Source organism: Enterobacter sp. ECC-249 (assembly GCF_043965265.1).
In the GTDB taxonomy this organism is placed as follows: domain Bacteria; phylum Pseudomonadota; class Gammaproteobacteria; order Enterobacterales; family Enterobacteriaceae; genus Enterobacter; species Enterobacter quasiroggenkampii.
In genome coordinates this window covers 1-55004 of sequence record NZ_CP143660.1, presented here as the reverse complement: position 1 = coordinate 55004, position 55004 = coordinate 1, and the positions used below count along the sequence as shown (strand labels likewise).

General features: G+C 54.7%; 61 protein-coding genes and 2 tRNA genes (1 of these 63 running past the window's edge). 38 read left to right on the top strand and 25 right to left on the bottom strand.

Annotation, left to right across the window (positions count from 1 at the left end; all coding sequences use genetic code 11):
• The 3 genes from arcB to mtgA form a co-directional block, all read left to right on the top strand.
• On the top strand, positions 1–1596 hold the 3' portion of the coding sequence (gene arcB / locus V1587_RS00315; protein WP_371899190.1) for an aerobic respiration two-component sensor histidine kinase ArcB. Its footprint begins 738 nt before the window's first position; the window shows 1596 of its 2334 coding nt (coding positions 739–2334); the start codon falls outside the window, past its left edge; it ends in the stop codon at positions 1594–1596.
• A 232-nt stretch (positions 1597–1828) separates the two neighbouring features.
• The gene (gene elbB / locus V1587_RS00310) at positions 1829–2482 is read left to right on the top strand and encodes an isoprenoid biosynthesis glyoxalase ElbB (protein WP_371899220.1); all 654 of its coding nucleotides are present in this window, start codon (positions 1829–1831) and stop codon (positions 2480–2482) included.
• Positions 2479–3204 (top strand): monofunctional biosynthetic peptidoglycan transglycosylase, encoded by a 726-nt coding sequence (gene mtgA / locus V1587_RS00305; protein ID WP_371899189.1) that lies wholly within the window; start codon positions 2479–2481, stop codon positions 3202–3204. The genes elbB and mtgA overlap by 4 nt, the downstream gene beginning before the upstream one ends.
• 39 nt (positions 3205–3243) lie before the next feature.
• Here mtgA and npr read toward each other — a convergent pair whose 3' ends face one another.
• The 11 genes from npr to V1587_RS00250 form a co-directional block, all read right to left on the bottom strand.
• Entirely contained in the window at positions 3244–3516 is a 273-nt protein-coding gene (gene npr, locus V1587_RS00300) for a PTS phosphocarrier protein NPr (protein WP_003861872.1), read from the bottom strand.
• Positions 3513–4367, bottom strand: a complete 855-nt coding sequence (gene rapZ / locus V1587_RS00295) for an RNase adapter RapZ (RefSeq protein ID WP_014885397.1) — start codon at positions 4365–4367, stop codon at positions 3513–3515. The genes npr and rapZ overlap by 4 nt, the downstream gene beginning before the upstream one ends.
• A gap of 45 nt (positions 4368–4412) precedes the next feature.
• On the bottom strand, positions 4413–4904 hold the full coding sequence (gene ptsN / locus V1587_RS00290) for a PTS IIA-like nitrogen regulatory protein PtsN (protein ID WP_008501443.1): 492 nt from the start codon (positions 4902–4904) through the stop codon (positions 4413–4415).
• Positions 4905–4986: 82 nt separating this feature from the next.
• Positions 4987–5274, bottom strand: a complete 288-nt coding sequence (hpf, locus tag V1587_RS00285; protein WP_008501444.1) for a ribosome hibernation promoting factor — start codon at positions 5272–5274, stop codon at positions 4987–4989.
• Between the two features lie 22 nt (positions 5275–5296).
• The gene (gene rpoN, locus V1587_RS00280; protein ID WP_371899188.1) at positions 5297–6730 is read right to left on the bottom strand and encodes an RNA polymerase factor sigma-54; all 1434 of its coding nucleotides are present in this window, start codon (positions 6728–6730) and stop codon (positions 5297–5299) included.
• Positions 6731–6777: 47 nt separating this feature from the next.
• Complete coding sequence (gene lptB / locus V1587_RS00275; RefSeq protein WP_023309359.1) at positions 6778–7503, bottom strand: LPS export ABC transporter ATP-binding protein; 726 nt, start codon at positions 7501–7503, stop codon at positions 6778–6780.
• Between the two features lie 6 nt (positions 7504–7509).
• Positions 7510–8064 carry a lipopolysaccharide ABC transporter substrate-binding protein LptA gene (lptA, locus tag V1587_RS00270; RefSeq protein ID WP_023309358.1) on the bottom strand — a complete coding sequence of 185 codons (555 nt, stop codon included), beginning with the start codon at positions 8062–8064 and terminating at the stop codon, positions 7510–7512.
• The gene (gene lptC, locus V1587_RS00265) at positions 8033–8608 is read right to left on the bottom strand and encodes an LPS export ABC transporter periplasmic protein LptC (RefSeq protein ID WP_023309357.1); all 576 of its coding nucleotides are present in this window, start codon (positions 8606–8608) and stop codon (positions 8033–8035) included. Before lptC ends, lptA begins: the two co-directional genes overlap by 32 nt.
• Positions 8605–9171 (bottom strand): 3-deoxy-manno-octulosonate-8-phosphatase KdsC, encoded by a 567-nt coding sequence (gene kdsC, locus V1587_RS00260; protein WP_023309356.1) that lies wholly within the window; start codon positions 9169–9171, stop codon positions 8605–8607. The genes lptC and kdsC overlap by 4 nt, the downstream gene beginning before the upstream one ends.
• 14 nt (positions 9172–9185) lie before the next feature.
• The gene (gene kdsD, locus V1587_RS00255; protein ID WP_371899187.1) at positions 9186–10172 is read right to left on the bottom strand and encodes an arabinose-5-phosphate isomerase KdsD; all 987 of its coding nucleotides are present in this window, start codon (positions 10170–10172) and stop codon (positions 9186–9188) included.
• A gap of 13 nt (positions 10173–10185) precedes the next feature.
• Positions 10186–11163 carry a calcium/sodium antiporter gene (locus V1587_RS00250; protein WP_023309354.1) on the bottom strand — a complete coding sequence of 326 codons (978 nt, stop codon included), beginning with the start codon at positions 11161–11163 and terminating at the stop codon, positions 10186–10188.
• Positions 11164–11390: 227 nt separating this feature from the next.
• Between V1587_RS00250 and mlaF the strand changes: the two genes are divergently transcribed.
• The 7 genes from mlaF to murA all read left to right on the top strand — a co-directional run bounded on the left by mlaF (position 11391) and on the right by murA (position 16184).
• Positions 11391–12203, top strand: a complete 813-nt coding sequence (gene mlaF / locus V1587_RS00245) for a phospholipid ABC transporter ATP-binding protein MlaF (RefSeq protein ID WP_023309353.1) — start codon at positions 11391–11393, stop codon at positions 12201–12203.
• A gap of 7 nt (positions 12204–12210) precedes the next feature.
• On the top strand, positions 12211–12993 hold the full coding sequence (mlaE, locus tag V1587_RS00240; protein ID WP_023333605.1) for a lipid asymmetry maintenance ABC transporter permease subunit MlaE: 783 nt from the start codon (positions 12211–12213) through the stop codon (positions 12991–12993).
• A 4-nt stretch (positions 12994–12997) separates the two neighbouring features.
• Positions 12998–13546, top strand: a complete 549-nt coding sequence (gene mlaD / locus V1587_RS00235; RefSeq protein WP_371899186.1) for an outer membrane lipid asymmetry maintenance protein MlaD — start codon at positions 12998–13000, stop codon at positions 13544–13546.
• 18 nt (positions 13547–13564) lie between these two features.
• Positions 13565–14200: a phospholipid-binding protein MlaC gene (gene mlaC, locus V1587_RS00230; RefSeq protein WP_371899185.1), complete on the top strand. Its 636-nt coding sequence runs from the start codon at positions 13565–13567 to the stop codon at positions 14198–14200.
• Positions 14200–14493, top strand: a complete 294-nt coding sequence (mlaB, locus tag V1587_RS00225) for a lipid asymmetry maintenance protein MlaB (RefSeq protein ID WP_371899184.1) — start codon at positions 14200–14202, stop codon at positions 14491–14493. The genes mlaC and mlaB overlap by 1 nt, the downstream gene beginning before the upstream one ends.
• Before the next feature lie 126 nt (positions 14494–14619).
• A complete protein-coding gene (gene ibaG, locus V1587_RS00220) occupies positions 14620–14874 on the top strand; it encodes a BolA family iron metabolism protein IbaG (protein WP_008501458.1) in 255 nt (84 codons plus the stop codon).
• Positions 14875–14924: 50 nt separating this feature from the next.
• Positions 14925–16184 (top strand): UDP-N-acetylglucosamine 1-carboxyvinyltransferase, encoded by a 1260-nt coding sequence (gene murA / locus V1587_RS00215; protein ID WP_023309349.1) that lies wholly within the window; start codon positions 14925–14927, stop codon positions 16182–16184.
• Positions 16185–16243: 59 nt separating this feature from the next.
• On the opposite strand, the gene sfsB is transcribed toward murA, so the two are convergent.
• Together sfsB and ispB are read right to left on the bottom strand one after the other, a co-directional pair.
• On the bottom strand, positions 16244–16531 hold the full coding sequence (sfsB, locus tag V1587_RS00210; RefSeq protein ID WP_371899183.1) for a DNA-binding transcriptional regulator SfsB: 288 nt from the start codon (positions 16529–16531) through the stop codon (positions 16244–16246).
• A gap of 230 nt (positions 16532–16761) precedes the next feature.
• Positions 16762–17733, bottom strand: a complete 972-nt coding sequence (gene ispB / locus V1587_RS00205) for an octaprenyl diphosphate synthase (RefSeq protein WP_024906360.1) — start codon at positions 17731–17733, stop codon at positions 16762–16764.
• A 257-nt stretch (positions 17734–17990) separates the two neighbouring features.
• Between ispB and rplU the strand changes: the two genes are divergently transcribed.
• The 4 genes from rplU to cgtA all read left to right on the top strand — a co-directional run bounded on the left by rplU (position 17991) and on the right by cgtA (position 20832).
• Positions 17991–18302, top strand: coding sequence for a 50S ribosomal protein L21 (gene rplU / locus V1587_RS00200; RefSeq protein ID WP_003025032.1), 312 nt, complete (start codon positions 17991–17993; stop codon positions 18300–18302).
• Between the two features lie 19 nt (positions 18303–18321).
• Positions 18322–18579 (top strand): 50S ribosomal protein L27, encoded by a 258-nt coding sequence (gene rpmA / locus V1587_RS00195; RefSeq protein ID WP_004385076.1) that lies wholly within the window; start codon positions 18322–18324, stop codon positions 18577–18579.
• Between the two features lie 96 nt (positions 18580–18675).
• Complete coding sequence (locus V1587_RS00190; protein WP_023309346.1) at positions 18676–19641, top strand: DMT family transporter; 966 nt, start codon at positions 18676–18678, stop codon at positions 19639–19641.
• 15 nt (positions 19642–19656) lie between these two features.
• Positions 19657–20832: an Obg family GTPase CgtA gene (gene cgtA / locus V1587_RS00185; protein WP_371899182.1), complete on the top strand. Its 1176-nt coding sequence runs from the start codon at positions 19657–19659 to the stop codon at positions 20830–20832.
• Between the two features lie 34 nt (positions 20833–20866).
• On the opposite strand, the gene pmrB is transcribed toward cgtA, so the two are convergent.
• The 3 genes from pmrB to dacB are packed head-to-tail and all read right to left on the bottom strand — an operon-like array spanning position 20867 to position 24005.
• The gene (gene pmrB / locus V1587_RS00180) at positions 20867–21910 is read right to left on the bottom strand and encodes a two-component system sensor histidine kinase PmrB (RefSeq protein WP_371899181.1); all 1044 of its coding nucleotides are present in this window, start codon (positions 21908–21910) and stop codon (positions 20867–20869) included.
• Positions 21907–22569 carry a two-component system response regulator PmrA gene (gene pmrA / locus V1587_RS00175; protein WP_371899180.1) on the bottom strand — a complete coding sequence of 221 codons (663 nt, stop codon included), beginning with the start codon at positions 22567–22569 and terminating at the stop codon, positions 21907–21909. The genes pmrB and pmrA overlap by 4 nt, the downstream gene beginning before the upstream one ends.
• Positions 22570–22571: 2 nt before the next feature.
• Positions 22572–24005: a serine-type D-Ala-D-Ala carboxypeptidase gene (gene dacB / locus V1587_RS00170; protein WP_371899179.1), complete on the bottom strand. Its 1434-nt coding sequence runs from the start codon at positions 24003–24005 to the stop codon at positions 22572–22574.
• A 228-nt stretch (positions 24006–24233) separates the two neighbouring features.
• Here dacB and greA point away from each other — a divergent pair, with 228 nt between their 5' ends.
• The gene (gene greA / locus V1587_RS00165; protein ID WP_014171793.1) at positions 24234–24710 is read left to right on the top strand and encodes a transcription elongation factor GreA; all 477 of its coding nucleotides are present in this window, start codon (positions 24234–24236) and stop codon (positions 24708–24710) included.
• 151 nt (positions 24711–24861) lie between these two features.
• Here greA and yhbY read toward each other — a convergent pair whose 3' ends face one another.
• Positions 24862–25155, bottom strand: a complete 294-nt coding sequence (gene yhbY / locus V1587_RS00160; protein WP_003861814.1) for a ribosome assembly RNA-binding protein YhbY — start codon at positions 25153–25155, stop codon at positions 24862–24864.
• 127 nt (positions 25156–25282) lie between these two features.
• Between yhbY and rlmE the strand changes: the two genes are divergently transcribed.
• The 6 genes from rlmE (at position 25283) to V1587_RS00130 (ending at position 30875) form a co-directional block, all read left to right on the top strand.
• Positions 25283–25909, top strand: a complete 627-nt coding sequence (gene rlmE, locus V1587_RS00155) for a 23S rRNA (uridine(2552)-2'-O)-methyltransferase RlmE (protein WP_003861812.1) — start codon at positions 25283–25285, stop codon at positions 25907–25909.
• Positions 25910–26011: 102 nt separating this feature from the next.
• Complete coding sequence (ftsH, locus tag V1587_RS00150; protein ID WP_010436002.1) at positions 26012–27946, top strand: ATP-dependent zinc metalloprotease FtsH; 1935 nt, start codon at positions 26012–26014, stop codon at positions 27944–27946.
• 98 nt (positions 27947–28044) lie between these two features.
• Positions 28045–28893, top strand: coding sequence for a dihydropteroate synthase (folP, locus tag V1587_RS00145; RefSeq protein WP_371899178.1), 849 nt, complete (start codon positions 28045–28047; stop codon positions 28891–28893).
• Positions 28886–30223, top strand: a complete 1338-nt coding sequence (glmM, locus tag V1587_RS00140; protein ID WP_023309339.1) for a phosphoglucosamine mutase — start codon at positions 28886–28888, stop codon at positions 30221–30223. Before folP ends, glmM begins: the two co-directional genes overlap by 8 nt.
• A gap of 223 nt (positions 30224–30446) precedes the next feature.
• Complete coding sequence (secG, locus tag V1587_RS00135; protein WP_371899177.1) at positions 30447–30779, top strand: preprotein translocase subunit SecG; 333 nt, start codon at positions 30447–30449, stop codon at positions 30777–30779.
• Positions 30780–30788: 9 nt separating this feature from the next.
• Positions 30789–30875: transfer RNA gene (locus V1587_RS00130), tRNA-Leu, on the top strand.
• A gap of 183 nt (positions 30876–31058) precedes the next feature.
• On the opposite strand, the gene argG is transcribed toward V1587_RS00130, so the two are convergent.
• Entirely contained in the window at positions 31059–32405 is a 1347-nt protein-coding gene (argG, locus tag V1587_RS00125; RefSeq protein WP_014833433.1) for an argininosuccinate synthase, read from the bottom strand.
• A gap of 287 nt (positions 32406–32692) precedes the next feature.
• On the opposite strand from argG, the gene V1587_RS00120 reads away from it, so the two are divergent.
• The 12 genes from V1587_RS00120 to mtr all read left to right on the top strand — a co-directional run bounded on the left by V1587_RS00120 (position 32693) and on the right by mtr (position 46378).
• A tRNA-Met gene (locus tag V1587_RS00120) sits at positions 32693–32769 on the top strand.
• Positions 32770–32976: 207 nt separating this feature from the next.
• Positions 32977–33429: a ribosome maturation factor RimP gene (gene rimP, locus V1587_RS00115; protein ID WP_014833432.1), complete on the top strand. Its 453-nt coding sequence runs from the start codon at positions 32977–32979 to the stop codon at positions 33427–33429.
• Between the two features lie 28 nt (positions 33430–33457).
• Complete coding sequence (gene nusA, locus V1587_RS00110; protein WP_003861798.1) at positions 33458–34960, top strand: transcription termination factor NusA; 1503 nt, start codon at positions 33458–33460, stop codon at positions 34958–34960.
• Between the two features lie 24 nt (positions 34961–34984).
• On the top strand, positions 34985–37672 hold the full coding sequence (gene infB / locus V1587_RS00105; protein ID WP_371899176.1) for a translation initiation factor IF-2: 2688 nt from the start codon (positions 34985–34987) through the stop codon (positions 37670–37672).
• Between the two features lie 89 nt (positions 37673–37761).
• Entirely contained in the window at positions 37762–38166 is a 405-nt protein-coding gene (gene rbfA, locus V1587_RS00100) for a 30S ribosome-binding factor RbfA (RefSeq protein ID WP_003024988.1), read from the top strand.
• The gene (gene truB / locus V1587_RS00095; RefSeq protein WP_371899175.1) at positions 38166–39116 is read left to right on the top strand and encodes a tRNA pseudouridine(55) synthase TruB; all 951 of its coding nucleotides are present in this window, start codon (positions 38166–38168) and stop codon (positions 39114–39116) included. The genes rbfA and truB overlap by 1 nt, the downstream gene beginning before the upstream one ends.
• Positions 39117–39270: 154 nt before the next feature.
• Positions 39271–39540, top strand: a complete 270-nt coding sequence (gene rpsO, locus V1587_RS00090; protein WP_003861789.1) for a 30S ribosomal protein S15 — start codon at positions 39271–39273, stop codon at positions 39538–39540.
• A 242-nt stretch (positions 39541–39782) separates the two neighbouring features.
• On the top strand, positions 39783–41921 hold the full coding sequence (gene pnp / locus V1587_RS00085; RefSeq protein ID WP_023309332.1) for a polyribonucleotide nucleotidyltransferase: 2139 nt from the start codon (positions 39783–39785) through the stop codon (positions 41919–41921).
• A 108-nt stretch (positions 41922–42029) separates the two neighbouring features.
• Positions 42030–42914: a lipoprotein NlpI gene (gene nlpI / locus V1587_RS00080; protein WP_371899174.1), complete on the top strand. Its 885-nt coding sequence runs from the start codon at positions 42030–42032 to the stop codon at positions 42912–42914.
• 107 nt (positions 42915–43021) lie between these two features.
• A complete protein-coding gene (gene yrbN / locus V1587_RS00075; protein WP_100122156.1) occupies positions 43022–43102 on the top strand; it encodes a protein YrbN in 81 nt (26 codons plus the stop codon).
• Positions 43095–44990 carry a DEAD/DEAH family ATP-dependent RNA helicase gene (locus V1587_RS00070; protein ID WP_371899173.1) on the top strand — a complete coding sequence of 632 codons (1896 nt, stop codon included), beginning with the start codon at positions 43095–43097 and terminating at the stop codon, positions 44988–44990. Before yrbN ends, V1587_RS00070 begins: the two co-directional genes overlap by 8 nt.
• A gap of 143 nt (positions 44991–45133) precedes the next feature.
• Positions 45134–46378 (top strand): tryptophan permease, encoded by a 1245-nt coding sequence (gene mtr / locus V1587_RS00065; protein WP_371899172.1) that lies wholly within the window; start codon positions 45134–45136, stop codon positions 46376–46378.
• 85 nt (positions 46379–46463) lie between these two features.
• Here the strand turns inward: mtr and V1587_RS00060 are convergent, their stop codons facing one another.
• From V1587_RS00060 to V1587_RS00050, 3 genes are all read right to left on the bottom strand, one after another.
• Positions 46464–47471: a luciferase-like monooxygenase gene (locus tag V1587_RS00060; RefSeq protein WP_371899171.1), complete on the bottom strand. Its 1008-nt coding sequence runs from the start codon at positions 47469–47471 to the stop codon at positions 46464–46466.
• Positions 47472–47549: 78 nt separating this feature from the next.
• On the bottom strand, positions 47550–48428 hold the full coding sequence (locus V1587_RS00055) for a U32 family peptidase (RefSeq protein WP_371899170.1): 879 nt from the start codon (positions 48426–48428) through the stop codon (positions 47550–47552).
• A 7-nt stretch (positions 48429–48435) separates the two neighbouring features.
• Positions 48436–49431: a peptidase U32 family protein gene (locus tag V1587_RS00050; protein WP_023309326.1), complete on the bottom strand. Its 996-nt coding sequence runs from the start codon at positions 49429–49431 to the stop codon at positions 48436–48438.
• A 211-nt stretch (positions 49432–49642) separates the two neighbouring features.
• On the opposite strand from V1587_RS00050, the gene V1587_RS00045 reads away from it, so the two are divergent.
• Both V1587_RS00045 and V1587_RS00040 read left to right on the top strand, forming a co-directional pair.
• Positions 49643–50167, top strand: a complete 525-nt coding sequence (locus V1587_RS00045; RefSeq protein WP_045910093.1) for an SCP2 domain-containing protein — start codon at positions 49643–49645, stop codon at positions 50165–50167.
• The gene (locus V1587_RS00040) at positions 50161–50664 is read left to right on the top strand and encodes a GNAT family N-acetyltransferase (protein ID WP_371899169.1); all 504 of its coding nucleotides are present in this window, start codon (positions 50161–50163) and stop codon (positions 50662–50664) included. The genes V1587_RS00045 and V1587_RS00040 overlap by 7 nt, the downstream gene beginning before the upstream one ends.
• Here V1587_RS00040 and V1587_RS00035 read toward each other — a convergent pair.
• Positions 50651–50980: a GIY-YIG nuclease family protein gene (locus V1587_RS00035; RefSeq protein WP_072163896.1), complete on the bottom strand. Its 330-nt coding sequence runs from the start codon at positions 50978–50980 to the stop codon at positions 50651–50653. The two genes, V1587_RS00040 and V1587_RS00035, sit on opposite strands and share 14 nt — an antisense overlap.
• A 14-nt stretch (positions 50981–50994) precedes the next feature.
• On the opposite strand from V1587_RS00035, the gene V1587_RS00030 reads away from it, so the two are divergent.
• A complete protein-coding gene (locus V1587_RS00030) occupies positions 50995–51429 on the top strand; it encodes a YhbP family protein (protein ID WP_371899168.1) in 435 nt (144 codons plus the stop codon).
• On the opposite strand, the gene V1587_RS00025 is transcribed toward V1587_RS00030, so the two are convergent.
• Complete coding sequence (locus V1587_RS00025) at positions 51409–51927, bottom strand: type 1 glutamine amidotransferase domain-containing protein (RefSeq protein ID WP_023333577.1); 519 nt, start codon at positions 51925–51927, stop codon at positions 51409–51411. The two genes, V1587_RS00030 and V1587_RS00025, sit on opposite strands and share 21 nt — an antisense overlap.
• 128 nt (positions 51928–52055) lie before the next feature.
• On the opposite strand from V1587_RS00025, the gene V1587_RS00020 reads away from it, so the two are divergent.
• Positions 52056–52700, top strand: a complete 645-nt coding sequence (locus V1587_RS00020; protein WP_045910091.1) for an NAD(P)H-binding protein — start codon at positions 52056–52058, stop codon at positions 52698–52700.
• A gap of 40 nt (positions 52701–52740) precedes the next feature.
• Positions 52741–53778 carry a permease gene (locus tag V1587_RS00015; RefSeq protein WP_371899167.1) on the top strand — a complete coding sequence of 346 codons (1038 nt, stop codon included), beginning with the start codon at positions 52741–52743 and terminating at the stop codon, positions 53776–53778.
• A 50-nt stretch (positions 53779–53828) separates the two neighbouring features.
• Here the strand turns inward: V1587_RS00015 and dolP are convergent, their stop codons facing one another.
• Positions 53829–54404 carry a division/outer membrane stress-associated lipid-binding lipoprotein gene (gene dolP, locus V1587_RS00010; RefSeq protein ID WP_024906379.1) on the bottom strand — a complete coding sequence of 192 codons (576 nt, stop codon included), beginning with the start codon at positions 54402–54404 and terminating at the stop codon, positions 53829–53831.
• A 9-nt stretch (positions 54405–54413) separates the two neighbouring features.
• Positions 54414–55004 carry a DnaA initiator-associating protein DiaA gene (diaA, locus tag V1587_RS00005; protein ID WP_003861754.1) on the bottom strand — a complete coding sequence of 197 codons (591 nt, stop codon included), beginning with the start codon at positions 55002–55004 and terminating at the stop codon, positions 54414–54416.

Here is a 55004-nt window from a genome sequence, read left to right as displayed (position 1 = left end):
GTGCCGTACTATGACCGCGTGGGGAAACGCCATGGCCTGATGGGCTTTGGCCGCGATATCACCGAGCGTAAGCGCTATCAGGATGCTCTGGAGCGCGCCAGCCGCGACAAGACCACCTTTATCTCCACCATCAGCCACGAGCTGCGTACGCCGCTAAACGGCATTGTCGGACTGAGCCGTATTCTGCTGGATACCGACCTGACCGCAGAGCAGGAAAAATACCTCAAGACTATTCATGTCTCAGCGGTCACGCTGGGTAATATCTTCAATGATATTATTGATATGGATAAGATGGAGCGCCGTAAAGTTCAGCTTGATAACCAGCCGGTTGATTTCACCAGCTTCCTTGCCGATCTCGAAAACCTGTCCGGCCTGCAGGCGCAGCAGAAGGGACTGAGTTTTGTCATGGAGCCCACCCTGCCGCTGCCGCATAAAGTGGTGACTGACGGCACGCGGCTGCGGCAGATCCTGTGGAACCTGATCAGCAACGCGGTGAAATTCACCCAGAAGGGGCAGGTGGCGGTGCGTATCCGCTATGACGAAAGCGACATGCTGCACTTCGAGGTGGAAGACTCCGGGATTGGTATTCCGCAGGAGGAGCAGGACAAAATTTTCGCGATGTATTACCAGGTGAAAGACAGCAACGGCGGGAAACCGGCGACCGGAACAGGCATTGGCCTGGCGGTCTCTAAACGTCTGGCGAAGAGCATGGGCGGTGATATCACCGTAGCCAGCCAGCCGGGCAAAGGATCAACCTTCACGCTGACGGTCCATGCGCCGGCGGTGGCGGAAGAGGTAGAAGATACCTTTGAAAATGACGATATGCCGCTGCCTGCTCTGCACGTCCTGCTGGTGGAAGACATTGAGCTGAACGTGATCGTGGCGCGCTCTGTACTGGAAAAGCTGGGCAACAGTGTGGATGTCGCGATGACCGGTAAAGCCGCGCTGGAGATGTTTAAACCCGGCGAATACGATCTCGTTCTGCTGGATATTCAATTACCGGATATGACCGGGCTGGATATCTCGCGCGAGCTGACGCGTCAGTACGCGGCCGACGAACTGCCGCCGCTGGTTGCCCTGACGGCGAACGTGCTGAAAGATAAAAAAGAGTATCTCGATGCCGGTATGGACGATGTACTCAGCAAGCCGCTGGCGGTGCCTGCTTTGACCGCTATGATCAAAAAGTTCTGGGATACCCACGATGAAGAGGAGAGCACCATGACGTCTGTTGATAGCGCAAAAGCCCAAACGATTCTCGATACCGCGATGCTGGAGCAGTACATCGATCTGGTCGGCCCGAAACTGATTACCGACGGTCTGGCAGTGTTCGAAAAAATGATGCCGGGCTATCTGAGCGTGCTGGAATCCAACCTGACGGCCCGCGACCAGAAGGGGATCGTTGAAGAAGGTCATAAAATTAAAGGTGCCGCTGGCTCGGTTGGCTTACGCCACCTGCAGCAGCTGGGACAACAGATTCAGTCGCCTGATTTACCTGCATGGGAAGATAACGTGGGTGATTGGGTTGAAGAGATGAAGCAAGAGTGGCAAAACGATGTTGCGGTGCTTAAAGCCTGGGTCGATGCCAGAAAAAAATGACCCCGGCTTAACCGGGGTGCGCGAATACTGCGCCAACACCAGGGAAATCGTGGCTGCGCCTGTTTTTTAAAGTTATTTTCGAAAGGGCGCTGCCTGAAAAATTTAGGCCGCACGCAGATAAGATAGCAAATCTTAAATGGTTTGTTACATGAATCAGTGAAATGTGTGAAGCATAGCGTTTTAATCAAAATTATTAATGTGCTTCAGCAAGTTGCAGAAAAGGATTGTCATGATGAAAAAGATTGGTGTCGTGCTGAGCGGATGCGGTGTATACGATGGTTCTGAGATACATGAAGCCGTAATCACGCTGCTGGCCCTGGCAAAGCACGGAGCAGAGGTTATTTGTTTTGCGCCAGACAAAAATCAGGCGGATGTGATTAACCATCTGACCGGTGAGCCGATGGCGGAAACCCGTAACGTACTGATTGAAGCCGCGCGTATTGCGCGAGGCGATATCCATCCTCTTATTCAGGCAGACCCTAAAGAGCTTGATGCGCTCATTGTGCCGGGTGGATTTGGCGCGGCCAAAAATCTCAGTACCTTTGCCGAGCAGGGCGCGGAGTGTCAGATCGATCCTCATCTCAAAGCGCTGTCGCAGGCCATGCATGCGGCAGGAAAACCGCTGGGCTTTATCTGTATCGCACCGGCGATGCTGCCTAAGATTTTTGATTTTCCGCTGCGCCTGACCATCGGGACGGATATTGATACTGCGGAAATCGTTGAGGAAATGGGGGGCGAACACGTTCCGTGCCCGGTGGATGACATTGTGGTTGATGAAGATAATAAAATTGTCACCACGCCTGCCTATATGCTGGCGCAGAATATTGCTGAAGCGGCCATGGGGATCGAAAAGCTGGTCGCCCGCGTGCTGGTGCTGGCTGAATGAGTCGTCAATCCGGGGCTGGCTCGTGGGTAAAACGTACCCTGTTACGCATCGTTCTGGTGCTGGCAGTGTTTTGGGGCGGTGGACTCGCCCTGTTCAGTATTATGCCGGTTCCGTTCTCCGCCGTGATGGTTGAGCGTCAGCTCGGCGCGTGGTTCAGCGGCGATTTCGGCTATGTTGCCCACTCTGACTGGGTGAGCATGGACGAGATCTCGCCGTTCATGGGGCTGGCGGTCATCGCGGCGGAGGACCAGAAATTCCCGGAGCACTGGGGGTTCGACGTGGCCGCGATTGAGAAGGCGCTGGCGCATAACGAACGTCATGAAAACCGCGTGCGCGGCGCGTCAACGCTGTCGCAGCAGACGGCCAAAAATCTATTTCTGTGGGATGGTCGAAGCTGGGTGCGAAAAGGGCTGGAGGCGGGGTTGACCCTGGGGATGGAGACGGTCTGGAGCAAAAAACGCATTCTGACCGTCTATCTCAACGTCGCAGAGTTTGGCGACGGCGTTTTTGGCGTGGAAGCTGCCGCCCAGCGTTATTTCAATAAGCCAGCCAGCCGTCTGAGCATGTCAGAAGCAGCGTTATTGGCCGCCGTTTTACCGAACCCTATCCGCTTTAAAGCCAGTGCCCCATCAGGTTACGTGCGAAGCCGCCAGGCGTGGATAATACGCCAGATGAATCAGCTGGGCGGAGAGGGTTTTATGCAGCGTAATAATCTAATGTAGGGCGGGTAAGCGCAGCGCCACCCGCCGAAGGGGCGAACGTTAGTCTTCGTCAAAGCCGGCGTTAAACAGGGCTATCACCGCCGCCAGCGCTTCCTCTTCCTGAGGGCCGGTGGCTTCGACCTCAATCTGGCGCCCTTTGGCGGAATCCAGCATCAGCAGGGCGATCACGCTGTTCGCTTCCGCTTCGGTACCTTCGTCATTCCGCAGCAAAACTTCTGCATCGAAACCCTGCATCAGCTCAAACAGCTTCATCGCCGGGCGGGCGTGCATACCCAGCTTGTTGGTGATCTCAACGGTCTGTTTTACGGTCATGTTTTACGTTTTTCCAGCGTGCGATGACGGGACTGAACGTTCTTCCCGCGCGAGCGGAAATAGTCGGCCAGCTGTTCGGCGATATAAACCGAACGATGTTTACCGCCGGTACAGCCAATCGCCACCGTCAGGTAGCTACGATTGTTTGTCTCCAGCATAGGTAACCATAGCTCAAGGTAGCTTCGCGTCTGGTAGATAAAATTGTGAACTTCTGTGTGCCGGTCGAGGAAGGCCGCGACGGGTTTATCCAGACCGGTCATTGGGCGCAGCTTCGGATCCCAGTGCGGGTTCGGCAGGAAGCGCACGTCGAAAACGTAATCCGCATCAATCGGAATACCGTGCTTAAAGCCGAAGGATTCGAACACCATCGTCAGTTCACGCTCGCGTTTACCCAACAGCCGGGTACGCAGCATTTCCGCCAGCTCGTGAACGGACATCTCAGAGGTGTCGACAATCAGGTCCGCACGAGAACGCAGCGGTTCCAGCAGATCGCTCTCTTCATCGATCGCGCTCTCCAGAGAGAGGTTCTTACTGGAAAGCGGGTGCAAGCGACGGGTATCGCTGTAGCGACGGATCAGCGTATTGCGGTCTGCATCAAGGAACAGCAGCTGAGGCGAGAACGCATCAGGCAGGTTGCTCATGGCCTGTTCGAAGATCTCTGGCGATTCCGGCATGTTACGAACGTCGATGCTGACGGCGGCAGAGGTTTGTCTCTCTGCAAGCGTGCGGGCCAGATCGGGCAACAACACGACCGGCAGGTTATCGACGCAGTAAAAACCCATGTCTTCCAGCGCGCGCAGAGCAACGGATTTCCCCGACCCTGAACGGCCACTGACAATCATCAGCACCATGTTCCGTTTCTCCTCAGGACAACAGATGTGAAGGCCATCTCCTGGTTATGCATCATCCTGATTGCCTTCTGCTTCAGTGATAATTTGATAGAGCTCTTCATCACTTTGAGCCGAGCGCAGTCGACGGCAAATGGTTTTATCAGCCAGACGCTTGGCGACCAGCGACAGCGTATGCAGATGGGTTTTCGTCTGGTCAGCAGGCACCAGCAGCGCGAAGAGGAGATCGACGGGCTGGTTATCAATGGCATCGAATGCGATCGGTGTTTCAAGCTGCACAAACACACCGACGGCACGCAGGGTATCCTCTTCCAGTTTGCCATGCGGGATCGCGATGCCGTTGCCGATACCGGTACTGCCCATCTTTTCACGGGTCAGAATCGCTTCGAACACCACCTGCGGCGGCAGGCCCAGCTGTTTTGCGGCCAGTTCACTGATGATCTCCAGCGCACGTTTTTTGCTCTGGCAGTGAACCGCACTGCGGGTACATTCCTGGTTAAGGACATTGCTCAGTTGAAGAGCGGAATCGTTGTTCATCATAATTTCACCTAAGCGCTAACTGTACAAATGGCCTGTTGTGTTTCACAACAGGCCGTCCTGCACCCGTTAACTGCCCGGACAATTAGTGTTGTTTCAGTTTATCTTTATGTTTATTGAGCTGTCGTGCAAGCTTATCAATCAAGCCGTCGATAGCAGCGTACATGTCTTGCCCTTCCGCACTGGCATGCAGTTCACCCCCGTTAACATGCAGGGTGGCATCCGAGATATGAGTCACTTTCTCCACTTTCAACACAATATAGACCTGATTGATCCTTTCGAAATACTGCTCGAGTTTTGCAAACTTCGCGTTCACAAAGTCGCGTAAAGCCTCAGTAATTTCGACGTTTTGTCCAGTGATGTTGAGCTGCATAGTGTCTTCCTTATCGGTTGTGTCAGACCAGCTGTTTACGCTGGTTGGACGGCGGAATGGATAAAGACTCTCGATACTTCGCAACAGTACGACGTGCCACCATAATACCCTGATCGGACAGCATGGTGGTTAACTTACTGTCGCTTAGTGGCTTCGCGGGGTTCTCCGCGGCGATCAACTTCTTCACCAGGGCACGAATGGCCGTTGACGACGCTTCGCCGCCGCCCTCGGTATTCACATGGCTGGAGAAGAAATACTTAAGCTCAAATATACCGCGTGGACTGTGCAGATACTTCTGCGTGGTGACACGGGAAATGGTTGATTCATGCATCTCGACGGCCTGGGCGATATCCGCCAGTACCATCGGTTTCATATACTCTTCGCCCTGCTCAAAGAACGCCTGCTGCTGTTCGACAATACAGCGGCTGACGCGTAGCAGCGTATCATTTCGGCTCTCCAGACTTTTGATCAGCCATCGCGCTTCCTGAAGATTGCTACGAATGTATTGATTGTCGGAGTCGTTACGCGCGCTGGTGCACATGGAGGCATACTGCTGGTTGATTTGCAGGCGAGGGATGCTGTCTGAATTCAGTTCAACTACCCAGCGGCCGTTGTGTTTTCTGACCAGCACATCCGGGATCACGTACTCGGGTTCGCTGGTCTGGATCGACTGACCGGGGCGCGGATCGAGCGACTGGATCAGATTCACCGCTTCTTTCAGCACCTCTTCCTTCAGGCGCGTGACGCGCATCAGGCTGCGGAAATCGTGGTTTGCCAGCAGATCCAGATGATCGCTGATGATTAAGCGCGCCTCGTCGAGCCATGGCGTCTCTTTGCTGAACTGAGAGAGCTGGATCAGCAGGCAGTCGCGCAGATCTTTTGCGGCTACGCCTACCGGATCGAAACGCTGAATGCGCTTCAGAACGGCTTCAACTTCCTCAAGCTCAATCTCATCGTCGCCCATGCTTTCCAGAATATCGTCCAGCGTAACGGTCAAATAGCCGGTGTCGTCAACGGCATCGACAATTGACGTGGCAATCGCGCGGTCGGTATCGGAGAAGGGGGTAAGTTCCACCTGCCACATAAGGTAATCCTGCAGCGACTGGGTGGTTTCGCCCTGATAGACCGGTAGCTCATCGTCCTGGTAGTCTGCACGCGTACCGGAAGGGGTTCCGGCCGTGTAGATTTCATCCCAGCTGGCATCAAGCGGAAGCTCGTCGGGCATCTCTTTTTGTTCGAGTGCATCCGCAGTGTCGAGCGCTTCTGTATCCTGTGACTGCTGAGTGTCTACCTCGTCATGAAGATCGGTTTGTTCCAGCAGGGGGTTGCTGTCCAGCGCCTGCTGGAGCTCCTGCTGAAGTTCTAACGTGGACAGTTGCAGCAGGCGAATTGCCTGCTGTAGCTGCGGCGTCATTGCCAGTTGTTGGCTGAGCCTTAATTGCAAACCTTGCTTCATGTTCAGAGCATTTTTCTCCGGTTCGGCGTTACGTTACCTCTACCCTATCAGAGTCTGAAGTCTTCCCCAAGATAGACGCGCTTAACATGATCGTCTTCAAGGATCTGCTGCGGCGTACCGTGGGCGATCAGATTGCCCTGGCTCACAATATACGCGCGTTCACAAACGGCCAGCGTTTCACGGACGTTATGGTCGGTGATCAGGACGCCAAGCCCGCTGTCGCGCAGGTGTTCAATGATTCGTTTAATGTCGATAACCGAGATCGGGTCAACGCCGGCAAACGGTTCATCCAGAAGGATAAATTTCGGATTTGCGGCCAGCGCACGCGCAATCTCAACGCGACGGCGTTCCCCGCCGGAGAGTGCCTGACCGAGGCTGTCGCGCAGATGCTCAATATGGAACTCTTCCATCAGCTCGTTGGCACGATCCTGACGCTGTTCGCTGGTCAGGTCGTTACGAATTTGCAGGACCGCCATCAGGTTATCGTAAACGCTGAGACGACGGAAAATGGAGGCTTCCTGCGGCAGGTAGCCGATCCCGCGACGCGCGCGCGCGTGCAGCGGCAGAAGGCTGATGTCTTCATCGTCAATGATAATGTTGCCGGCATCACGCGGCACAATGCCAACGACCATGTAGAAGGTGGTGGTTTTACCCGCACCATTAGGGCCAAGCAGCCCCACAATTTCGCCGGAGTTGACGGTCAGACTGACATCTTCTACGACACGGCGGCCCTTATAGGCCTTCGCGAGATTTTTTGCAGTTAATGTTGCCATAACGAATTAGTTACTCTTCTTCTGTGCCGGGGCCTGGCCTTTGCCTTTGTCCTGCAGCTGCGACGGAACCAGTACGGTCGTGACGCGTTTGCCTTTCTCGCTGGAGGCCTGCATTTTTTGCTCTTTCACCAGATAGGTGATCTGGTCGCCGGTAATGTTGCTGTCCAGCTGTTCCAGATACGCATTTCCGGTCAGGATGACCAGGTCCTTCGCCAGCTCGTAGTGCATATGCGAAGCGTGGCCTTTCACCGGCTTGCCGTTGTCCTGCATCTGGTAGAAGGTTGCCGGGTTGCCGTAACCATCAATGATCTCTTTGCCCTGCTCGCCACCCGGACGGGTCACGACCACTTTGTCGGCGTTAATTTTGATGGTGCCCTGAGTCATGACGACGTTACCCGTGAAGGTGACGACGTTGCCCTGCATATCGAGAGACTGGGTATCAGACTCGATATGGATCGGTTGGTCGGTATCGCCCGTTACAGCAAGCGCGGGGAGACTGGTCGCCAGCATCGCGCTGGCGATAATTACTTTAAGGCTGAGTTTGTTTGTTTTGAATTTCATAGGAGGTTCTAACCTTTTCAATCAGCTCGGCGTTCTTGCTGCGTAAGTTCCCGCGCATTCTCAAACCGCTGGAATTAAATGTTGTGCCATACAGTGTGACCAGATCCTGCGAGGTCACGTCCTGGGTTACCAGGTTAATCTGGGCATTATCCGTCGTAATTTTTCGCAGTTGCGAGTCAGCGGTCAGGGCGTTGACTTCAACGTGACCATACAGATAAAGCATACGGTCATTTGTCAGTTTTGCCCGATCTGACTTAATTGACCACGTCGGCACTTTGTCCTTATCAAATGTGGTCATGACAGGCTGGGTAAACCACGAAATACCGTCATCTGAAAAATATTCAACATGCTGGGCAATCAGGCGATAGTTCAGCGCGCCTTCCGGGCTGTAGACCACGGTGTCGCTGTGATCGCTTTTATAGGTTGGATCGTTATTGTTGACCACTTCCGTTTGCGTATCGTCGCGATCGGCAAGGTTCACGCCAATCAATACCAGTGCGACAAGCGAAAGCAAAATGATAATCCAGCGTCTGGTTTTACTCATATCGATTGCCCTTTGGCCTCATCAAGCTTGCCCTGCGCCAGCAAAAGCAGATCGCAGACTTCACGTACGGCACCACGGCCCCCGTTGATGTGGGTAACGTAGTCAGCGCGTGGGATCAGCAGCGGATGCGCATCGGCAACGGCGATGCTCAGCCCGACTTCAGCCATCACGGGCCAGTCAATCAGATCGTCCCCGACGTAGGCCACGTTTTCCGGTGCGATAGCCAGTTTACCCAGTAAATCCTTAAACGCCGCCATCTTATCGGACTGACCCTGATACAGATGGGTAATTCCTAAGGTTTCACAGCGGTCTTCTACCAGTTTAGCTTTTCGCCCGGTGATGATAGCCACCTCAATACCTGAGGTGAGCGCACAGCGGATACCGTAGCCGTCGCGAACGTTAAACGCTTTAAGCTCTTCACCATTATTGCCCATGTAAATCAGGCCATCGGAAAGTACGCCATCCACGTCCAGGATGAGCAGACGAATATTTTCCGCCTTTGCCATCATCTGGGTGCTGACCGGACCATAACAGGTTGCAAGGGATGCACCCGCATTACTCATTGTCTTATCCTTCATTACACTACGCCTGCGCGCAGCAGATCATGCATATGTACCACACCCAGCAACTGGTCGCCATCGGCAACCATCACTGAGGTAATGTGACGGGACTGCATCAGGTTCAGCACATCTACGGCCAGCGTACCCGGACGCACGCGGATACCGCCCGGCGTCATCACGTCGGCAATGCCGAGCGTGCGGACATCTACACCCATGTCGAACACGCGACGCAGGTCGCCATCGGTGAAGATCCCCTGAATTTTCATCAGATCGTCGCACACGACCGTCATACCCAGATTCTTACGGGTGATTTCCAGCAGCGCATCACGCAGGGAGGCTTCTTTACCGACGTGAGGGATCTCGTCCCCGGTGTGCATAATATCGTTTACCCGAAGCAGAAGTTTGCGCCCCAGCGCGCCGCCCGGGTGGGAAAGCGCGAAATCTTCCGGCGTAAAACCGCGGGCTTCGAGCAGCGCAACGGCAAGCGCATCACCCATGACCAGCGCGGCGGTGGTGCTGGACGTCGGCGCCAGGCCGAGCGGACAGGCCTCCTTGGGCACTTTCACGCAAAGATGAATATCGGCTGCCCGCGCCATGCTACTTTCCGGACGGCTGGTCATGCAAATAAGCGGCACCTGCAGTCGCTTCAGTACCGGGATCAGCGCCAGAATTTCATTGGACTCACCGGAGTTAGACAGCGCGATGACGATATCCTGCGGCGTAACCATACCCAGGTCGCCGTGCGCGGCCTCCCCCGGGTGTACAAAGAAGGAAGAGGTTCCGGTGCTGGCAAACGTTGCCGCCATTTTGCGTCCAATGTGGCCGGACTTGCCCATCCCCATCACCACGACTTTACCGGCACAGTAGAACATCTTCTCACATGCCAGACTAAAATCCTGATTAATGTACTGATCTAACTGCGCCAGACCTTCACGTTCAATCTCCAGAACCTCTTTGCCCGCTTTCTGAAAGTCAAAATCCGGCTGCAATTCTATTTGCGACATAATGCGTTTCCGTTTACCCAGAGAGAAGAGGCGAGAGCCAGTACAGCATCGCCATCCATACGATAAAACCACCCGTCAGCAGCGCGCCTGCGCCTTTGCCGATCTGTCGTTGCCGCCGCCAGCAGAGCAGGGCAAATATCACGCTGACCAATAACATCACGCCGTAGTCGCGTGAGAACGCCAGAGGATTAAAGGGCCCAGGCGTAATCAGGGCCGGGAGGCCCATCACAATGGCGATATTAAATATGTTGGAACCGATGATATTACCAATGGCAATGTCATCCTCACCTTTACGTGCCCCCGCAATGGCCGTGGCCAGCTCCGGCAGGCTGGTGCCGATGGCAATCACCGTCAGACCGATAGTCAGTTCACTGATGGCGAAATAGTTCGCCAGCACCGTCGCGTTATCCACGACCATGCGCGTTGCCATCGGCATGATGATCAGCGCAACGCCAAGCCAGAGCAGGGCAACAGGCAGCGTACCTTCTCGGGGAAGCTCGGCGACCTGCTCACGGGTGAGACTATCCTGACCCTGCTTCTCAGCCAGACGGGCGATTTTAACACTATACAGCAGCCAGATGACGGCCAGTGCCAGCAAGAAAATGCCGTCGCTGTAGCTCAGTACACCATCGTAAAATACGCAGCCTGCCAGCAGGCTTACGATTAACATTAGCGGCAATTCACGGCGCAGAACATCAGAATGCACGCGAAATGGATGGAGCAGGGCGGCCAGGCCTAAAATCAAGAGTATATTGACGATGTTCGAGCCAATCGCGGTACCGACTGCCAGGTCTAGCTGACCATGCAGCGATGCCGAGACAGAGACGATGATTTCAGGAAGTGACGTTCCAACGCTGACAACGGTCATCCCGATGACGACAGGCGGTACGCCCGTCAGGCGACACAGGATAGATGCAGCAAACACTAAACGGTCAGCACTGTAGACCACCAAAAGTAAACCAATTATTAACAGTGCTGTTGCTAAAAGCATCAAAAGTCCTTTCTTCAGGTATACTCGTCGGTCCATCGCGCGGAAATGGCTGGACTGCATACAGTCTGAGGCGTAACGAATTCCTAATTTTGACTTTATGCGCCGGAAAAGTAAAACAAATGCCAGCTTTCGCTAACCTCAACGGCTATTATTCTGTAAAAATGCGCAGTTGAGGGCTGATTCTGGCGGCATGCCTTAACGTGAGCAGGGTAATAAAGGAACCATAAATGAGCCAAACGATGGCGAATTTAGTCGATGTTCGCGGTGTGAGTTTTTCTCGCGCCAACAGATTGATATTTGATGATATTTCGTTGACCGTACCGCGTGGCAAGATCACTGCCATCATGGGCCCGTCCGGGATCGGTAAAACGACCTTACTGCGCCTTATTGGTGGGCAGATCCCACCGGATCGCGGTGAAATCCTCTTTGATGGCGAAAACATCCCGGAGATGTCACGCTCGCGCCTGTATACTGTCCGCAAACGCATGAGCATGCTCTTTCAGTCGGGAGCCTTGTTCACCGACATGAATGTCTTTGATAACGTGGCCTATCCGCTGCGTGAGCATACCAGCCTGCCGCCTGAACTGCTGAAAAGCACGGTGATGATGAAGCTTGAAGCCGTCGGTTTGCGAGGCGCCGCGAAGCTGATGCCTTCGGAGCTGTCCGGCGGGATGGCGCGCCGCGCCGCGCTGGCGCGAGCTATTGCATTAGAACCTGATTTAATCATGTTCGACGAACCTTTTGTTGGACAGGATCCCATCACGATGGGCGTGCTGGTGAAGCTCATCTCTGAACTGAACAGCGCGCTTGGCGTTACCTGCATTGTGGTATCGCACGATGTACCGGAAGTATTGAGCATTGCCGATTACGCCTATATCGTGGCGGACAAAAAGATCGTCGCACACGGTAGCGCCCAGGCGCTGCAGGAAAATTGCGATCCGCGCGTGCGGCAGTTCCTCGACGGTATTGCCGATGGCCCTGTGCCGTTCCGCTACCCGGCGGGCGACTATCGTGACGATTTACTGGGAATAGGGAGTTAAGCCACTCATGCTGTTAAATGCGTTGGCCGCTCTCGGACACCGTGGCATAAAAACCATCAGGACGTTCGGGCGTGCCGGATTGATGTTATTCAACGCGCTGGTCGGCAAGCCGGAATTCCGTAAGCACGCGCCGCTGCTGGTGCGGCAGCTTTATAATGTCGCCGTGCTGTCGATGCTCATCATCATTGTTTCCGGTCTGTTTATCGGTATGGTGCTTGGGCTACAGGGCTATCTTGTGCTGACAACCTACAGTGCGGAAACCAGCCTCGGGATGCTGGTGGCGCTCTCGCTGCTGCGCGAGCTGGGGCCGGTTGTGGCGGCGCTGCTGTTCGCCGGACGCGCGGGATCGGCATTAACGGCTGAGATTGGCCTGATGCGTGCTACCGAGCAGCTTTCCAGCATGGAGATGATGGCGGTCGACCCGCTGCGTCGCGTGATCTCACCGCGTTTCTGGGCTGGGGTAATCTCTTTACCGTTACTGACTATTCTGTTTGTCGCCGTGGGTATCTGGGGCGGTTCGCTGGTCGGCGTGCACTGGAAAGGCATTGATGCCGGTTTCTTCTGGTCCGCGATGCAGGACGCCATTGACCTGCGAATGGATCTGGTTAACTGCCTGATTAAAAGCGTGGTATTTGCCATTACGGTCACCTGGATTGCATTGTTCAATGGTTACGATGCCATCCCGACGTCGGCGGGTATTAGCCGCGCAACAACACGTACAGTCGTACATTCGTCGCTGGCCGTACTGGGTCTGGATTTTGTGCTCACCGCACTGATGTTTGGGAATTGAGTTCATGCAAACGAGAAAAAATGAAATTTGGGTCGGTGTATTCCTGCTGCTGGCGCTGCTGGCCGCGCTGTTTATCTGCCTCAGAGCGGCGGATATTACATCTGTGCGCACCGAGCCGACGTATCGCATTTATGCCACCTTCGATAACATCGGCGGGCTGAAAGCGCGTTCACCGGTCCGCATCGGCGGCGTGGTGATCGGGCGCGTATCTGACATTACGCTGGATGAGAAGACCTATCTGCCGCGCGTCGCGATGGATATCGAAGAGCGTTACAACCACATTCCGGACACCAGCTCCCTTTCTATCCGGACTTCCGGTCTGCTGGGCGAACAATATCTGGCGCTTAACGTCGGTTTTGAAGACCCCGAGCTGGGAACGTCTATCCTTAAGGACGGGAGCGTGATCCAGGACACCAAGTCCGCCATGGTGCTGGAAGATATGATTGGTCAGTTCCTTTACAACAGTAAAGGGGATGATAAAAAGTCTGACAATGCCCCTGCGCAGAGTGAAGACCATACCAATGCCGCGCCGACCCCAGGTGCTGCGAATTAATATCAGGAGAAGTCATTCATGTTTAAACGACTGTTAATGGTTGCCATGCTGGTCATTGCCCCTCTCACCGCGGCGCACGCGGCGGATCAGAGTAACCCGTACAAACTGATGGACGAGGCCGCGAAGAAAACCTTCGATCGTCTTAAAAACGAACAGCCTAAAATTCGTGCCAATCCTGATTATCTGCGTGACGTCGTTGACCAGGAGCTGCTGCCGTACGTGCAGATTAAATATGCGGGTGCGCTGGTGCTGGGACGTTATTACAAAGACGCGACTCCTGCGCAGCGCGATGCTTACTTTGCCGCGTTCCGTGAATACCTGAAACAGGCTTATGGCCAGGCGCTGGCGATGTACCACGGTCAGACCTATCAGATTGCGCCTGAGCAGCCGCTGGGCGATGCGACCATCGTCCCTATTCGCGTAACGATCAACGATCCTAACGGCCGTCCGCCGGTGCGTCTGGATTTCCAGTGGCGTAAAAACAGCCAGACCGGCCACTGGCAGGCGTATGACATGATCGCCGAAGGCGTAAGCATGATCACCACCAAACAGAACGAATGGAGCGATCTGCTGCGCACCAAAGGCATTGATGGCCTGACCGCTCAGCTGCAGTCCATTGCTCGTCAGAAAATCACGCTGGACGAGAAGAAGTAATGTCACAGCAACTCAGCTGGTCGCGTGAAGGCGAGACATTAAAGCTGTCCGGTGAACTGGATCAGGATCTGCTGAACCCACTCTGGGACAAACGTCATGAAGCGATGCAGGGCGTGACGCTTATCGACTTAACCGGCATCACGCGGGTGGATACGGCAGGCGTTGCGCTGCTTGCCCATCTGGTTGCAGTAGGGAAAAAGCAGGGGACAAGCGTCACGCTTCGCGGCGCGAGCGAGAATGTCGTGACCCTTGCGCAGCTCTACAATCTCCCTCAGGACGTATTGCCTCGTTAATATTTTCAGTGCGTTACTTCCGAAAGCCCTGACAGTTTCATCGTCGGGGCTTTTTGCTTGTTTAAGACGACGCCACTTTGCTCTAAGATGTTGGGCTTGTTTTCACTATCAGATGATTAAGAACCCATGGAAAATCATGAAATCCAGACAGTGCTGATGAATGCACTCTCCCTTCAGGAAGCCCACGTCACTGGCGATGGCAGTCACTTCCAGGTTATTGCTGTGGGTGAGATGTTCGACGGCATGAGCCGCGTGAAGAAACAGCAGGCTGTGTACGCGCCGCTGATGGAATATATTGCGGATAACCGCATCCACGCCCTGTCGATTAAAGCGTTCACCCCGCAAGAGTGGGCACGCGATCGCAAACTAAACGGTTTTTGAGCTGAGGGCGACAGGCCCGCAGCACGGTTGAATTTATAAGAGAGCACACAATGGATAAATTTCGTGTACAGGGGCCAACGCGTCTCCAGGGCGAAGTCACAATTTCTGGCGCAAAAAATGCCGCGCTGCCAATCCTCTTTGCTGCGCTGCTGGCTGAAGAGCCGGTAGAAATTCAGAACGTACCGAAGCTGAAAGATATCGACACCACCATGAAGCTGCTCACCCAGCTGGGGACGAAAGTTGAGCGTAACGGTTCCGTCTGGATCGACGCCAGCAAGGTGAACAACTTCTCAGCCCCTTACGATCTGGTGAAAACCATGCGTGCATCCATCTGGGCGCTTGGCCCGCTGGTGGCGCGTTTTGGCCAGGGGCAGGTCTCTCTGCCGGGCGGCTGCGCCATCGGTGCGCGTCCGGTTGACCTGCACATCTTTGGTCTGGAGAAGCTGGGCGCAGAGATCAAGCTGGAAGAAGGTTACGTTAAAGCGTCCGTCAATGGTCGTCTGAAAGGCGCGCACATTGTCATGGACAAAGTGAGCGTGGGCGCAACGGTCACCATTATGTCTGCGGCGACGCTGGCAGAAGGGACCACCATCATCGAAAACGCCGCGCGTGAACCGGAGATTGTGGATACCGCCAACTTCCTCGTGGCGCTGGGGGCGAAGATTTCCGGTCAGGGTACCGACCGTATCACCATCGAAGGCGTTGAGCGTCTGGGCGGTGGTGTCTACCGCGTACTGCCGGACCGTATCGAAACCGGTACCTTCCTGGTCGCTGCGGCGATTTCTGGCGGTAAGATTGTGTGCCGCAACGCGCAGCCAGATACCCTGGATGCGGTGCTGGCGAAACTGCGCGATGCGGGGGCGGATATCGAAATCGGTGAAGACTGGATCAGCCTCGATATGCACGGCCAGCGCCCAAAAGCGGTCAATGTACGTACGGCGCCGCATCCGGCGTTCCCTACTGACATGCAGGCGCAGTTCACCCTGTTGAACCTGGTTGCCGAAGGCACTGGCTTCATCACAGAAACCATTTTCGAGAACCGCTTTATGCACGTACCGGAGCTGATCCGTATGGGTGCGCATGCTGAGATCGAGAGTAATACCGTGATTTGCCACGGCGTTGAGAAACTGTCAGGTGCTCAGGTGATGGCAACCGATCTGCGTGCGTCTGCAAGCCTGGTTCTGGCGGGGTGTATTGCGGAAGGTACAACGATCGTGGATCGTATCTATCACATCGATCGTGGTTATGAGCGTATCGAAGATAAACTGCGCGCGCTGGGTGCCAACATCGAGCGTGTGAAGGGCGAGTAATCGTTCCGGCAGCCCCCTGCCAGCAATGACCGGGGGGTTGCTGTTCCTGTCAAAACACGTTATTCCTGCGGTTCTCTTTTTACCTTTCTCTGGCGAATCATGCGCGATCTGTCGATAAATTCATGGGTAATGGGATCGTGGTAGCGAGAAGGCCAAATTACCCACGGATGCGTATCCAGCGCCTTCGCGATAATTAATTCTCCCTTGGGCCAGGGGCGGGTGAGGGCGTTTGCCAGAGTGGAAGAACTCAGTCCATGGCGGCGGGACTCTGCTGCCAGTGAAGTGCCTCTTTTGCGCAGTGCGGCAATAATATCAGCCGTGTGCCAGTCGATAAATTTCGTATCCATAACGCCGTCCTTAAGTTCGGATTTAACTACGCCGTTTCTTCTGAAACGACGCGGTTACTATACCCATTTCGACTTCTTGTTCTAAAAAGTTCGCGTTACTTGAAAGGATATTCAGAATAAGACACGGCTTTATTCATGCGGTCTCTAAACCGATGAATTTACATGAACGCGGAATTTACAGGTGTGTACTCGAATCTCCCCGCTATCGCTGCGGGGAGAAACAAGGGGGATTAACGGTCGCGCTGAACGGCGATGTGGGCAAGACCAATCAGTGCCTCGCGCCACGGGCTGTCGGGAATGACCTGGAGTGCTTCGATGGCTTTGTCGGCTTCTTCTTCCGCACGCTGGCGCGTCCATTCCAGCGATCCGCAGATAGCCATGGTTTCCAGTACAGGTTCCAGAAGATGGCGGCCATTTCCTTGCTCAATCGCTTCCCGGATCATTTTCGCCTGGTCGGCTGTTCCGTTGCGCATAGCATGCAGCAGCGGCAGGGTTGGTTTGCCTTCGTTCAGATCATCGCCCACGTTTTTGCCGAGCGTCTCGCCGTCCGCACTGTAGTCCAGCAGATCGTCAATCAGCTGGAAGGCTGTGCCCAGGTAGCGGCCATAGTCCTGCAGGCCTTTTTCCTGTGCTTCGGTACAGTCAGCCAGAATGCCGGAACACTGGGCAGCCGCTTCAAACAGGCGCGCGGTTTTGCTGTAGATGACGCGCATGTAGTTTTCTTCGGTGATGTCAGGGTCGTTGACGTTCATCAGCTGCAGCACTTCGCCTTCAGCAATAACGTTCACGGCTTCGGACATGACCTCCAGCACTTTAAGAGAGCCCAGACTGGTCATCATCTGGAAGGCGCGGGTATAGATAAAATCCCCCACCAGGACGCTGGCTGCGTTCCCGAAAGCGGCGTTTGCCGTGGCTTTGCCACGACGCATATCCGATTCATCCACCACATCGTCATGCAGAAGCGTCGCCGTGTGAATAAATTCGATGAGCGCTGCGATAGTGATGTGAGCATTTCCCTGATAGCCAACGGCTCTGGCAGCCAGAATGGCAATCATCGGACGAATGCGTTTACCGCCGCCGCTGACGATGTAATAACCCAACTGATTGATCAGCTGAACGTCAGAGTTGAGTTGCTCCAGGATTGCTGCATTCACACCCGCCATATCTTGCGCGGTTAACTCGTTGATTTTTTCTAAATTCATCGCAAAAGCCGGGCTTTTTATCCTGTTGATCCCATTTTCAATGGGGTAACGAAGGGTTTCGGTTTATCAATAGTAGTGCTGATTGTACTGAAAAAACGGCACAGATAAACGTTACCGTACGTGTTGTGTTTTTTTTCTTCATGTATTGACGGTAGCACTTGTCAAAGGCTCGCGTTTTGCGTAATATTCGCGCCCTATTGTGAATATTTATAGCGCACTCTGATTCATACGAGGACGTGCGCGGAAGCGGAGTTTATATGTACGCGGTTTTCCAAAGTGGTGGTAAACAACACCGAGTAAGCGAAGGTCAGACCGTTCGCCTGGAAAAGCTGGACATCGCAACTGGCGAATCTGTTGAGTTCGCAGAAGTTCTGATGATCGCAAACGGTGAAGAAGTCAAAATCGGCGTTCCTTTCGTTGATGGCGGCGTTATCAAAGCTGAAGTTGTTGCACACGGTCGTGGCGAGAAAGTTAAAATCGTTAAGTTTCGTCGTCGTAAGCACTACCGTAAGCAGCAGGGCCACCGTCAGTGGTTCACTGATGTGAAAATTACTGGCATCAGCGCCTAAGACCTGAGGAGAGATTTAAATGGCACATAAAAAGGCTGGCGGCTCCACACGTAACGGTCGCGATTCAGAAGCTAAACGCCTTGGCGTTAAGCGTTTCGGTGGCGAATCCGTTCTGGCGGGTAGCATCATCGTTCGTCAACGTGGTACCAAATTCCACGCTGGCAACAACGTAGGTTGCGGTCGTGACCACACTCTGTTTGCTAAAGCAGACGGTAAAGTGAAATTTGAAGTTAAAGGCCCGAACAACCGTAAATACATCAGCATCGTTGCTGAGTAAGGTTTTCTCGGTCCGGTAACGGATTAAAGCCCCGCAACCTGTTGCGGGGCTTTTTACATTGGAAACCCGGTAATTTTTTCTGTAGGGAAAACGGGCATGAAGCAGCAGGCCGGCATTGGTATTCTTTTGGCGCTCACAACCGCAATGTGCTGGGGTGCGCTGCCAATTGCAATGAAGCAGGTACTGGAAGTGATGGAGCCGCCTACGGTGGTCTTTTATCGCTTTCTGATGGCAAGCATCGGCCTCGGGGCCATTCTGGCTATCAAAGGTAAGCTTCCACCCTTGCGGCTTTTCCGTAAACCTCGCTGGCTGGTATTGCTGGCTATCGCGACGGGCGGCCTGTTCGGTAACTTCATTCTGTTCAGTTCTTCCCTGCAATATCTCAGCCCCACGGCGTCGCAGGTGATAGGTCAGCTTTCACCGGTGGGCATGATGGTCGCCAGCGTCTTTATCCTCAAGGAAAAGATGCGCGGTACGCAGATTATCGGGGCGAGTATGCTGTTATGCGGTCTGGTGATGTTCTTCAACACCAGTCTGATAGAGATCTTTACCCGCCTGACGGATTACACATGGGGTGTAATTTTTGGTGTGGGGGCAGCAACGGTCTGGGTGAGCTATGGCGTCGCGCAAAAGGTGTTATTGCGTCGTCTTGCCTCACAGCAGATCCTCTTTTTATTGTACACTTTGTGTACAATAGCATTGCTGCCATTAGCAAAGCCGGGTGTGATTTCCCAGCTTAGCGACTGGCAACTGGCGTGCCTCATTTTTTGTGGGCTGAACACGCTGGTCGGTTATGGCGCGCTGGCCGAAGCGATGGCGCGCTGGCAGGCAGCACAGGTGAGCGCGTTAATTACGCTTACTCCGCTTTTTACGCTGTTATTTTCAGATTTGTTATCAATGGCCTGGCCCGATGTCTTCGTCAGACCGATGCTCAACCTGTTGGGTTATCTCGGTGCGTTTGTCGTGGTTGCGGGCGCGATGTATTCCGCCATTGGTCATCGTCTTTGGGGACGTTGGCGCAAAAATGAAGCGGTTGTAGTAGTCCCCCGCTCAGGCGAATGAGTTACGGAGAGTAAAATGAAGTTTGTTGATGAAGCGACGATCCTGGTCGTGGCTGGTGATGGTGGCAACGGTTGCGTGAGCTTCCGCCGTGAAAAGTATATCCCACGTGGCGGTCCTGACGGCGGCGACGGCGGGGATGGTGGTGACGTGTGGCTGGAGGCGGATGAGAACCTCAACACGCTGATCGACTACCGTTTCGAAAAATCCTTCCGCGCTGAACGTGGCCAGAACGGCCAGAGCCGTGACTGTACCGGGAAACGCGGCAAAGACGTCACCATTAAGGTTCCAGTCGGTACGCGTGTGATTGACCAGGGGACGGGTGAAACCATGGGTGATATGACCAAACACGGTCAGCGCCTGATGGTGGCTAAAGGCGGCTGGCACGGTCTGGGTAACAGCCGTTTCAAATCCTCCGTTAACCGTACTCCGCGTCAGAAAACGATGGGTACGCCGGGCGATAAGCGCGATCTGCAGCTGGAGCTGATGCTTCTGGCAGACGTGGGCATGCTGGGTATGCCAAACGCCGGTAAATCGACGTTCATTCGCGCCGTTTCTGCGGCGAAACCAAAAGTGGCAGATTATCCGTTTACAACGCTTGTACCAAGCCTGGGCGTTGTCCGTATGGATAACGAGAAGAGCTTTGTGGTTGCCGATATTCCGGGTCTGATTGAAGGCGCTGCGGAAGGCGCGGGTCTGGGTATTCGCTTCCTGAAACACCTTGAGCGTTGCCGCGTGCTGCTGCACCTCATTGATATCGATCCTATCGATGGTTCCGATCCGGTTGAAAACGCACGCATCATCATCGGTGAGCTGGAAAAATACAGCGAAAAACTGGCGAATAAACCACGCTGGCTGGTGTTCAACAAGATCGACCTGATGGACAAAGCCGAAGCGGAAGCGAAAGCTAAAGCGATTGCTGAAGCGATGGGTTGGGAAGATAAATACTACCTGATCTCTGCGGCAAGCCAGGTTGGCGTGAAAGATCTGTGCTGGGATGTGATGACCTTCATCATTGAGAACCCAATTGTTCAGGCGGAAGAAGTGAAACAGCCTGAAAAAGTCGAATTCATGTGGGATGACTACCACCGTCAGCAGCTCGAAGAGCTGGAAGCGGAAGATGATGATGAAGACTGGGACGATGACTGGGATGAAGACGACGAAGAAGGCGTCGAGTTCATCTACAAGCACTAATATCTGTCCAAAGCCCCCATTATGGGGGCTTTTTTTATTCCAGCGTTGCAGGCAGCCAGCAGCTGGCGATTAAACCACCTTCTGCGCCATTCTCAAGCGACAGCCTGCCGTGGTGGAGCTGGACGATGCGCTGCACGATACTCAGACCCAGACCGCTGCCGCCGTAGCGCTGGTCAAGACGGCGGAATGGCTCGGTAATGGACTGCCGGTGCGCTTCATCAATCCCTGGTCCCTGATCGATAACGCTGATCTGCGTCCCCCCGTCGACCTCGGTTAATGTCACTGTAATCGTTGTCCCTGTCGGGCTGTAGCGCCCGGCATTCTCCAACAGGTTTCGCAGCATCAGGCGCAGGAGCACAGCGTCCCCCTGAACCGTGAGCGCGCTTTTAGCGGGCCAAATCACCGTATGCTCTTTGGCTTCATGCCCAAGGCCGAGAGGTTCAATGATATTTTCCGTCCAGCTCACGGTTTCGTAGTGGCCGCTGGCCATTGCCTGTCCGGCACGGGCCAGCATCAGCAGCTGTTCGACGGTATGCATGAGCTGATCGATACGGCTAACCAGCGTGGCGGCCTGAGGCGCACCGGACTGCGACATCAGCTCCAGATGGAGCCGGATACCGGCCAGCGGCGTTCTCAGCTCGTGCGCGGCGTCTGCGGTGAAGAGACGCTCCTGTTGAATGGTATTGTCCAGCCGGGCGAGGAGCTGGTTCAGGGAGGTCGTCACCGCGCCGATCTCTTCCATGTCGGAATACATAGGAAGCGGGGTTAAGTTATCGGCTGAGCGGTTAGCCAGGCTGTCACGCAGTTTATTCAGCGGTCGGGTTATCCAGGTGACCGCCCAGAATGAAAACAGCAGCGTGAAACCGACCATCACCAGAGAAGGGACGAGAAGGGAAGCAATCGCCTCGCGGATCTCTTTTTCTACATGATTATTACGGGCTTTTGCCGACAGCGTTTCATTCACCAGAAAACCAATCTGCTCACGGCTTTCATGCCACAGCCAGATGACGCTTATCAGCTGGAAAAATAAGAGAATGACCGCCAGCAGCACCATCAAACGCCGACGCATGCTGTTCATTTCTGGCTCTCCAGGCGATAGCCAACGCCACGGACGGTCTTGATTCTGTCCTTGCCGAGCTTACGCCGCAGGTTGTGAATGTGGACTTCAAGGGTATTTGACCCCGGATCGTCCTGCCAGGAGTAGATATCCTGCTGGAGCGTTTCTCTGTGCACCGTTTGCCCGCTGCGCATAATCAGACGCGTAAGCAAGGCGAACTCTTTTGGCGTCACCTCTACGGCCTGATCCTGGCGCAGCACCTGCTGGGTTTGCAGATTCAGCGTGATATCGCCGTCGGTCAGTAAGTTATCACTATGGCCCTGATAGCGGCGAATCAACGCTCGTACCCGAGCCTGCAGCTCCGCAAGCGCAAAAGGCTTCACCAGGTAATCATCTGCGCCTGCATCAAGGCCGGTGATACGGTCTTCAATGGCATCACGTGCCGTCAGGATCAATACCGGGTTGGCGATGCCGCGACGTCGCCACTGGCTGAGCAGCGTGGCGCCGTCTTTATCAGGCAAGCCCAAATCAAGGATAACCAGACTGTATTCGCCGCTCTGGATCAGGGCGTCCGCCTCTGCTGCGGTGCCTGCACAGTCGAGAGCATACCCTTCATTGGCCAGCCCCAGCGCCAGCCCTTCCTGCAATAACACATCGTCTTCAACTATGAGTAGTTTCATCGCTAGTTATTCTGGTAGATGTCCTTATAAAGCCTGCTTTCGAAGCGAACCAGCGGAATACGACGATTGCGCTGGTCGGTCGGTTCGACGGCATAGCCGGAAAGATACTGCACGAATGCCATGCGCTGTCCGCTGGCGGTAGTGATGAAGCCTGCAAGGTTGTAAACCCCCTGCAGTGAGCCTGTTTTCGCAGATACTTTGCCATCCACGCCCGCGGCGTGAAGCCCGGCGCGGTACTGCAGTGAACCGTCATGCCCGGCCAGCGGCAGCATTGAAATAAAGTTTAGCTCAGTGTCATGCTGTGCAATGTACTGAAGCACCTGCATCATCGTGGCCGGAGAGATCAAATTATGACGCGATAGTCCGGAGCCATCGACGGCGATGGTATTACCCAGATCGATCCCCGCCTGCTGGCGCAGGATCTGGCGAACGGCGTCTGAACCCGCGCGCCAGGTTCCCGGCACGCCAAAACGCGCGTGACCAATCATGCGGAATACGGTATCGGCAATCATGTTGTCAGATTTTTTGAGCATGATTCGCAGTAAATCGTGCAGCGGAGGAGACTGTTTGCTGGCGATGACCGTGCCGGGCTGGTTGACCTGCGTCTGGCGAAGCAGCGTTCCGGTGTATGTTATGCCTGCTTGTTTCAGCTCATCCTTCAGGATGGCGCCCGCATAGCTTGCGCCATCCTGTATCGCAAAGGCCAGCGGCAGCGGATCGGCGCGCTGCGTCAGGCAGCCGGTGAGCGTGAAGCGGTTAAGATCGCCTGGCACCACGTCCAGTTCGCAATACTGTGCATCGGGGGAGCCTTTCGCCAGCGTGCGGACCTGGCTAAACATGGTGACCGGGTAGTAGGACGCTATGCGGATAAACGCTAAATCATCTGGTTTTGGCGCGCTGTAAAGCGAAACCGAGAAGCAGTTACGGTCAACAATCGCGGCGGCGGGCGGGGCGCTAAAACATTGGGTCATGTCGTTCCACGGCCAGCCTGGGGCTTTATCGTGGCTGGCAAAGATCGACGTGTCGATCAGCACATTGCCATCAATTTTCTGCACGCCAGATTTTTTCAGTACCGCAACCATGTTGCGGATATCCTGGCGCTTAAAGGTCGGATCGCCGCCGAAACGGGCGATAAGATCGCCTTTCAGTGCGCCACCCTCGACGTTACCTTTGGTCTCGAGTGTGGTCGTAAAACGGAAGTCAGGACCGAGCTGGAGCAGGGCGGCGAGAGCAGTGATCACCTTTTGGGTACTGGCAGGCAGCGCCATCTGTTGACTATGATAGTCAATCTCGGGAGCCTGTGCGCCAACCTTCTGCACCATCAGGGCAAGGTTCGCGCCTGCGGGGAGCTGATTAATGTACTCATCAACATTCGCGGCCTGGGCGGTGAACGTTATACTGGTAGTCAATCCGATGATAAATCTGGAAAATCGCATAATCTCGCGCTAACAACCCGAAAACAAACCGTCATACTACGGTGCATGGCACTGCAAAGTAAACGATGACCCATAGTGAACTTCGCGGTAAAATGCATATCAAATTGAAAAATTGCTGCTGACCTGGGGCATTGCTCCCGGGTCGGTTTTCTTTTTGCTTCTTGCCCGCTTAGGGGGGCAGGAGCAGGGAACACTGCTCCCAACAGGAATGTTTAAGAGGTATAACAAATGCAAGCTATTCCGATGACCTTACGTGGTGCCGAAAAACTGCGCGAAGAGCTGGATTTTCTGAAATCCGTGCGTCGTCCTGAAATCATCGCCGCTATCGCGGATGCGCGCGAGCATGGCGACCTGAAAGAGAATGCTGAATACCACGCTGCGCGTGAGCAGCAGGGCTTCTGTGAAGGGCGTATTAAAGATATCGAAGCAAAACTGTCCAATGCGCAGGTTATCGATATCACCAAAATGCCTAACAACGGGCGTGTGATCTTTGGTTCTACCGTTACCGTGCTGAACCTGGACAACGACGAAGAGCAGACCTATCGCATCGTGGGTGATGATGAAGCAGACTTCAAACAGAACCTGATTTCAGTGAACTCTCCGATTGCTCGCGGCCTGATTGGCAAAGAGCAGGATGATGTTGTCACCATCCGCACCCCTGGCGGTGAAGTAGAATACGAAATTATTAAGGTTGAATATCTGTAATTCGCTTCTCTACTAAGATGTTGATACATTGTAAAGAAAAGAAAAAGGCCGCATAGCGGCCTTTTATCAACTCAAGGAGCATGGCATTTTGCTCGCCTGCTGATAGAAATCCCTCGTTTCACACAGAAAATGTGTTTGATTCAGGATATCCTTAGCGTGGCAGCGAGATTTTACGCTCTTTAGATGGGCGGTAGAGCACCAGCGTTTTACCGATGACCTGTACATTACAGGCGCCGGTTTCGCGCACGATGGCTTCCACGATCAGGTTTTTAGTGTCTCTGTCTTCAGAGGCGATTTTCACCTTGATCAGCTCGTGGTGTTCCAGCGCTTGTTCAATCTCGGCAAGCACCCCTTCGGTCAAACCATTGTTGCCAAGCATCACTACAGGCTTGAGCGGATGTGCCAGACCTTTAAGGTGCTGTTTTTGTTTAGTACTCAGATTCATCGTATATTTTTGCTTACGTTGGGATTGAAAACGGTTCATTCTACCGCCATCTCCCTTATATCGCCAAATAGCTGCGTAGAAATTTACGTCACAGGCAGGTAACGATGAACCAGGACGGAAATGTTAAATGACAGGTAAAAAGCGTTCTGCCAGCTCCAGCCGCTGGCTTCAGGAACACTTTAGCGATAAATATGTTCAACAGGCACAGAAAAAGGGGTTGCGTTCCCGTGCCTGGTTTAAACTTGATGAAATACAGCAAAGTGACAAACTTTTTAAGCCGGGGATGACGGTTGTTGACCTCGGTGCGGCACCTGGCGGATGGTCCCAGTATGCGGTAACGCAGATCGGCGGAACGGGCCGAATCATTGCGTGCGATCTTTTACCAATGGATCCCATCGTTGGTGTCGACTTCCTTCAGGGCGACTTTCGTGATGAATTAGTGCTGAAAGCGTTACTTGATCGTGTAGGTGACAGTAAGGTCCAGGTTGTCATGTCAGATATGGCACCAAATATGTGCGGAACACCGGCGGTGGATATCCCCCGCGCCATGTATCTGGTGGAGCTAGCGTTAGAAATGTGTCGTGATGTACTAGCGCCTGGTGGTAGTTTTGTTGTGAAGGTGTTTCAGGGCGAAGGTTTCGAGGAGTATCTTAAGGAAATTCGCTCCCTGTTTGCGAAGGTTAAAGTTCGTAAGCCGGACTCTTCCCGGGCCCGCTCCCGAGAAGTGTATATTGTAGCGACCGGGCGAAAATGATAACCGGTAGATTTCAGGCGAAAGTTTGAATGAAACTGGATATAGAGTATCCTGACGCTGTTTTTAACACAGTTGTAATATGAGGTTAATCCCTTGAGTGACATGGCGAAAAACCTAATACTCTGGCTGGTCATTGCCGTTGTGCTGATGTCAGTATTCCAGAGCTTTGGGCCCAGCGAGTCGAATGGCCGCAAGGTGGATTATTCTACCTTCCTGCAGGAGGTCAATCAGGACCAGGTTCGCGAAGCGCGTATCAACGGACGTGAGATCAACGTTACCAAGAAAGATAGTAACCGTTACACGACTTACATCCCGGTGAACGATCCTAAGCTGCTTGATAACCTTCTGACCAAAAACGTCAAGGTAGTTGGCGAGCCGCCAGAAGAACCAAGCCTGCTGGCTTCTATCTTCATTTCCTGGTTCCCGATGCTGCTTCTTATCGGCGTCTGGATCTTCTTTATGCGCCAGATGCAGGGCGGCGGTGGCAAAGGTGCCATGTCGTTCGGTAAGAGCAAGGCGCGTATGCTGACGGAAGACCAGATCAAGACCACGTTCGCTGACGTCGCCGGGTGTGACGAAGCGAAAGAAGAGGTCGGTGAACTGGTTGAATACCTGCGTGAACCGAGCCGTTTCCAGAAGCTGGGCGGTAAGATCCCGAAAGGCGTGCTGATGGTTGGCCCTCCGGGTACCGGTAAAACCCTGCTGGCGAAAGCCATTGCGGGTGAAGCGAAGGTGCCGTTCTTTACTATTTCAGGTTCTGACTTCGTTGAAATGTTCGTGGGTGTTGGTGCATCTCGTGTGCGTGACATGTTCGAGCAGGCCAAGAAGGCAGCACCGTGCATTATCTTCATCGATGAAATCGACGCCGTAGGCCGCCAGCGTGGCGCAGGTCTGGGCGGTGGTCACGATGAGCGTGAACAGACGCTGAACCAGATGCTGGTTGAGATGGACGGCTTCGAAGGTAACGAAGGTATCATCGTTATCGCGGCGACTAACCGTCCGGACGTACTTGACCCTGCGCTGCTGCGTCCAGGCCGTTTCGACCGTCAGGTTGTAGTGGGTCTGCCGGACGTTCGCGGTCGTGAACAGATTCTGAAAGTTCACATGCGTCGCGTACCGCTGGCGCCAGATATCGATGCGGCAATCATTGCGCGCGGTACCCCGGGCTTCTCCGGTGCGGACCTGGCTAACCTGGTCAACGAAGCTGCACTGTTTGCCGCTCGCGGTAACAAGCGCGTGGTGTCCATGGTTGAGTTCGAGAAAGCGAAAGACAAAATCATGATGGGTGCGGAACGTCGCTCCATGGTGATGACGGAAGCGCAGAAAGAGTCCACGGCATACCACGAAGCGGGTCACGCGATTATCGGTCGCCTCGTACCGGAACACGATCCGGTGCATAAAGTGACGATTATTCCGCGCGGTCGTGCGCTGGGTGTGACCTTCTTCCTGCCTGAAGGCGACGCGATCAGCGCCAGCCGTCAGAAGCTGGAAAGTCAGATTTCTACCCTGTACGGTGGTCGCCTGGCAGAAGAGATTATCTACGGTGTGGAACATGTTTCTACCGGTGCGTCCAACGACATCAAAGTCGCGACAAACCTGGCGCGTAACATGGTGACGCAGTGGGGCTTCTCCGACAAACTCGGTCCGCTGCTGTATGCAGAGGAAGAGGGTGAAGTCTTCCTGGGCCGTTCTGTGGCGAAAGCGAAACATATGTCCGATGAGACGGCTCGTATCATCGACCAGGAAGTAAAATCTCTGGTAGAGCGTAACTATGCACGTGCACGCCAGATCCTGAACGACAATATGGACATCCTGCATTCGATGAAAGATGCGCTCATGAAATATGAGACCATCGATGCACCGCAGATTGACGACCTGATGGCGCGCCGTGAAGTCCGTCCGCCAGCAGGCTGGGAAGACCCAGGCGCTTCCAATAATTCTGACAACAATGGCACCCCGCGTGCGCCGCGTCCGGTTGATGAACCGCGTACGCCAAACCCGGGCAACACCATGTCAGAACAGTTGGGCGATAAGTAAGTCACTGCTGTTGACGCGTTTGTCTGTACCTCAAACCCTGGAGCTTGCTCCGGGGTTTTTCATTTCTGTTTAACGATATAGATATCAGGGATTTCGCCATGAAATTATTCGCTCAGGACTCGCATCTCGATCTTTCACATCCCCATGTGATGGGGATCCTGAATGTTACCCCTGACTCCTTCTCTGACGGCGGCACGCATAACACGCTTATCGAGGCGGTTAAGCACGCGAATTTAATGATTAATGCGGGTGCCACCATCATTGACGTTGGCGGCGAATCGACGCGTCCTGGTGCGGCGGACGTGTCTGTGGAAGAAGAGCTGGCGCGCGTGGTGCCGGTGGTTGAAGCGATTGCACAGCGGTTTGAAGTGTGGATCTCCGTTGATACTTCTAAACCTGAAGTGATTCGTGAAGTGGCGAGAGTGGGCGCTCACATTATTAATGATATTCGCTCACTCACTGAGCCTGGCGCACTTGAAGCCGCGACAGAGACGGGGTTACCGGTATGCCTGATGCACATGCAGGGCCAACCGAAAACTATGCAGGAAGCACCGAAGTATGACGATGTCTTTGCCGACGTGAATCGCTTCTTTATTGAGCATATTGCACGCTGTGAACGTGCAGGTATCCCAAAAGAGAAATTGCTGCTCGACCCGGGGTTCGGTTTCGGTAAAAATCTCTCCCACAATTATGCGTTGCTTGCGCGCTTATCGGAATTCCATCATTTTGGCCTGCCGTTACTGGTGGGAATGTCGAGAAAGTCGATGATTGGGCAGTTGCTGAACGTGGGGCCGAGCGAACGCCTGAGCGGCAGCCTGGCCTGCGCGGTGATTGCGGCGATGCAGGGTGCGCACATTATTCGTGTCCATGACGTCAAAGAAACAGTAGAAGCCATGCGTGTGGTGGAAGCCACACTGGCAGCGAAGGAAAACAAACGCTATGAGTAATCGTAAATATTTTGGTACCGACGGCATCCGTGGGCGTGTAGGCGATGCTCCCATCACCCCTGATTTTGTCCTGAAGCTCGGCTGGGCTGCGGGCAAGGTACTGGCGCGTCATGGTTCACGTAAAATTATCATCGGAAAAGACACCCGTATTTCGGGCTATATGCTGGAGTCTGCGCTTGAAGCGGGTCTGGCGGCGGCGGGGCTTTCTGCCTCCTTTACGGGTCCAATGCCAACGCCTGCAGTTGCGTATCTGACACGCACCTTCCGTGCGGAAGCGGGGATTGTCATCTCAGCTTCTCACAACCCGTTCTACGACAACGGCATTAAATTTTTCTCCATTGACGGCACCAAGCTCCCGGATGACGTGGAAGAAGCCATTGAAGCCGAAATGGAAAAAGAGATCACCTGTGTTGATTCCGCAGAGCTGGGGAAAGCGAACCGTATCGTTGATGCGGCGGGTCGCTATATCGAATTCTGTAAAGGCACCTTCCCGAATGAGCTGAGCCTGGCTCATCTAAAAATTGTGGTGGACTGTGCTAATGGCGCGACCTACCACATCGCCCCGAATGTTTTCCGCGAACTGGGTGCGAAAGTAATCACCATTGGCTGCGAGCCGGATGGTCTGAACATTAACGAGCAGGTGGGTGCAACTGACGTTCGTGCCCTGCAGGCGCGTGTTCTGGCGGAGAAAGCCGATCTGGGTATTGCGCTGGACGGCGACGGTGACCGCGTGATCATGGTTGACCACGAAGGTAACAAGGTCGACGGCGATCAGATCCTCTACATCATTGCCCGTGAAGGTCTGCGTCAAGGCCAGCTGCGCGGCGGTGCGGTAGGTACGCTAATGAGTAACATGGGCCTTGAACTGGCGCTGAAGCAGCTCGGTATTCCGTTCGTTCGCGCGAAAGTGGGTGACCGCTATGTGCTGGAAAAATTGCAGGAGAAGGGCTGGCGCATTGGCGCTGAGAACTCAGGTCACGTGATCCTGCTCGATAAAACCACCACCGGTGACGGTATTGTGGCCGCGCTGCAGGTGGTCGCCGCAATGGCGCGCAACCATATGAGCCTGCACGATCTGTGCAGCGGCATGAAAATGTTCCCACAGATTCTGGTCAACGTACGTTTCACTGCCGGCAAAGGCGACCCGCTGGAAAATGAGAACGTCAAAGCGGTGATGGCTGACGTTGAAGCGGCCCTGGGCAATCGTGGACGCGTGCTGCTGCGTAAGTCAGGTACCGAACCGCTGATCCGCGTGATGGTGGAAGGTGAAGACGAAGCGCAGGTAACCGAGTTTGCACACCGTATTGCGGATGCCGTGAAAGCTGCATAATCTTGCACGCTAAATGTTTAAAAAGGCGGCGTTTGCCGCCTTTGTTTTAAGCAATTAATGGCTTTTTGCTGTTTTTTTCCGCAGTTGATACAATGCGTCAAAAATGCCCTTGCGAAGGCCATTCGCTTTGGTTAGTATTCACACCCGCTTCAGTGGGAAACAAAAATCCTGCTAATTGGTCGAAGCATTGGTATGCGGCAAATCCGCAAGGAACAGGTTGATTATGTACGAAGCTCTTTTAGTTATTTTCCTTATTGTAGCCATCGCTCTCGTAGCGCTGATTATGCTGCAGCAAGGTAAAGGCGCTGATATGGGAGCCTCCTTCGGAGCAGGCGCTTCCGGTACGCTGTTTGGTTCAAGTGGTTCTGCGAACTTCATGACCCGCACTACGGCGATTCTGGCTACGCTGTTCTTCATCATCAGTCTGGTGCTTGGCAATATCAACAGCAACAAGACCAACAAAGGAAGCGAGTGGGAAAATCTGAGCGCGCCAGCGAAAACTGAGCAAACTCAGCCAGCTGCACCGGCTAAGCCAACCAGCGATATCCCGCACTAAGTATTCTGTACCGAGGTGGTGGAATTGGTAGACACGCTACCTTGAGGTGGTAGTGCCCTAACGGGCTTGTGGGTTCGAGTCCCATCCTCGGTACCAATATTCCAGAAGAAAGACGTCGAAAGACGTCTTTTTTTTCGTCTGTATATTATGTGGTGATTTTGCAGGGCGGGTAAGCGCAGCGCCACCCGCCGTTTTGCCCGGTGGCGCTGCGCTTACCGGGCCTACGAAATCCAAATAAAAAAGGCGTCCCAGGACGCCTTTTGCATGCTACATCAGCGATTACTTTTTATCGCTGTGTTCCAGATTCTCAACCTGCGGCAGGCCGTTACCGGAACTGGCGGAGAGCAGGCCATTCTCAACATAGTTGAACAGCTTCTCGCGGGTATCGGTGATATCCAGATTACGCATGGTCAGCTGGCCAATACGATCGTCCGGTGAGAACACGGATTCACCTTTCTCCATGGTCAGACGCTCTGCTTTATAGGTCAGGTTGTCAGACACGGTGTTCAGGATGGAGTAGTCGTTACCGCGACGCAGTTCCAGGGTCACTTCACCGGTGATTGCACTCGCCACCCAACGCTGCAGCGCATCACGCAGCATCAGCGCCTGTGGATCGAACCAGCGGCCCTGATACAGCAGTTTGCCCAGCTGACGGCCATGAGAGTGATACTGTTCAATGGTGTCTTCGTTGTGAATGCCGGTCAGCAGACGCTCGTAAGCGATGTGCAGCAACGCCATTCCCGGGGCTTCATAGATGCCACGGCTTTTCGCTTCGATGATACGGTTTTCAATCTGATCGCTCATGCCCAGACCGTGACGACCGCCGATCCGGTTTGCTTCCAGCATCAGCTCCACATCGTCAGAGAAGGTTTTACCGTTCAGCGCAACCGGATGACCGCGTTCGAAACGCACGGTCACTTCTTCTGCCGGGATCTTCACGTTCTCGTCCCAGAACTTCACGCCCATGATCGGATTAACGATCTTCACGCTGGAGTTCAGGAATTCCAGGTCTTTCGCTTCGTGCGTCGCACCCAGCATGTTGGAGTCGGTGGAGTAAGCTTTCTCGACTGACATCTTATAGTCAAAACCGCAGGCGATCATAAACTCGGACATCTCATGACGGCCACCCAGCTCGTCGATGAAGTCGGTATCCAGCCACGGCTTGTAAATCTGCAGTTCGGCGTTGGTCAGCAGGCCATAGCGATAGAAACGTTCGATATCGTTTCCTTTATAGGTGCTGCCGTCACCCCAGATATTGACGCCGTCTTCTTTCATGGCGGCAACCAGCATGGTGCCGGTAACCGCACGGCCCAGCGGGGTGGTGTTGAAATAGGTCAGGCCGCCGGTGGTGTTATGGAACGCACCACACTGAATAGCCGCGATACCTTCCGCGACCAGTTGCTTACGGCAGTCAATCAGGCGCGCGTTCTCTGCACCATACTCTTTAGCGCGACGAGGAATGGCATCATAGTCGTCCTCATCCGGCTGACCCAGGTTCGCAGTATAGGCATACGGAACCGCTCCCTTCTGGCGCATCCACAGCAGTGCAGCGCTGGTATCCAGGCCACCTGAGAAAGCGATGCCAATACGTTGTCCAACCGGAAGATGCTTGAGAATCGTCGTCATAGAATAAAACCCTGCTTGATTGACTGATTAGAGACCGCTTTCGCTCTCTTGTGCATTTTTATGCAAAATAAGTGAGTATTCATTTAATCATCTTTTGGCGAAGACCGGAAGAGAGTCGTGCGTTTTTTGTAAAAATTTTGGTCTGATCGATCTGGCGGAAGTCGCCTTGACAGGTGGGGTCAACTATCAATATACTAAACGCCGATTTTACGTCCCGTCTTCGGTACCAAATCCCAGCATTATTTGCAAATTCTGTCCAAAACGCGTAGAATTTGCCACGTTTCAGGCGCGGGGTGGAGCAGCCTGGTAGCTCGTCGGGCTCATAACCCGAAGGTCGTCGGTTCAAATCCGGCCCCCGCAACCACTTTCCCATAAAGTTCTTTTTCAAATATACTGTGAAGACTTAGAGCCTTCGTAGCTGGATTTGAAAAAATTCTTTCGGAAAGTGCTCCAGGCCACAGTTGTGGCTATAGGGTTCAGTTATCTAAAGCCCCGATTTATCGGGGTTTTTTGTTATCTGACTACAGAATAACTGGGCTTTACGCCCTTTTTTTATGTCTTGGGGGTGGGCTTGTCCACATTAGAGCAAAAATTAACAGAGATGATTACTGCACCGGTCGAAGCACTGGGCTACGAACTGGTCGGCATCGAATTCGTTCGCGGCCGTACATCGACGCTGCGCATCTATATTGATAGTGAAGATGGCATCAATGTTGATGATTGTGCTGATGTCAGCCACCAGGTGAGTGCGGTTCTTGATGTTGAAGACCCAATTACCGTTGCGTACAACCTGGAAGTTTCCTCACCTGGCCTCGATCGCCCGATGTTCACGGCCGAGCACTATGTGCGCTTTACCGGTGAAGAAGTGGCTCTCGTTCTGCGTATGGCCGTACAGAACCGCCGTAAATGGCAGGGAATTATCAAAGCCGTTGATGGTGAAATGATCACGGTGACAGTCGAAGGCAAAGATGAAGTGTTCGCGCTGAGTAATATCCAGAAGGCGAACCTGGTTCCCCACTTTTAACAGTCTGGATTGAGGTGAAAAGCCCGCGATGAACAAAGAAATTTTGGCTGTTGTTGAAGCCGTCTCCAACGAGAAATCACTGCCGCGTGAGAAGATTTTTGAAGCGCTGGAAAGTGCACTGGCTACAGCAACCAAGAAAAAATACGAACAAGAGATCGATGTTCGCGTAGAAATCGATCGTAAAAGCGGTGACTTCGATACATTCCGTCGTTGGGTAATCGTTGAAGAAGTGACCCAGCCGACCAAAGAGATCACGCTGGAAGCCGCCCGTTTTGAAGACGAAAGTCTGAACGTGGGTGACTACGTTGAAGATCAGATTGAATCTGTGACCTTCGACCGCATCACCACCCAGACCGCTAAACAGGTTATCGTGCAGAAAGTGCGCGAAGCCGAGCGCGCGCTGGTTGTCGATCAGTTCCGCGATCAGGAAGGCGAAATCATCACCGGCGTGGTGAAGAAAGTGAACCGCGACAACATCTCCCTGGAGATCAAATCCGAAGGGTTGCCGGGTAACGCTGAAGCCGTGATCCTGCGTGAAGATATGCTGCCGCGTGAAAACTTCCGCCCAGGCGACCGTATTCGCGGCGTTCTGTACGCCGTTCGCCCTGAAGCGCGTGGCGCACAGCTGTTCGTGACCCGTTCTAAACCAGAAATGCTGGTAGAACTGTTCCGTATCGAAGTGCCGGAAATCGGTGAAGAAGTGATCGAGATTAAAGCGGCGGCTCGCGATCCGGGCTCCCGTGCGAAAATTGCGGTGAAAACCAACGACAAGCGTATCGACCCGGTCGGTGCTTGCGTCGGTATGCGCGGTGCGCGTGTCCAAGCAGTTTCTACTGAACTGGGCGGCGAACGTATTGATATCGTTCTGTGGGATGACAACCCGGCGCAGTTCGTGATCAACGCAATGGCTCCAGCTGATGTGGCGTCTATCGTTGTTGACGAAGATAAACACACCATGGATATCGCTGTTGAAGCGGGCAACCTGGCGCAGGCAATCGGCCGTAACGGTCAGAACGTACGCCTGGCGTCACAGCTGAGCGGCTGGGAACTCAACGTAATGACCGTTGATGACCTGCAGGCTAAGCATCAGGCTGAAGCCCATGCGGCGATCGATACCTTCACTAAATACCTGGATATTGACGAAGACTTCGCCACTGTTCTGGTTGAAGAAGGTTTCTCTACGCTGGAAGAACTGGCCTATGTGCCAATGAAAGAGCTGCTGGAAATTGACGGTCTGGATGAACCAACCGTTGAAGCCCTGCGTGAACGCGCTAAAAACGCACTGACCACCCTGGCACTGGCTCAGGAAGAAAGCCTTGGCGATAAGAAGCCGGCTGATGACCTGCTGAATCTGGAAGGTCTTGATCGTGCGATTGCGTTCAAGCTGGCTGCCCGTGGTGTTTGTACGCTGGAAGATCTCGCTGAGCAAGGCGTTGATGACCTGGCTGATATCGAAGGTTTAACCGACGAGAAAGCCGGCGAGCTCATCATGGCCGCACGTAATATTTGCTGGTTCGGCGACGAAGCGTAATAAACTGTAGCAGGAAGGAACAGCATGACTGATGTAACTGTAAAATCGCTGGCTGCTGAGATTCAGACCTCCGTGGACCGCCTGGTACAGCAATTTGCTGATGCAGGGATCCCGAAGTCCGCTGATGACTCGGTGACCGCGCAAGAAAAACAAACCTTGTTAACGCACCTGAACCGTGAACACGGTTCTACGCCTGACAAGTTGACGCTGCAGCGCAAAACGCGTAGCACGTTAAACATCCCTGGTACCGGTGGCAAAAGCAAATCGGTACAAATTGAAGTCCGCAAGACGCGCACCTTTGTAAAACGTGATCCGCAAGAGGCAGAACGCCTTGCTGCGGAAGAGCAGGCACAGCGTGAAGCGGAAGAACAAGCTCAGCGTGAGGCGGAAGCAGCCGCCAAACGTGAAGCAGAATTAAAAGCTGAACGTGAGGCCGCAGAAAAAGCGAAACGCGACGCAAGTGATAAAGTGAAGCGTGACGCTGCGGAAAAAGACAAAGTGAGCAATCAACAGACAGACGAAATGACCAAAACCGCCCAGGCTGAAAAAGCCCGCCGTGAAAATGAAGCTGCCGAGCTGAAGCGTAAAGCGGAAGAAGAAGCCCGCCGTAAGCTGGAAGAAGAAGCTCGCCGCGTCGCCGAAGAAGCGCGCCGTATGGCAGAAGAAAACGAGAAGAATGGTGTGAATACCGTTGAGCCGACTGAAGACACCAGCGACTATCACGTGACCACTTCTCAGCATGCGCGTCAGGCTGAAGATGATAACGACCGTGAAGTTGAAGGCGGTCGTGGCCGCGGCCGTAATGCAAAAGCTGCGCGTCCGGCGAAAAAAGGCAACAAGCACGCTGAATCCAAAGCTGACCGTGAAGAAGCACGCGCTGCAGTTCGCGGCGGTAAAGGCGGCAAGCGTAAAGGTTCTGCTCTGCAGCAGGGCTTCCAGAAGCCAGCTCAGGCCGTTAACCGTGACGTCGTGATCGGCGAAACCATCACCGTTGGCGAACTGGCGAACAAGATGGCGGTTAAAGGCTCTCAGGTCATCAAAGCGATGATGAAGCTGGGCGCTATGGCGACCATCAACCAGGTGATCGATCAGGAAACTGCACAGCTGGTTGCTGAAGAGATGGGCCACAAAGTTATCCTGCGTCGTGAAAACGAGCTGGAAGAAGCAGTAATGAGCGACCGTGACACAGGTGCAGCAGCAGAACCGCGCGCACCGGTAGTGACCATCATGGGTCACGTTGACCACGGTAAAACCTCTCTGCTTGACTACATTCGTTCTACCAAGGTTGCCTCTGGCGAAGCGGGTGGTATTACCCAGCACATCGGTGCATACCACGTAGAAACTGACAACGGTATGATCACCTTCCTGGATACCCCAGGCCACGCCGCGTTTACCTCAATGCGTGCTCGTGGTGCTCAGGCGACGGATATCGTTGTTCTGGTTGTTGCTGCAGACGACGGCGTCATGCCGCAGACCATCGAAGCTATCCAGCACGCGAAAGCAGCAGGTGTGCCGGTTGTGGTTGCAGTTAACAAGATCGATAAGCCAGAAGCGGATCCCGATCGTGTTAAAAACGAACTTTCCCAGTACGGTATTCTGCCGGAAGAGTGGGGCGGCGAAAGCCAGTTCGTACACGTGTCTGCGAAAGCGGGTACCGGTATCGACGAACTGCTGGACGCGATCCTGCTGCAGGCCGAAGTTCTGGAGCTGAAAGCCATCCGTAACGGTATGGCGAGCGGTGCGGTTATTGAATCCTTCCTGGATAAAGGACGTGGCCCGGTTGCTACCGTTCTGGTTCGCGAAGGTACGCTGCATAAAGGCGACATCGTTCTGTGTGGCTTCGAATACGGCCGCGTTCGTGCGATGCGTAACGAACTGGGTCAGGAAGTGCTGGAAGCGGGTCCGTCCATTCCTGTGGAAATCCTGGGTCTGTCCGGTGTTCCGGCTGCCGGTGACGAAGTGACCGTTGTGCGTGACGAGAAGAAAGCGCGTGAAGTTGCACTGTATCGTCAGGGCAAATTCCGTGAAGTTAAACTGGCTCGTCAGCAGAAATCTAAACTCGAGAACATGTTTGCCAACATGACCGATGGCGAAGTTCACGAAGTGAACATCGTGCTGAAAGCCGACGTTCAGGGTTCTGTGGAAGCGATCTCCGACTCCTTGCTGAAACTGTCTACCGACGAAGTGAAAGTGAAGATCATCGGTTCTGGCGTAGGTGGTATCACCGAAACCGACGCGACCCTGGCTGCTGCCTCTAACGCTATCCTGGTTGGCTTCAACGTTCGTGCGGATGCATCTGCGCGTAAAGTGATTGAATCCGAAAGCCTGGATCTGCGTTACTACTCCGTCATCTATAACCTGATCGACGAAGTGAAAGCAGCGATGAGCGGCATGCTGTCTCCTGAGCTGAAACAGCAGATCATCGGTCTGGCTGAAGTACGTGACGTGTTCAAATCACCGAAATTCGGTGCGATCGCAGGCTGTATGGTTACCGAAGGTAACATCAAGCGTCACAACCCAATCCGCGTACTGCGTGACAACGTGGTTATCTACGAAGGCGAGCTGGAATCCCTGCGCCGCTTCAAAGATGACGTTAACGAAGTCCGTAACGGCATGGAATGTGGTATCGGCGTGAAGAACTACAACGACGTTCGCGTTGGCGATATGATCGAAGTGTTCGAGATTATCGAAATTCAGCGTACCATCGCTTAATTACCGATTGTAAGCCGGGATCGCCTCGCGCCACCCGGCAATAATTTCAAAAAGGGGCTTTAGCCCCTTTTTTGTCTGGAGAATTTATTATGGCGAAAGAATTTGGTCGCCCTCAGCGCGTAGCGCAGGAAATGCAGAAAGAGATCGCACTCATTCTGCAACGTGAAATTAAAGACCCTCGCGTCGGCATGATGACCACCGTCTCCGGTGTCGAAATGTCCCGCGATTTGGCCTATGCAAAAGTGTTCGTCACCTTCCTGAACGATCAAGATGAAGCGGCAGTGAAAAACGGCATTAAAGCGCTGCAGGAAGCCTCTGGTTTCATCCGCTCCCTGCTTGGCAAAGCGATGCGTCTGCGTATCGTGCCTGAACTGACCTTCTTCTACGACAACTCGCTGGTCGAAGGTATGCGTATGTCCAACCTGGTGACCAGCGTGGTGAAACATGACGACGAGCGTCGTGTTAACCCGGCGGACGACAGCAAGGAGGACTAATGAGTCGTCCTCGTCGTCGTGGTCGCGACGTGCATGGTGTGCTGCTGCTGGATAAACCCCAGGGCGCTTCCAGCAACGACGTGCTGCAGAAAGTTAAGCGTATTTATAACGCCAACCGTGCGGGCCACACCGGCGCGCTCGATCCGCTGGCAACCGGCATGCTGCCGGTCTGCCTGGGAGAGGCGACAAAGTTTTCCCAGTACCTGCTCGACTCCGATAAGCGCTACCGCGTTATCGCTAAGCTGGGCCAGCGCACGGATACCTCCGACGCGGATGGCCAGGTGGTGGAAGAGCGTCCGGTGACCTTCAGCGCGGAACAGCTTGATGCTGCGCTGGAGAGCTTCCGTGGGGACACGATGCAGGTGCCGTCGATGTATTCGGCGCTGAAATATCAGGGAAAAAAACTCTACGAATACGCGCGTCAGGGCATTGAAGTACCGCGTGAAGCCCGTCCGATAACCGTGTATGAGCTGCTTTTTATTCGCCACGAAGGTGATGAGCTGGAGCTGGAAGTACACTGTTCGAAAGGGACGTACATTCGCACCATCATCGACGACCTCGGTGAAAAGCTGGGCTGCGGCGCGCATGTGATTTACCTGCGCCGCCTTGCGGTGAGCAAGTACCCGGTGGAGCGGATGGTAACCCTGGAACATCTGCGCGAGCTGGTAGAGCAGGCTGAAGTGCAGGGGATCGCGCCAGCAGATTTGCTGGATCCATTGCTGATGCCGATGGACAGTCCGGCAGCGGACTTCCCGGTTGTTAATCTTCCTTTAACATCCTCCGTTTACTTTAAGAACGGTAATCCGGTTCGTACGGCGGAAGCGCCGCTGGAAGGACTGGTACGCGTGACTGAAGGTGACGAAGGAAAATTCATCGGTATAGGCGAAATGGACGGTGAAGGGCGCGTTGCGCCGCGTCGTCTGGTCGTCGAGTATCCGGTCGAAGCATGACGGTGATGACGGCTCACCTTGCGATAAGCAGGGGAGACGAGTAGAATATCGCCGCTTAACGCCTGGTAAATTGTTTAACAATCTGCGGGGCGTACATGGGGTCGCTGAATTAGAGATCGGCACCCTTACATTCTTTATACTTTGGAGTTTGAAAATGTCTCTAAGCGTTGAAGCTAAAGCTAAAATCGTTTCTGAGTTTGGTCGTGGTACTAACGACAGCGGTTCTACCGAAGTTCAGGTTGCACTGCTGACTGCACAGATTAACCACCTGCAGGGTCACTTTGCAGAGCATAAAAAAGATCACCACAGCCGTCGTGGTCTGCTGCGTATGGTTTCTCAGCGTCGTAAACTGCTCGACTACCTGAAACGTAAAGATGTTGCACGCTACACCGCGCTGATCGAGCGTCTGGGTCTGCGTCGCTAAGTCTTGCGAGTTTCAGAAAAGGGGGCCTGATGGCCCCTTTTTTCAACCAGACGGCAGCAATTCACTGGAAACTATTGTATTGTTGCTATAAATGATCTTCATTGCAGAGGTTCGCGCGGCTAATGAGAGGCTTCACCCATGGGGGTGTTGGTTGTCATTAGTCGCGAGGATGCGAAGAAGGTCGGGTCAAATCGACAGCACACCGGTGGTGTGCTGTCAAACATTTAAGAAAGGACAGAACTTTGCTGAATCCGATCGTTCGTAAATTCCAGTATGGTCAACATACCGTCACGCTGGAAACCGGCATGATGGCACGTCAGGCTACTGCTGCCGTTATGGTAAGCATGGATGACACTGCGGTATTCGTTACCGTTGTTGGCCAGAAAAAAGCTAAACCAGGTCAGGACTTCTTCCCGCTGACCGTTAACTACCAGGAGCGTACCTACGCTGCCGGTAAAATCCCGGGTGGTTTCTTCCGTCGTGAAGGCCGTCCAAGCGAAGGCGAAACCCTGATCGCGCGTCTGATTGACCGTCCGGTTCGCCCGCTGTTCCCGGAAGGCTTCGTTAACGAAGTACAGGTTATCGCGACCGTTGTTTCCGTTAACCCACAGGTTAACCCGGACATCGTTGCTATGATCGGCGCATCCGCTGCCCTGTCACTGTCTGGTATTCCATTCAATGGCCCAATCGGTGCCGCGCGCGTTGGCTACATCAACGACCAGTACGTGCTGAACCCAACTCAGGAAGAGCTGAAAGAAAGTAAGCTGGACCTGGTGGTTGCGGGTACTGAAGCTGCTGTGCTGATGGTTGAATCCGAAGCAGAACTGCTGAGCGAAGACCAGATGCTGGGCGCTGTGGTATTTGGCCACGACCAGCAGCAGATCGTTATCCAGAACATCAACGACCTGGTGAAAGAAGCCGGTAAACCACGTTGGGACTGGCAGCCAGAAGCAGCAAACGACGCGCTGAACGCACGCGTTGCAGCCCTGGCAGAATCTCGTCTGAGCGATGCATACCGCATCACTGACAAACAGGAGCGTTACGCTCAGGTTGACGTGATCAAGTCTGAAACTATCGCGACGCTGGTTGCTGAAGACGAAGCGCTGGACGCTAACGAACTGAGCGACATCCTGCACGCTATCGAGAAAAACGTTGTTCGTAGCCGCGTTCTGGCAGGCGAGCCGCGTATCGATGGCCGCGAAAAAGACATGATCCGTGGTCTGGATGTGCGTACTGGCGTTCTGCCACGTACTCACGGTTCCGCGCTGTTCACCCGTGGCGAAACGCAGGCGCTGGTTACCGCGACCCTGGGTACTGCACGTGACGCACAGATCATCGACGAACTGATGGGCGAGCGCACTGACAGCTTCCTGTTCCACTACAACTTCCCTCCGTACTCCGTAGGCGAAACCGGTATGGTTGGCTCTCCGAAGCGTCGTGAAATTGGTCACGGTCGTCTGGCGAAGCGCGGCGTACTGGCAGTCATGCCAGAAGCAGACAAATTCCCGTACACCGTACGTGTGGTGTCTGAAATCACCGAATCCAACGGTTCTTCTTCCATGGCTTCCGTGTGTGGTGCTTCTCTGGCGCTGATGGATGCAGGCGTGCCAATCAAAGCCGCCGTTGCGGGTATCGCAATGGGTCTGGTGAAAGAAGGCGACAACTTCGTTGTTCTGTCTGACATTCTGGGTGACGAAGACCACCTGGGTGATATGGACTTCAAAGTAGCGGGTTCCCGCGAAGGTATCTCTGCGCTGCAGATGGATATCAAAATTGAAGGTATCACCAAAGAGATCATGCAGGTTGCTCTGAACCAGGCTAAAGGTGCACGTCTGCACATCCTGGGCGTGATGGAACAGGCGATTAACGCGCCGCGTGGCGACATTTCTCAGTTCGCTCCACGTATCCACACCATCAAGATCAACCCAGACAAGATCAAAGATGTTATCGGTAAGGGCGGTTCCGTAATCCGTGCGCTGACCGAAGAGACTGGCACCACGATCGAAATCGAAGATGACGGTACTGTGAAGATCGCAGCAACCGACGGCGAGAAAGCGAAATTCGCGATCCGTCGCATCGAAGAAATCACTGCAGAGATCGAAGTGGGCCGCGTCTACGCAGGTAAAGTGACCCGTATCGTTGACTTTGGCGCGTTTGTAGCCATCGGTGGCGGTAAAGAAGGTCTGGTTCACATCTCTCAGATCGCTGACAAGCGCGTTGAGAAAGTGACCGATTACCTGCAGATGGGTCAGGAAGTACCGGTTAAAGTTCTGGAAGTTGATCGCCAGGGCCGTATCCGTCTGAGCATTAAAGAAGCAACCGAGCAGTCTCAGCCAGCTGCTGCGCCAGAAGCACAGGCAGCAGAACAGCAGGGCGAGTAAGTTGCCATTTGCCCTCCGCTTTGCGGAGGGCCTATTATCAGGCAGGACGCCTTGTTAAGCCGCCGGGGGACAGGACGTTCATCCAATAGTTGTCTTCGGGAGTGGGAAATGAAGCCTTTTTTGCGCTGGTGTTTCGTTGCGACAGCTTTAACGCTGGCAGGATGCAGCAACTCTGCCTGGCGTAAGAGCGAAGTCCTCGCAGTGCCATTGCAACCGACTTTGCAGCAGGAAGTGATTCTGGCACGCATGGAACAAATTCTTGCCAGTCGGGCTTTAACCGATGAAGAACGCGCACAGCTTTTATATGAGCGCGGAGTGTTGTATGATAGTCTCGGTCTGAGGGCATTGGCGCGAAATGATTTTTCACAAGCGCTGGCTATCCGACCTGATATGCCTGAAGTATTCAATTACTTAGGCATTTATTTAACGCAGGCAGGCAATTTTGATGCTGCCTATGAAGCGTTTGATTCTGTACTTGAGCTTGATCCAACTTACAACTACGCGCACTTGAATCGCGGTATCGCATTGTATTACGGCGGTCGTGACAAGTTAGCGCAAGATGATCTGCTGGCGTTTTATCAAGACGATCCTAATGATCCTTTCCGTAGCCTGTGGCTTTACATTGTTGAGCGGAAGCTCGATGAGAAGCAGGCAAAAGAGGCACTGAAACAGCGCTTCGATAAATCGGACAAGGAACAGTGGGGATGGAACATTGTCGAGTTCTACCTGGGCAACATTAGCGAAGCAACGCTGATGGAACGCCTCAAGGCGGACGCAACGGATAACACCTCGCTCGCTGAGCATCTCAGTGAAACCAACTTCTATTTAGGTAAGTACTACCTAAGTCTGGGGGATAAGGACAGCGCTACGGCACTGTTCAAATTAGCGGTTGCTAACAACGTACACAACTTCGTTGAGCACCGTTATGCATTGTTGGAATTATCGCTCTTGGGCCAGGAGCAAGACGACCTGGCAGAATCGGACCAGCAATAGCTGACGACATAAACATCAGCCCGTAATCTTTTGATTGCCATCACCTTAACTGGTGAGGGCGTTGTTGTTCGTCAATACACCTACTTTGAGCCGGTTCACACTTTTCAATGAAAATTGCTAATCATTTTCACGATGAGCTAAGTAGACTGGCCGCCATTGACATTGAGGCACTCGTACTACATGGCTGAATTCGAAACCACTTTTGCAGATCTGGGCCTGAAGGCTCCTATCCTTGAAGCCCTTAACGATCTGGGTTACGAAAAACCATCTCCGATCCAGGCTGAGTGTATCCCACACCTGCTTTCTGGTCGTGACGTGCTGGGCATGGCCCAGACTGGTAGCGGTAAAACTGCAGCATTCTCGCTGCCGCTGCTGAATAACATTGATCCGGACCTGCGTGCACCGCAGATCCTCGTTCTGGCTCCAACCCGTGAACTGGCTGTTCAGGTTGCAGAAGCCATGACGGAATTCTCTAAACATATGCGCGGCGTAAACGTGGTAGCCCTGTACGGCGGCCAGCGTTATGACGTGCAGTTACGCGCCCTGCGCCAGGGCCCACAGATTGTTGTCGGTACGCCGGGCCGTCTGCTGGATCACCTGAAGCGCGGTACCCTGGACCTCTCTAAACTGAGCGGCCTGGTACTGGATGAAGCAGATGAAATGCTGCGTATGGGCTTCATCGAAGACGTTGAAACCATTATGGCGCAGATCCCGGACGGTCATCAGACCGCGCTGTTCTCTGCCACCATGCCAGAAGCGATTCGTCGTATCACCAAGCGCTTCATGAACGATCCTCAGGAAGTGCGTATTCAGTCCAGCGTAACCACTCGCCCGGACATCAGCCAGAGCTACTGGTCTGTGTACGGCATGCGTAAAAACGAAGCGCTGGTACGTTTCCTGGAAGCGGAAGATTTTGATGCGGCGATTATCTTCGTTCGTACCAAAAACGCGACCCTGGAAGTGGCTGAAGCCCTGGAGCGTAGCGGTTACAACAGTGCAGCGCTGAACGGTGACATGAACCAGGCTCTGCGTGAGCAGACTCTGGAGCGTCTGAAAGACGGTCGTCTGGATATCCTGATTGCAACCGACGTGGCAGCACGTGGTCTGGACGTTGAGCGTATCAGCCTGGTTGTTAACTACGACATCCCGATGGATTCCGAGTCTTACGTTCACCGTATCGGCCGTACCGGTCGTGCGGGTCGTGCGGGCCGTGCGCTGCTGTTCGTTGAGAACCGCGAGCGTCGTCTGCTGCGTAACATTGAACGCACCATGAAGCTGACCATTCCAGAAGCTGACCTGCCAAACGCAGAGCTGCTGGGCAAACGCCGTCTGGAAAAATTCGCCGCCAAAGTACAGCAGCAGCTGGAAAGCAGCGATCTGGATCAGTACCGCGCGCTGCTGTCGCAGATTCAGCCTGTTGCTGAAGGCGAAGAGCTGGACATGGAAACCCTGGCTGCAGCACTGCTGAAAATGGCTCAGGGCGAACGTAGCCTGATCGTGCCACCAGATGCGCCGATGCGTCCTAAGCGTGAATTCCGTGACCGTGACGATCGCTTCGAACGTCGTGGTGACCGTAATGACCGTGGCCCACGTGGTGACCGTCCAGAGCGTGGTGGTGAAGATCGTCCACGTCGTGAACGTCGCGACGCAGGTGACATGGAACTGTACCGCATTGAAGTGGGCCGTGATGATGGCGTTGAAGTTCGTCACATCGTTGGCGCGATCGCTAACGAAGGCGACATCAGCAGCCGTTACATCGGTAACATCAAGCTGTTCGCATCCCACTCTACCATCGAGCTGCCAAAAGGCATGCCGGGCGAAGTGCTGCAGCACTTTACGCGTACCCGCATCCTGAACAAGCCGATGAACATGCAGCTGCTGGGCGATGCACAGCCACGTCCTGACCGTGGCGGCGAACGCCGTGGTGGTGGTCGCGGTTTCGGTGGCGAGCGTCGTGAAGGCGGTCGCAGCGAAGGTCGCGGTGGTGAAGGTCGTCGTTTCTCCGGCGAGCGTCGCGAAAACCGTGGCCCACGTCGTGAAGAAGGCACCAGCCGTCGTCGTTTCGGTGACGCATAAGCCTTACGCTTACTGACGTAAAGTAAAATATACAGCCCCGATACATGCTATCGGGGCTTTTTTTATTCCTTTTGTACTCTTGTACTGGTACAGTGCGTCACATTAAAATGCAGAACCGCATGATTGACTGGAGAAAAGGCTGTATGGCGACACTAACCACCACCCAAACGTCACCTTCGCTACTTGGCGGCGTGGTGATCATCGGCGGAACCATTATAGGTGCCGGGATGTTCTCCCTGCCCGTGGTCATGTCCGGTGCGTGGTTCTTCTGGTCGCTGGCCGCGCTGGTCTTTACCTGGTTCTGTATGCTTCATTCCGGGCTGATGATCCTTGAAGCAAACCTGAACTACCGCATTGGCTCCAGCTTCGACACCATCACCAAAGATCTGCTGGGCAAAGGCTGGAACCTGGTTAACGGGCTTTCCATCGCCTTTGTGCTCTATATCCTGACCTATGCGTATATCTCGGCGAGCGGCTCGATTCTGCATCACACCTTCTCGGAGATGTCACTGAACGTTCCGGCGCGTGTGGCGGGGCTCTGTTTTGCACTGGCCGTGGCGTTTATCGTCTGGATGAGTACTAAAGCGGTGAGCCGCATGACGGCAATCGTATTAGGCGCGAAGGTCATCACCTTCTTCCTGACCTTCGGCAGCCTGCTGGGGCACGTGACGCCCGCCACGCTGTTTAACGTTGCCGAAGTGAACGCTTCCTACACGCCGTACCTTCTGATGACGCTGCCGTTCTGTCTGGCGTCGTTCGGCTACCACGGCAACGTGCCGAGCCTGATGAAGTACTACGGCAAAGATCCGCGCACCATTGTGAAGTGTCTGGTCTACGGCACGCTGTTGGCGCTGGGTCTGTATGTGATTTGGCTGCTGGGGACGATGGGCAACATCCCGCGCCCGGAATTTATCGGCATTGCCCAGAAGGGTGGTAACATTGACGTGCTGGTACAGGCCCTGAGCGGCGTGCTAAACAGCCGCAGCCTGGATCTGCTGCTGGTTATCTTCTCTAACTTTGCGGTGGCGAGCTCTTTCCTCGGTGTGACCCTGGGGCTGTTCGACTACCTGGCGGATCTGTTCGGCTTTGACGATTCTGCGATGGGGCGCTTTAAAACTGCGCTGCTGACCTTCCTGCCGCCGATTGTGGGCGGCCTGCTGTGGCCGAACGGCTTCCTGTACGCCATCGGCTATGCAGGGCTGGCGGCAACAATCTGGGCGGCGATTGTGCCCGCGCTGCTGGCGCGTAAATCACGTAAACGCTTCGGCAGCCCGAAGTTCCGCGTCTGGGGCGGTAAGCCGATGATTGCGCTGATCCTGGTGTTCGGCGCGGGCAATGCCCTGGTACACGTGCTGTCGAGTTTTAATCTGTTGCCGGTGTACCAGTAAACATTTTGTGCCGGATGGCGGCTACGCCTTATCAGGCCTACGCGTCCCCGTAGGCCAGGTAAGCGAAGCGCCACCTGGCAAAAAACTACCCCACCAACTCCTCTTTCACCTGCATGGCCAAATCAAACGAATGCAATCGCGCCTGGTGATCGAAAATCTGGCCGTTAACCATAATTTCATCCGCCTGCGTTTCGCGCAGCACCGCCTCCAGCCCGTGACGCACTTTCGCTTTATCGCCTACCAGCGACATGCTCAGCGCCTGCTGAACGCCATACTGCTCTGATGCTGACCACAGTTGATGCATATTCTCTACAGGCGGCGGAAGCTGGCCCGTCTCCCCGCGGCGCAGCTTCACAAACGCCTGCTGCATAGAGGTGAACAGGAATTCCGCGTCGCGATTGCTGTCGGCAGCAATGATGTTGATGCACACCATCGCGTACGGCTTCTCCAGACGCTCGGACGGTTTAAAGTGCGTGCGGTAAAGATGCAGCGCCTGATGCAGCATATCCGGCGCGAAGTGCGAGGCAAACGCAAACGGCAGCCCCAGCTGGGCGGCGAGCTGCGCGCTGTAGAGGCTTGAGCCTAACAGCCATACCGGGATCTTCTCACCGTAGCCCGGTACCGGGCGCACGTGCGGGTTCGGATCGCGCGCGTCGAACCAGTCCACCAGTTCGGCCACGTCGCGCGGGAAGTTGTCGATATCGCCGCTCATATGGCGGCGCAGGGCGCGCATGGTCGGCTGGTCGCTGCCGGGCGCACGACCAAGGCCCAAATCGATACGGCCCGGATAGAGGTTATTCAGCGTGCCGAACTGCTCGGCGATCACCAGCGGGGCGTGGTTCGGCAGCATCACGCCGCCGGAGCCCAGGTGCAGAGTGGTGGTATTTGCCGCCAGATAACCAATCAGTACCGAGGTGGCGGCGCTGGCAATGCCCACCATGTTGTGGTGCTCGGCCAGCCAGTAGCGGTGATAGCCACGCTTTTCGGCCAGCTGAGCCAGATCGAGGGAGTGCGAAAAGGCTTCTCTTGCCGAGGAGCCTTGTGGGATCGGCGCCAGATCCAGCACCGAAAACGGAAGGGTTTTGTCAGTCATAACAGCTCACTTTGTCGACGGTGAATCTTTAATACTGCATTAAAAAATGATAACCGTTGTTAACAAAGTGAGCCTTTTTTACGCCTGCAGCTCCAGCCCGGCCAGACGCTTCCAGTAGCCGTTGCAGTCGCTGTTTGCCGTCAGCGGCAGCGGAGCGGCGCCGTTTTCGTTGGCGCGGAAGGCATCCAGCATCGCAAATACGCCGGTATCCAGCGGCGACAGCCGAACCATATCCACCAGACCGTCCATCGACGCCAGCTCGTTGCCGAGGTTATAGACATAGCCGCTCATGGTCTGAATACCGTTCAGGACAAACACCTGCTGATTCTCCTGCGACAGCATGCTGCGTCCGTTCGGGTACTTAATGCAGCAGGTTTCGCACTCGTCTTTCGGGCGATCTTCAGAACGCGCGGTAAAGCAGCGGGCGGAGTAGGCCAGCGGCAGATGCCCGTAGCTCAGCACTTCCACTTCAAACTGATTGCGAATGCCGAGCTCTTCACACTGCGTGAGCAGGTTTGCCAGCCAGTCGCGGGAGAGTTCCACCGGCATGCACCAGCGCGTCATCCCCTGTTTGAGCAGCAGGCGCAGGGTCACGGCGTTGTAGCAGTTCAGGGCATGACCCGCGACAAACGGCAGCTTGCGTTCGGCGCACATGTTCACCACGCCGAGATCGCTCGCTTCCAGCAGGAACTCGCCGTTTTCGACGTAGCGCTTCAGCTCGCCCAGTTCGGAAGAGGCCTGCACCAGCGCAAGCGTGGAGAGCACCACCTGCTTGCCGCTGCCGGCCAGGCTTTTCGCCATATCCAGCCAGTCGCCCACTTTGGTGGCGCGGCGCTTGCTGCACACCGCTTCGCCGAGGTAAATCACATCGGCGCTGCTGGTGGCGGCCTGTTGGTAAAAATCTTCCAGCGTCTCTTTTGGCCAGTAGTAGAGCACCGGCCCTAATGAATATTTCATGATTTTCTCACTGCCATTTACGGTGATACGCGCCAAGCGTGGTTTGCGTGCCTTCGGACATCGATCCGAGCGTTTCCATCCAGGCCTGCTGCGGAGCGTAGTTCTGCGGGTCCGCCATGCAGCGGTCGATGGCCTGACGCCACACTTTCGCCACCTGGCTCACGTAGGCCGGGCTACGCTGGCGACCTTCGATTTTCACCGAGGCAATATTGGCCGCCAGCAGTTCCGGCAGCAGCTCCAGCGTGTTGAGGCTGGTCGGCTCCTCCAGCGCGTGGTAGCGCTCGCCGTCGACCAGATAGCGGCCTTTACACAGGGTTGGATAACCGGCATTTTCGCCGTCCTGATAGCGGTCGATCAGCACCTCATTCAGGCGGGATTCCAGCCCCTGAGGAGTCTGCTGCCAGCGGACAAAACGGGCAGGTGAACAGGCTCCGACGGTATTTGGCGATTCACCGGTTAAATACGAAGAAAGATAGCAACGGCCTTCGGCCATAATGCACAGGCTGCCAAAGGCAAAAACCTCCAGCGGCACTGGCGTGACGCGTGCGAGTTGCTTAACCTGATGAATAGAGAGCACGCGCGGCAGCACCACGCGGGCCACGTCAAAGTGTTGGTGATAAAAACGCACGGCCTCTTCGTTGGTAGCAGATGCCTGAACAGAGACGTGGCGCTCAATATGGGGATAGCGTTCTGCCGCATACTCAAGCATGGCGAGGTCGGCCAGGATCAGCGCATCGGCACCTAGCTGTGCTGCCATATCCACCGCGCGCTGCCAGCGGGCGTAGCCGTCAGGATGAGCAAAGGTATTGATGGCGATATGCAGTTTGCGGCGGTGCTGGTGAACGAAGTTAACGGCTTCCTGAAGCTTTTTCTCCGTAAAGTTGAGGCCAGCAAAATGACGGGCGTTGGTATCATCTTTCAGCCCGATATAGACCGCATCGGCCCCATTTTCGATGGCCGCCTTAAGCGCCGGAAGATTTCCGGCAGGGCAGAGCAGCTCCATAATTTATCCTGATGTAGTCGATCGCAAAATTGTTAACGAGCTGGGATTTTAATTAACCCATAGGCGACAATTTTTGATTTAAGGCAGCTAATGGCGTATTGATGACACCAATAATGAGCTACGGCGAACGACGGTTTGTTGATTTACGCCGCTATGTTGCGCTTCGGATATGGCAAAATAGCAGGACTATAGATATCAGGGAGTAAAGCTCGTGCTGGATAAACTGCGTTCACGTCTCGTACAATTTGGTCCATCAATGCTGAGCGTGCCGGTCAAGCTGGCGCCGTTCGCGCTTAAACGTCAGGTGCTGGAGCAGGTCCTGAGCTGGCAGTTCCGCCAGGCGCTGCAGGATGGCGAGCTGGAATTCCTGGAGGGCCGCTGGTTAAGCATTGAAGTGCGTGACATCGGGCTGCGCTGGTTTACCTCCGTTGAGAATGACCAGCTGATCGTCCGCGAAACCGCCGAGGCGGATGTGAGCTTTAGCGCCAACGCCAGCGATCTGCTGATGATCGCCGCGCGTAAGCAGGATCCGGATACGCTCTTCTTCCAGCGCCGTCTGGTGATTGAAGGCGACACGGAGCTGGGCCTGTACGTGAAGAATTTAATGGATGCCATTGAGCTGGAGCAGATGCCGAAAGCGCTGCGCGTGATGTTAATGCAAATGGCAGATTTCGTTGAGGCCGGGCTGAAAGCCCCGCCGGACAGTAAACACACTTCAGTAGGTGAGCCATGCTGATTCGAGTCGAAATAGGGATTGATGCGCCGGGGATCGATGCGCTGCTGCGCCGTGCTTTCGCGAGCGATGCCGAAGCCCAGCTGGTCCACGATCTCCGCGAAGACGGTTTGATTACGCTGGGGCTGGTCGCCACCGATGACGAAGGTCAGGTGGTGGGCTATGTTGCCTTCAGTCCAGTCACCGTTCAGGGCGAAGAGCTGCAGTGGGTCGGCATGGCGCCGCTGGCGGTAGATGCAAACTATCGCGGGCAAGGTCTGGCGCGTCAGCTGGTCTATGAAGGGCTGGATTCGCTCAATGAGTTCGGTTATGCGGCCGTTGTTGCGCTGGGCGATCCGGCGTTCTATGGTCGTTTAGGCTTCGAGCAGGCCGCGCATTACGATCTGCGCTGCCGCTGGCCGGGTACGGAATCCGCTTTCCAGGTACACCGTCTGGCGGACGACGCGCTCAACGGCGTCAGTGGCCTGGTCGAGTACCACGACCATTTCAATCGCTTTTAATCAGGCTCTCGCGTAGCGCCTCAAAGGAGCCGTCTCCGGTCACGAGGCGCTCTTTCTGGCGCTTCGTCAGCTGTTTGATGCGGTATTCCAGCCTGAGCGCCAGCGATCGGTCACCGACGGGCGCCGAAAAGGCGAGCTGTAATTCCCCTTTTCCCCGCAGTGCTTTTGCCCCTTTCCCCGTTTGATGTTGTAAAAAACGTCGCGCCACATCGGTGGTGATCCCGGTGTAGAGTGCGTTATCAGCGGTTCGGACAAGATAGAGAAACCAGCACACGGTAAATGGATTCAGTATGTTAAGGTGAACGCACCATAGCATGAGAGAGAACGAAAATGGAAACACTGGCAGCCATCAACCGCTGGCTGGCGAAGCAGCACGTCGTCACCTGGTGCGTCTACAGCGAGGGTGAGATGTGGTGCGCAAACGCGTTTTACTACTACGATCCGCAGCGCGTGGCGTTTTATGTCATGAGTGAAGACAAAACGCGTCATGCGCAGATGACCGGCCAGCAGGCAAAGGTCGCGGGCACGGTAAACGGTCAGCCGAAAACGGTCGCGCTGATCCGCGGTGTGCAGTTCAAAGGGGAGATCCGTCGTCTGGACGGCGAAGAGAGCGACGCGCGCCGTAAGCTCTACACGCGTCGCTTTCCCGTTGCCGCTGCGCTAAAAGCCCCGGTGTGGGAAATCCGCCTCGATGAGCTGAAATTTACCGACAACACCCTTGGCTTTGGCAAGAAGCTGCACTGGCTACGCGCCGAGCAGGCGTAGCGCTTCGCGGTTAAACGCCGGGAGATCGTCCGGGGTTCGGCTGGTGATCAGCTGGTCTTTGTCGTTGACTACCTCCTGATCGTAAAACTCGGCCCCCGCATTTTTCAGATCGATAACGATCGGTTTCACGGCGGTAAGCTTACGTCCGCGGACCACTTCTGCGCTGATGAGCAGCTGCGGGCCGTGACAGATGGCAAAGACCGGTTTACCGGTAGAGACAAAATCCCGGGTGAAGGTCACGAAGCGCTCGTCCCCGCGCAGGGAATCCGGTGAATGGCCGCCCGGTAACAGCAGGGCGTCGAAATCTGAGGGGCTAACGTTATCGATGGTCTCATCAATGGTTACGGTCGCCTCGCCCTTATGGCCTGTGACCGTTTTGCCTGCCTCTTTCTCAATGGTGATGACCTCATGTCCCGCCTTGCGGAACGCCTCTGCAGGAGAGGTGAATTCTGAATCTTCAAACTCGTCGGTAATCAAGACTGCGATTTTCTTGCCCATGCTTCCTCCGTTGTTTTGGCTTCAGACTGATTTTTCTCCGCTTGTGGTAAATACTTACCTGTAACAGACTTCTAAGTGTGGTCGATGACGCTGAGTTCGCAAACGGACAATTCTGTAAAGGGGATACGATGAGTCAGGTTTTGATTACCGGGGCTACCGGGCTAGTGGGCGATCATCTGCTGCGGCTGCTGATTCAGGACCGCCGCGTGAACTACATCGCCGCCCCGACGCGTCGACCGCTGGCGGACATTTCCGGCGTCTTTAATCCGCACGATCCTCAGCTGACGGACGCGCTGGCGCAGGTGCAGGACCCGATTGATATCGCCTTTTGCTGTCTGGGCACCACGCGGCGGGAGGCGGGGAGCAAAGAGGCATTTATCCACGCCGACTATACGCTGGTGGTGGACACCGCGCTTACGGCGAAAAAGCTGGGGGCCAGACATTTTCTGGTGGTCAGCGCGCTGGGCGCCAGTGCCGGATCGCCTTTCTTCTACAACAAGGTGAAGGGCAAGATGGAGGATGCGCTAATTGCGCAGAAATGGGAGCAACTGACGATAGTGCGCCCCTCGATGCTGATCGGCCACCGGGATGAACGCAGATTTAACGAGTCGATCCTGGCTCCGCTGTTTCGCATTCTTCCAGGCAACTGGAAAGCCATCGAGGCGCGGGACGTCGCGCGGGCGATGTTAAAAGAGGGGCTGGCCCCGTCGAAAGCGGGCGTAAACATTATCCCTTCGGCAAAACTGCGTGAAATCGCGCAGGGCGAGGCGTAAACTCCCCCGGCTAATAACCTAATACTCTCCGGGGAATGCTATGACTGGTCAGTCTTCATCTCAGGCGGCAACACCTGTTCAATGGTGGAAGCCCGCACTCTTCTTTCTCGTGGTCATCGTTGGCCTCTGGTACGTGAAATGGCAGCCGTACTACGGCAAAGCCTTCACCGCCGCCGAAACGCACAGCATCGGTAAATCTATTCTCGCTCAGGCTGATGCCAGCCCGCTTCAGGCAGCGTGGGACTATGCCATGGTCTACTTCCTTGCCGTCTGGAAGGCCGCCGTCTTAGGCGTGATCCTGGGCTCACTGATTCAGGTGCTGATCCCGCGCAACTGGCTGGTGAAAACCCTCGGACAGCCGCGCTTTCAGGGTACGCTGATCGGAACGATCTTCTCCCTGCCGGGCATGATGTGCTCCTGCTGCGCTGCGCCCGTGGCGGCAGGGATGCGTCGCCAGCGCGTATCAATGGGCGGAGCATTGGCGTTCTGGATGGGAAACCCGCTGCTCAACCCGGCGACGCTGGTGTTTATGGGCTTTGTACTGGGCTGGCATTTCGCGTTCATTCGTCTGGTGGCCGGACTGCTGACCGTGCTGGTGGTGGCCACGCTGGTGCAAAATCTGGTGAAGGATAAGACGCCAGAGTCCGCGTCGGTTGAGCTGGACGTCAGCGAGCCGCAGGGCGGGTTCTTTGCGCGCTGGGGCAGGGCGCTATGGCAGCTTTTCTGGAGCACTATCCCGGTCTATATCCTGGCGGTACTGGTTCTTGGGGCGGCGCGCGTCTGGCTCTTCCCTCATGCGGATGGCGCTATCGACAACACGCTGTTGTGGGTCATTGCGATGGCCGTTGCAGGCTGTCTGTTTGTGATCCCTACGGCGGCGGAAATCCCCATTGTTCAGACCATGATGCTGGCCGGTATGGGCACCGCGCCGGCGCTGGCGTTGCTCATCACGTTGCCGGCCATCAGCCTGCCGTCGCTTATCATGCTGCGTAAGTCATTCCCGGCGAAAGCGCTGTGGTTGACCGCGGGGCTGGTTGCGTTGAGCGGGGTGATAGTGGGGAGTATTGCGTTGCTGTAAAAAAAAGCCCGGTGGCGCTAGCGCTTACCGGGCCTACAGTAAGGTGTGGCTTACTTGATGTAAGTAAACGCGGTGGTGACGTGCTTCACGCCGCTCACCCGGCTGGCAATATCGGCCGCCGCTTTCCCTTCACGGTCGGTCACCAGACCCAGCAGGAACACTTCGCCGTTTTCAGTCGTCACTTTCACGTTAGAGGATTTCACCTGGTCCGAGCCCAGCAGCTGGGAACGCACTTTGGTGGTGATCCAGGTATCGGAAGAGGCATCACCCAGGCCAATTGGCTTGCCCTGACGCACTTCGTTAAACACCTCTGTGGTTCCTTCGACGCCCATCGCAATCTGTTTCGCACGCGAGGCGAGTTCCATATTCGGCGCCTGGCCGGCCAGCAGCACTTTGCCCTGGTAAGCCGTCACGTTAATACGCGCCTCTTTCTTGATCTGTTCGTCTTTCGACAGCGCACTGTTAACGCGCAGCTCCAGCGTACCGTCATCCACCTGTGTCCCCACAGAGCGCGGATCGGTTGCCGCTTTGGTGCCTACCGCGGCGGTACCCACAACGGCCGCAGCGATACATCCCTGAAGCAGTAATGCAGACATAAGGACTGCGAGGGTCGATAAAGCCTTCATAAGAACTCCTTAATCATCCTGGTGAGGGAAAAGCGTGTTATCGATCAAGTCGCATAAGCAGTTCACCGTGAGCATATGCATTTCCTGAATACGTGCGCTCCGGTGAGACGGAATGCGGATTTCCACATCCTGCGGCCCAAGCAGACCCGCAAGCTCACCCCCGTCATAGCCGGTTAAGGCCACGATGGTCATGTCGCGGGTGACGGCGGCTTCAACGGCTTTGACAATATCCCGGCTATTGCCGCGCGTGGAGATGGCCAGCAGCACATCTCCGGCGTGACCCAGGGCTCGCACCTGCTTTGCGTAAATTTCGTCATGCAGACGATCGTTAGCAATCGCCGTTAAGACCACATTATCGGTATTAAGTGCAATGGCGGGTAAACTAGGGCGTTCTGTTTCAAAGCGATTGATCATGCTGGCAGCAAAATGCTGTGCGTTGGCGGCTGACGTGCCGTTGCCACAACAGAGGATTTTGTTGCCATTAAGCAGGGATTGCACCAGCGTCATTGCGGCACGCGAGATAGCATCTGGAAGGGCTTCCGCCGCGGCAATCTGAGTCTGGATGCTTTCTGTGAAGCACACTTTAATTCTTTCGAGCAC

What these genes read in the sequence shown, in the direction of transcription:
- elbB (WP_371899220.1), top strand. Translation starts at nt 1,829, where the DNA reads ATGAAAAAGATTGGTGTCGTGCTGAGCGGATGCGGTGTATACGATGGT.
- mtgA (WP_371899189.1), top strand. Translation starts at nt 2,479, where the DNA reads ATGAGTCGTCAATCCGGGGCTGGCTCGTGGGTAAAACGTACCCTGTTA.
- npr (WP_003861872.1), bottom strand. Translation starts at nt 3,516, where the DNA reads ATGACCGTAAAACAGACCGTTGAGATCACCAACAAGCTGGGTATGCAC.
- rapZ (WP_014885397.1), bottom strand. Translation starts at nt 4,367, where the DNA reads ATGGTGCTGATGATTGTCAGTGGCCGTTCAGGGTCGGGGAAATCCGTT.
- ptsN (WP_008501443.1), bottom strand. Translation starts at nt 4,904, where the DNA reads ATGATGAACAACGATTCCGCTCTTCAACTGAGCAATGTCCTTAACCAG.
- hpf (WP_008501444.1), bottom strand. Translation starts at nt 5,274, where the DNA reads ATGCAGCTCAACATCACTGGACAAAACGTCGAAATTACTGAGGCTTTA.
- rpoN (WP_371899188.1), bottom strand. Translation starts at nt 6,730, where the DNA reads ATGAAGCAAGGTTTGCAATTAAGGCTCAGCCAACAACTGGCAATGACG.
- lptB (WP_023309359.1), bottom strand. Translation starts at nt 7,503, where the DNA reads ATGGCAACATTAACTGCAAAAAATCTCGCGAAGGCCTATAAGGGCCGC.
- lptA (WP_023309358.1), bottom strand. Translation starts at nt 8,064, where the DNA reads ATGAAATTCAAAACAAACAAACTCAGCCTTAAAGTAATTATCGCCAGC.
- lptC (WP_023309357.1), bottom strand. Translation starts at nt 8,608, where the DNA reads ATGAGTAAAACCAGACGCTGGATTATCATTTTGCTTTCGCTTGTCGCA.
- kdsC (WP_023309356.1), bottom strand. Translation starts at nt 9,171, where the DNA reads ATGAGTAATGCGGGTGCATCCCTTGCAACCTGTTATGGTCCGGTCAGC.
- kdsD (WP_371899187.1), bottom strand. Translation starts at nt 10,172, where the DNA reads ATGTCGCAAATAGAATTGCAGCCGGATTTTGACTTTCAGAAAGCGGGC.
- V1587_RS00250 (WP_023309354.1), bottom strand. Translation starts at nt 11,163, where the DNA reads ATGCTTTTAGCAACAGCACTGTTAATAATTGGTTTACTTTTGGTGGTC.
- mlaF (WP_023309353.1), top strand. Translation starts at nt 11,391, where the DNA reads ATGAGCCAAACGATGGCGAATTTAGTCGATGTTCGCGGTGTGAGTTTT.
- mlaE (WP_023333605.1), top strand. Translation starts at nt 12,211, where the DNA reads ATGCTGTTAAATGCGTTGGCCGCTCTCGGACACCGTGGCATAAAAACC.
- mlaD (WP_371899186.1), top strand. Translation starts at nt 12,998, where the DNA reads ATGCAAACGAGAAAAAATGAAATTTGGGTCGGTGTATTCCTGCTGCTG.
- mlaC (WP_371899185.1), top strand. Translation starts at nt 13,565, where the DNA reads ATGTTTAAACGACTGTTAATGGTTGCCATGCTGGTCATTGCCCCTCTC.
- mlaB (WP_371899184.1), top strand. Translation starts at nt 14,200, where the DNA reads ATGTCACAGCAACTCAGCTGGTCGCGTGAAGGCGAGACATTAAAGCTG.
- ibaG (WP_008501458.1), top strand. Translation starts at nt 14,620, where the DNA reads ATGGAAAATCATGAAATCCAGACAGTGCTGATGAATGCACTCTCCCTT.
- murA (WP_023309349.1), top strand. Translation starts at nt 14,925, where the DNA reads ATGGATAAATTTCGTGTACAGGGGCCAACGCGTCTCCAGGGCGAAGTC.
- sfsB (WP_371899183.1), bottom strand. Translation starts at nt 16,531, where the DNA reads ATGGATACGAAATTTATCGACTGGCACACGGCTGATATTATTGCCGCA.
- ispB (WP_024906360.1), bottom strand. Translation starts at nt 17,733, where the DNA reads ATGAATTTAGAAAAAATCAACGAGTTAACCGCGCAAGATATGGCGGGT.
- rplU (WP_003025032.1), top strand. Translation starts at nt 17,991, where the DNA reads ATGTACGCGGTTTTCCAAAGTGGTGGTAAACAACACCGAGTAAGCGAA.
- rpmA (WP_004385076.1), top strand. Translation starts at nt 18,322, where the DNA reads ATGGCACATAAAAAGGCTGGCGGCTCCACACGTAACGGTCGCGATTCA.
- V1587_RS00190 (WP_023309346.1), top strand. Translation starts at nt 18,676, where the DNA reads ATGAAGCAGCAGGCCGGCATTGGTATTCTTTTGGCGCTCACAACCGCA.
- cgtA (WP_371899182.1), top strand. Translation starts at nt 19,657, where the DNA reads ATGAAGTTTGTTGATGAAGCGACGATCCTGGTCGTGGCTGGTGATGGT.
- pmrB (WP_371899181.1), bottom strand. Translation starts at nt 21,910, where the DNA reads ATGAACAGCATGCGTCGGCGTTTGATGGTGCTGCTGGCGGTCATTCTC.
- pmrA (WP_371899180.1), bottom strand. Translation starts at nt 22,569, where the DNA reads ATGAAACTACTCATAGTTGAAGACGATGTGTTATTGCAGGAAGGGCTG.
- dacB (WP_371899179.1), bottom strand. Translation starts at nt 24,005, where the DNA reads ATGCGATTTTCCAGATTTATCATCGGATTGACTACCAGTATAACGTTC.
- greA (WP_014171793.1), top strand. Translation starts at nt 24,234, where the DNA reads ATGCAAGCTATTCCGATGACCTTACGTGGTGCCGAAAAACTGCGCGAA.
- yhbY (WP_003861814.1), bottom strand. Translation starts at nt 25,155, where the DNA reads ATGAATCTGAGTACTAAACAAAAACAGCACCTTAAAGGTCTGGCACAT.
- rlmE (WP_003861812.1), top strand. Translation starts at nt 25,283, where the DNA reads ATGACAGGTAAAAAGCGTTCTGCCAGCTCCAGCCGCTGGCTTCAGGAA.
- ftsH (WP_010436002.1), top strand. Translation starts at nt 26,012, where the DNA reads ATGGCGAAAAACCTAATACTCTGGCTGGTCATTGCCGTTGTGCTGATG.
- folP (WP_371899178.1), top strand. Translation starts at nt 28,045, where the DNA reads ATGAAATTATTCGCTCAGGACTCGCATCTCGATCTTTCACATCCCCAT.
- glmM (WP_023309339.1), top strand. Translation starts at nt 28,886, where the DNA reads ATGAGTAATCGTAAATATTTTGGTACCGACGGCATCCGTGGGCGTGTA.
- secG (WP_371899177.1), top strand. Translation starts at nt 30,447, where the DNA reads ATGTACGAAGCTCTTTTAGTTATTTTCCTTATTGTAGCCATCGCTCTC.
- argG (WP_014833433.1), bottom strand. Translation starts at nt 32,405, where the DNA reads ATGACGACGATTCTCAAGCATCTTCCGGTTGGACAACGTATTGGCATC.
- nusA (WP_003861798.1), top strand. Translation starts at nt 33,458, where the DNA reads ATGAACAAAGAAATTTTGGCTGTTGTTGAAGCCGTCTCCAACGAGAAA.
- infB (WP_371899176.1), top strand. Translation starts at nt 34,985, where the DNA reads ATGACTGATGTAACTGTAAAATCGCTGGCTGCTGAGATTCAGACCTCC.
- rbfA (WP_003024988.1), top strand. Translation starts at nt 37,762, where the DNA reads ATGGCGAAAGAATTTGGTCGCCCTCAGCGCGTAGCGCAGGAAATGCAG.
- truB (WP_371899175.1), top strand. Translation starts at nt 38,166, where the DNA reads ATGAGTCGTCCTCGTCGTCGTGGTCGCGACGTGCATGGTGTGCTGCTG.
- rpsO (WP_003861789.1), top strand. Translation starts at nt 39,271, where the DNA reads ATGTCTCTAAGCGTTGAAGCTAAAGCTAAAATCGTTTCTGAGTTTGGT.
- nlpI (WP_371899174.1), top strand. Translation starts at nt 42,030, where the DNA reads ATGAAGCCTTTTTTGCGCTGGTGTTTCGTTGCGACAGCTTTAACGCTG.
- yrbN (WP_100122156.1), top strand. Translation starts at nt 43,022, where the DNA reads ATGAAAATTGCTAATCATTTTCACGATGAGCTAAGTAGACTGGCCGCC.
- V1587_RS00070 (WP_371899173.1), top strand. Translation starts at nt 43,095, where the DNA reads ATGGCTGAATTCGAAACCACTTTTGCAGATCTGGGCCTGAAGGCTCCT.
- mtr (WP_371899172.1), top strand. Translation starts at nt 45,134, where the DNA reads ATGGCGACACTAACCACCACCCAAACGTCACCTTCGCTACTTGGCGGC.
- V1587_RS00060 (WP_371899171.1), bottom strand. Translation starts at nt 47,471, where the DNA reads ATGACTGACAAAACCCTTCCGTTTTCGGTGCTGGATCTGGCGCCGATC.
- V1587_RS00055 (WP_371899170.1), bottom strand. Translation starts at nt 48,428, where the DNA reads ATGAAATATTCATTAGGGCCGGTGCTCTACTACTGGCCAAAAGAGACG.
- V1587_RS00050 (WP_023309326.1), bottom strand. Translation starts at nt 49,431, where the DNA reads ATGGAGCTGCTCTGCCCTGCCGGAAATCTTCCGGCGCTTAAGGCGGCC.
- V1587_RS00040 (WP_371899169.1), top strand. Translation starts at nt 50,161, where the DNA reads ATGCTGATTCGAGTCGAAATAGGGATTGATGCGCCGGGGATCGATGCG.
- V1587_RS00035 (WP_072163896.1), bottom strand. Translation starts at nt 50,980, where the DNA reads ATGCTATGGTGCGTTCACCTTAACATACTGAATCCATTTACCGTGTGC.
- V1587_RS00030 (WP_371899168.1), top strand. Translation starts at nt 50,995, where the DNA reads ATGGAAACACTGGCAGCCATCAACCGCTGGCTGGCGAAGCAGCACGTC.
- V1587_RS00025 (WP_023333577.1), bottom strand. Translation starts at nt 51,927, where the DNA reads ATGGGCAAGAAAATCGCAGTCTTGATTACCGACGAGTTTGAAGATTCA.
- V1587_RS00020 (WP_045910091.1), top strand. Translation starts at nt 52,056, where the DNA reads ATGAGTCAGGTTTTGATTACCGGGGCTACCGGGCTAGTGGGCGATCAT.
- V1587_RS00015 (WP_371899167.1), top strand. Translation starts at nt 52,741, where the DNA reads ATGACTGGTCAGTCTTCATCTCAGGCGGCAACACCTGTTCAATGGTGG.
- dolP (WP_024906379.1), bottom strand. Translation starts at nt 54,404, where the DNA reads ATGAAGGCTTTATCGACCCTCGCAGTCCTTATGTCTGCATTACTGCTT.